Genomic DNA, 57,366 nt, shown 5'->3' on the forward strand with positions numbered 1-57,366 from the left:
GTTGCCCTGGGCGATGCCGTAAGCCAGGACCGGGTAGTCGTCGATGACCGCCTGGGCATTGCCGGACTTGACCATCTCATACATGGTGGAGGACTGGTCCACCGCCTTGACTGTGAAGCCGTATTGGGCCGCACGCTGCTTGGCGAAAGCCTCGCCTTCGCTGCCCGTCTTGACGGCCACCACGCTGCCTTGCAGATCCTTGTAGCTGTGGATCTGGTCGTTGTCCTTGGCGATGGCCATCTGCACGCCGGAGTCGAAATAGGGGTCGGTGAAGTCGTAGACCTGCTTGCGCTGGTCGGTGATGGTCATGCCGGCTATGACCACATCGGCCTGCTGTGAGTTCAAGGCCTGGAGGGCGGCGTTGAAGCCCAAGGACTGGATCTGTACCGAGAACCCCTCGATGTCGGCGATCTTGCGGATCAGATCCATATCGATGCCGACCAGCTTGCCGGAAGAATCCCTGAATTCGAAGGGGGCAAAGGTGGTGTCGGTCGCGACACGAAAGGTGCGTCCATGGACCGCTTGAGCGGCGGGGGAGTCCTCGGCCGCCTGCGCCGGCGTGGCCAGGGGGGCGACGATCAGGGCTGAGAGCCCCAGGACCAGGGCGAGCAGGCCAATGGCCCACCTGCCTGGACCCGATGTCCATCCCTGGCGAACATGCTTGGCGATCACTGGCGATTCTCCTTATTGTTCCGACTGTGCCGGTCCCGGTTTTTTTAGGCGGCAGGCCTTGCTGCCGTCCATGGGCCTACCTGAAGATATTCAGGCTGATGACCAGTAAACTGTACACAAACCGTGTTTCCGGGACCCAACTACGCGCTGGGCGATACGGCCATATGGGTTTCCAGTCTAGCGCGTTCGTCTTCCTGTTTGTGGCAGGCACAGGCCTATGCTGGTGAGGGCAGGGAGCCATAGGGGCCCCTAGGAATGAGGTATTGCAGATGGTTGATGATCTCTTCCAGGCGGCGGATCCCCCAGAGGAGCACACCCTGCCCTTGGCGGTCAGGATGCGGCCCAGAAGCCTGGACGAGGTGGTCGGCCAGGACAAGGTCACGGCTCCGGGAACCCCCTTGGAGCGACTGGCCCGTTCGGACCCGAACAACCGTCTGACGGCTCCCAGCTCGGTCATTCTTTTCGGACCTCCCGGGGTGGGCAAGACCACCCTGGCCTACATCGTGGCCCGACAGTCCGGGCGGCATTTCGAGGAGCTTTCGGCCGTCACCTCGGGGGTCAAGGAGGTGCGGCAGGTCCTCGCCCAGGCCCGGGAGCGGCTGGTCAGCCAAGGGCAGGAGACGGTCCTCTTTATCGATGAGGTCCACCGCTTTTCCAAGTCTCAGCAGGATGCCCTGCTGCCAAGCGTGGAGAACCGGGATGTGACTTTCATCGCAGCCACCACCGAAAATCCCAGCTTTTCGGTCATCTCGCCCCTGCTTTCGCGCTCGGTGGTGGTCAAGCTGGAGGCCCTGGACGACCAGGACCTGGCCAAGCTGGTCCGCAGGGCTGTCAAGGACCAGCGGGGGCTCAAGGATCAGGTGCGGCTGGATTCGGCGGCTTTGGACCAAATCGTGCGTTTTGCCGGGGGTGACGCCCGCCGGGCCCTGACCATTCTGGAGGCTGCGGCCGGGGCGGTCACCGAGGACGGGCCTCGTGCCAAGGGTGCGCGTCGACCCCTGGTCAGTGCCAAGGTGGTCTCCTCGGTCATGGACGTGGCCGCCGTCCGTTATGACAAGAAGGGTGACGATCACTACGACGTGGCCTCGGCCTTCATCAAGTCCATGCGGGGATCCGACGTGGATGCGGCCCTGCACTACCTGGCTCGGATGATCCGGGCCGGCGAGGACCCGCGCTTCATCGCCCGACGGATCATGATCGCCTCCGCCGAGGAGGTGGGTATGGCCTCTCCGGAGGTGCTGGAGATCACGGTCGCGGCTGCCCAGGCCGTGGCCATGGTGGGCATGCCGGAGGCCCGGCTGATTCTGGCCGAGGCGGTCATCGCCGTGGCCACCGCACCCAAGTCCAACGCGTCTTACCTTGCCATCAACCAGGCCCTGGAGGACGTGGACGCCGGGCATATCGGCCAGGTTCCCCTTCATCTGCGCAACGCTCCCACCAAGCTGATGAAGGCCTGGGGCAACCACGAGGGCTATCAGTATGCCCACGATGAGCCGGACGCGGTGGCGCCTCAGCAGTACATGCCGGACGAACTGGTCGGACGACGCTACTACCACCCCAATGATCGGGGCTATGAGCGTCAGCTGGGCCCCCGTCTGGAAGCCATCAGGGCCATCCTGGACAGGGCCGCCGGGCCGGAGGGAAACGCCGGGTCTGGGCAATGACCGTCCAAACTCCTATACTTGGCACCCAATAGACGTTGAGTAGCCACACAATGACCGAAACGCCGCAGGGTCCAGGCCTTCCATATTGACGGTCGCCAAGCTCCCACAAGGAGCCTGTCGCCGTCGGCGGGTCTGGCATGGACGCATGGGGCATGCCTGCCTCATGCACGGGCGCGAGGGTGACGATGTCGACAGCGGTCATTGACAATGCAGACATATCCGAACAATCCAAGAATCCCGGCCTTGCCGGGGACGGCCTGGCGGTCCGCGAGATTACCCGGCGAGTAGACAATGCTCGTGAATCGGCTACTTTTTATAAGATCGTGGCCCTGGTGGCCGCGGGAATGCTCATGGACAGCATCGATGTCTATGTGGGCAGCGCAGTAGCCAGTTCGGCGCTGAGCACCGGATGGTCCACGGTCGCCCAGAATTCCCTCTTCCTGTCGGCGGGTTTTCTGGGGCTCCTGGTGGGCTCGCTGCTGGCCGGGTTCGTCGGGGACCTGCGGGGGCGCAAGACCGCCTATCAGATCAATCTGCTGCTCTTCGGAGGCTTTACCCTGCTGGGCGCTCTGGCTCCCAACATGGCCGTCCTTTCGGCCTGCCGTCTGGGGGCTGGTCTGGGTCTTGGGGCCGAAATCGTCACCGGATTCTCCATGGTCAACGAATTTGCTCCCATCCGGCATCGCGGCCGTTGGAGCGCCATCGTCTCGCTGGTAGCCAACACCGGTGTGCCCCTGGCCATGCTCCTGTGCGCCTGGATCATCCCGCGCTGGTCCTGGCGGCCGCTCTTCGTGGGTATCGGTCTGGCGGCGGCGCTGATCTGGTACCTGCGGCGTGACATCCCCGAGTCCCCTCGCTGGCTGGCCCTGCACGGGCGGATGGACGAGGCCGTCCAGGTGGTCGAGCTTCTGGAGGCCGACAATGGCCGAAGAGGGTCAAGCTCCGATTCCGTCAGCGGTTCAGCACTTGCTGGCGAGGATGAGGGCGTTGAGGCACCTGCCAAGGCATCGGGTAGCGTGGTTCGCGGCCTGATTGTGGCTACTGTGGCGGTCTCGGCCACCAACGTCTGCTCCTACGCCTTCACCTCCTGGGTGCCCACCATCCTGCTCAAGCGGGGCATTAATCTGAGCGGATCCCTGTGGATCAGCACCCTGATGATGCTGGGCGCCCCCCTGGGCTGCCTGATCGGATCCCTGCTCCTGGACCGGGTCGGCCGCAAGAGGATCATCGTCACGGCCTTCCTGCTGACGGCGGTCTTCGGTCTGCTCTACGCAGCGCAGACCAGCCAGGTCACAGCCATCCTGGTGGGCATCCTGCTCATGGCCAGCCTCTACGTCCTCATGTCTTCGGTGGTGGCCGTCTATGCGCCCGAGCTTTTCCCGACTACGGTCCGCTTCCGCTGCGTGGGCATTGCCAACGCCGTCGCCAAGCTCTGCAATGTGCTCATGCCCGTGCTCATCGGGGCCATGTTGAGCCAGTGGGGGAGCACCTCGATCTTCGTCACCATCAGCCTGGTGGCCTTGGCCTCCATGCTGGTTGTAGGCCTGATGGGCTGGGAGACCTCCGGCCGTTCGGTGGGCTGATACAAGCCGGCGCAAGGTCGTAAAGAGTCTGAAAAGCAAGGGGCCTGGCACGAGCCTGGGGCCGTCGAGAGGCGGCGAAAGGTTCGGTCGGGTCCCTTTCTCGGTAAGCGTCCCTTGTCAGCAAAGAGGAATCAGAGCTGGTTGGCCAGCAGCCGGTTGTAGACGCAGCGCAGCTCGGTCTGGAAGGTCTCGGGGTCAATATCCGGATTCTGCTTGAACAGGTCGATCCACCAGTTGTTGACCGACCTGATTCTCTTGCGGGCTATGTCTGCGCCGGACCTGGTCAGGGCAATGATGTTGACACGGTGATCGGCGGGGTTCTGTTCACGGTTTACCAGACCCAGGGCCTTCAAGGCTTTCAGATCCCGGGCCAGCAGACTGGGGTCCACGCACAGGTCCCGGGCTATCTGGCGTTGGCTGAGGCCTGGATGATCGTAGAGGTATACAATCAGATCACCCTGGGTGCCTCGTAAGATGGAGTCGCCTGTGTACCGGCTGGAATCGTTGCGTGCATGCCGGTAGATTCCGGCTATACAGCTGCTCAGGTTGTGGTAGTGACTCTTCTTCAACATCTTTGCTGCCCCCTAGCTGGTAAGGAAAATCGAAGAGTTCTGCAGGCATGGTTGGCTCGATGACCGCATGGACCCCTTAGGCGCCTTTCCCCTTCCAGGCCTTTTTCCGGCAACTCCCTAGCCTCGGCCCGGCACGGACGACGCATTTTTCATCATATCAATACCGTCGACACCATGGGGATGGTCCACGATTCAGGCAAAGGCGAGACAAGCCGGGATTTCCCTGGTGCCAATCCTGCTTGGAGCCTTTCACCATCGATTATCCAGGGATTTGCCGTCTGCTTCGGGCTTGTGTTAAGGCTTGCGGGCTAAAAAGAATGTCTCACTTGGTCAGGCTAGACAGGTCAGCATCCAGCAGGGCAGAGCCGGTCAAGGTCGGGGATTATCACCGTCGTTGCTCCACGGTATGCTAAAATGTTCCCCTTTCGCGACGGAATCTGGAAAGGATTGGCATGCGGGTACTGGACTTCGACGGCACCATCTACGATGGCGAAAGCCTGCTTGACTTCTACCTGTTCACTGCCCGCAGGGATCCGCGGGTGCTGCACTACCTGCCGATTGCCCTCTTCTATGCCGTCCGCTACCGCCTGGGTCGGGTCACCCTGGAGCAGCTGGACTCGGCCATGCGTCGGGTGGGCTCGCGCTATCTGCGTCGGCTGACCTCGCGTCCAGGCTTTGACATGGACCGGCTGGTCAGCCAGTTCTGGGATGCCAACATGCACAAGATCATGGATTGGTACACCCCCCAGGCCGACGATGTGGTGGTGACCGCCTCCTTCGATCTGGTGGCGGGGGAGGCCTGCCGACGACTGGGCATCACCCGCTGCATCGGCTCCACCCTGGATTTGGAGTCCCTGAGCGTGGGCTACCTCAACTTCGGACCCGACAAGCCCCTGCATTTTCAGCGGATCCTGGGCCGGGAGACGGCCATCGACGCCTTCTATACCGATTCCGCCTTCGACCTGCCCATGATCGATCTTGCCCGGCGAGCCTACCTGGTCGAGCACGGCCGGGTTCGCCGCATCAAATAGGCAGGCTGGTCACCATGGCTTTTATCTGATAGTTCATGATTCGAAGGGAAAGACCAATCCCCAGTGGCGGCGCAGGGAGTCCATGAGCTCCATGATGCGCAGGGTGTCCTTGTGGGGCATCTGGGCGCACTCGGTCTTGCCGTCCAGGATGGCCTGTGCGGAGCTGGCCACCTCGTACTCATAGCCGGTCAGCTGGTCGGGGATGGGGTAGCTCTTCCTCAACTTGTGGTCCCCGTCGTACAGGTCGATGGACTCCACATTGTTGATATTTGCGCACTGTAGGTAACCCCGGTCTCCCCAGATGTTGCCGGTCCGGTCGCTGTCCGAGACCATGGAGCTGGCCGCTGCGCCCATGGATCCATCCTGGTAGAAAATGGTCGTGGAGTTCTGGCTGTCCACGCCCTCCGGGCTGCGCACCCAATCCGTGCAGACCCGTTCAATGGGCTTGGGCCCCATGACCATGTCGATGAAGTTGAGAGGGTAGACACCCACGTCGAGCAGGGCGCCACCGGCCAGGGCCGGGTCGGTCATTCTGGCCTTGCCCGCGGTTACATATCCCAGGTTGGCGGTCACGGTCCTGACGGTGCCGATTTCTCCCGAGGAGATGATGTCGTCGATGATGGAGCGCGAGGGCATGTACCTGGTCCAGATGGCCTCGGTGCAGAGCAGACCGGTGCTTTCGGATGTCTCCATGACCTGCCTGGCCTGGTCGGCGTTGGCGGCGAAGGACTTCTCGACCAGCACGTTCTTTCCGGCCTTCATGCAGGCGATGGCCTGCTCGGCGTGGAGGCTGTGAGGCGTGGCGATGTAGACCAGATCCACTTGGGGATCATCCAGGAGTTCCTGGTAGGAGCCATAGGAATGCTGGAATCCATATTTTTCGGCGAAGGCGGCTGCGCGGTCCCCGTCCCTGGCGCCCACGGCGTAGGGGGCCACCAGGTGGCTGTACTGCGGGTCTTGTGCCATCATGACCACCGTCTTGGCCAGGGCGTTGGCTATCCGTCCGGCTCCGAGAATGGCGAAGTTGACCCGCATGTCCTTCTGCTCAGCTTCTTGCCGCTTGCCGTTCAATCTACTCATTCTTGACTCCTTCGTTCGAATCGCCATCTGCTGTGATGGCCTCATACAATTTCTGCAGGGTTTCCTGGGCATGGCGGGCATCCAGCTGGCACTCCCAGACTGTGAAAACCCGCCAGCCCTTGGCTTTCAGCTTTTCCCCCTGCTCCTGATCCCGCAGACGGTTCCTTGTCAGCTTTGTGGTCCAAAACTCCACATTGGATTTGGGAAGGGAGAATTTGGCACAGCCCTGATGCATGTGCCAGAAACAGCCGTTGACGAATACCATGGCCCGCCACTTGGGCAGAACCACATCAGGATGGCCCGGATACCTCTTGTCATTTTTGCGAAAACGCAGACCTCGCGAAAAGAGGTAGGACCGGACCTGGCGTTCTATTGATGTTTCCGTGCCCCTGATCCGGGACATGGTGTAGCTGCGTGTGCCGGGCTGGAATCTGCTGGGTGTCTTTTTCGAAACCATCCCCGGCACGGCTCAGAGGACTTCGACGCTGTTGATGAAGACCGGCTCGAGGGGACGGTCGCCCGGGTCGGTGGCCACGGCATCCAGCTTGTCGACCACCTTCCGTGAATCCTCGTCGGCGACCTGGCCGAAGATGGTGTGATGCCCGTTCAGCCAGGGGGTGGGCACGGTGGTGATGAAGAACTGGGATCCGTTGGTGCCATGGGTCTTCCCGGTGGCGGGGTCCCGGCGCAGCCCTGCATTGGCCATGGCCAGCTTGTAGGGTTCCTCGAAGGTCAGGGAGGGGTCGATCTCATCGTCGAACTCGTAGCCGGGGCCGCCTGTGCCGGTGCCCAGCGGGCAACCGCCCTGGATCATGAAGTCCTTGATGATCCGGTGGAAGGTCAGCCCGTCATAGAAAGGATCCTGACGCTTCCGGCCCGTCTCGGGATCGGTCCATTCCTTGCGGCCGGCGGCCAGATCCAGGAAGTTGGCTACGGTTTCAGGGGCCTTGTCGTCAAAGAGGTCCAGGCGAATGTCGCCTTCTGAGGTATGCATGATGACTGTGCTCATATCCCAATCCTTTCATAAGACGGCGACGCGCACCGAGGACCCGAAGGGCATCAGGGCCAGGCGGGCCATCTTGAAGGCCTGCAGGCCGAAGGGTATGCCCACCACGGTCAGCATGGTGACCAGCCCGGCCGCCAGATAGGCCAGAGCCAGCCACCAACCGCCCAGGACGATCCAAAGCAGATTGGCCAGCCAGGATCCCAACCCGCCTCCATAGATGACCTGCCTGCCGAAGGGGGTCAGGGTCAGTCTGGCCATTTTGAAGGCCTGGACGCCCAGGGGGATGCCTACCACGGTCAGGCAGAGCACGATGCCCACCAGGGTCCAGGCCAGTGCGATGGCCAGTCCTCCCAGCAGCAGCCAGCAGATGTTGCCGATCAGGCGCATGTAGGTCCTTCCGTCAGGGTGGCGGTGACGGCCTTGGCGCAGGCGGTCACCTTCTCGATGATGATGGTCAGTCGTTTCTGCCGTTGCTTGGGCTCAAGCCCTTGGTCCAGGGCATCGATCAGTCGCATGCCGGATTGGACGATGCCCCGCGTCACCTCCACGCCCATGGCCGGATCTGCTGGCCGCAGGGCTGTCCAGGCCTGGATCAGCGGCTGGTTGACCTGCCGGTGGAAGTCCAGCAGGGCTTGGATCTGCCGGTCTGTGGACCGATCGCTGCCTGGGGCGGGCTCGTGGGGATTCGAAGGGCTGCCGTAGATCAGGGCCTGGCGTAACTGCTCGTCGTGCTGCTCGGCGTAGAGGTTCATCAGCCAGCCGTGTCCGTGCAGTCCGGCCTGCTCCAGATTGGTGCGGGTCCAGACCTCGATCTTCCAGCTCGGGTCGTCTGTCGTACCCAGGGCCTGGGCCAGGGCCTGACCCCAGTCGGGCAGATGCCGCTCCATGACCATGTCGCAGAGCTGGTCGGCATCCCGGGCGTAGCGGTAGAGGGAGTTCCGGGCCAGATTGGTGCGTCGGGCCACCTCGGCCATGGTCAGCCGGCTGCGTCCGCCGGTGCGCAGGATGGCCTCGGCAGCGGCAATGATCTGGTCGAGGGTTTTGGCGCGGTGCTCCTGGAGCGTGGATTCGCGGATCCTGGGCATGGTCCTCCTCGGTCCGGCCTCTGGGAGCAGCGACAACGAATCGAGCTCGGCCGGTCATGGGGCATATGATATGGCCTATTTCCAGCAGAGCCAAGCTGCCCGGGCCTCTTCAGCCTGCGGCTTGTCCGCGCAGAGTGAACTTGCCAGACGATTTTTCGCGACGTATAGTCGCAAAAAATTGCAGACCAGGGCGAGGGGAGAGCTGATGAGCGGATCGGCAAACATGGAAGTGAAGAAGGGCAGTCAGAAAGGCGGCCAAGGGTCTCAGGAGGCGGCACCGCCCTGGCGTGCCCTCTGGGTGTTGGCCCTGGGGCTGGCCATGATTGTGTTGGATTCGTCCATTGTCAACGTCTCCATACCCTCCATTATCGCCGCCATCCATATCAACCTGGCTCAAGCCCAGTGGGTGACCGCCCTTTACAGCATCGTGCTGGCAGCCCTGCTCCTTCCTTCCGGTCGGCTCGGGGACATGATCGGACGCAAACGGATCCTGCAGGTGGGTACGGTCATCTTTGTACTGGGTTCCGTCTTCGCGGCATCGGCTTCCTCCGGCACAATCTTGCTTCTGGCCCGGCTTGTGCAGGGAATCGGTGGCTCCCTGGTCATGCCGTCCACCCTGTCTACCGTGTCCGCCACCTTCCGGGGTAGGCATCGGGCCACTGCATTCGGCATCTGGGGGGCCGTCATGTCATCCGCTGCGGCGGTCGGCCCCTTCCTGGGCGGGGTCTTCACCAGCACCGTCGGATGGCGGTGGATCTTCCTGGTCAATCTGCCCCTGGGACTGATCGTTCTTGTGGCCAGCGCAGTCTTCGTACCCGAGACCAAGTCCGCTCCCCGGCAGGCCGGCGACCGGTGGGGGATGCTTGCCGACTGGAAGGGCATACTCCTCTCGGCCCTGGGGTCGGCCCTGGTGGTCTTTGCGCTGATCGAGGGGCAGACCTATGGCTGGTGGCATCCCCGCGCCGCACTTGAACTTGGCCCACTGCACTGGTCCGCATCGGCGCCCCTGTCGCCGGTTCCGGTCAGTCTGATCCTGGGGCTGGCCCTGCTGGCCGCCTTTGCGCTGACCGAGCTGGCCAGGGCTCGCAGGGGCAGGATGGTCATCCTGGACGTGTCCATGTTCGCCATCGGCACCTTCGGCTGGGGCAACCTCACGGCCGCCATCGTCAACGCCGGTCAGTTCGCGGTCATGTTCATCCTGCCCCTCTACCTGATCAACGCCAGAGGCCTGAGTCCCCTGGGGGCCGGATCCATCCTGGGTGTCATGGCCCTGGGATCGGTTGCTTCCGGCGGTCTGGCCCGGGTGGTTTCAGCCCGTCTGGGAGCCGGCGGCACGGTGCAGACGGGTCTTTTGATGGAGATTGTCGGTGTGGCCCTGTCTATTCTGCTCATGCGTGGGTCAGTGCCGGTCTGGCCCATGACCCTGACTCTGATCATCTACGGTGCTGGTTTGGGCTTTGCCTCGGCACAGCTGACCAGTCTGGTGCTCTCCGGTGTCCCGGTGTCGCAGTCCGGCCAGGCTTCGGCCACCCAGTCCACCATCCGTCAGTGGGGGACCGCCCTGGGCGCCGCAGTATCCGGCTCCGCCCTCTCCCTGGCTCTGAGCCTGGTGCTGCCAAGACATCTGACGGCCCTCAAGGGGATCTCGGCGCGGATGGCCGATGGCCTGGTCAGATCGGTTCAGTCCTCTGCCGGAAACGCCATAGTCGGTCTGCGTGCTGAGGGTACCCGAGGTCGGCTGGGAGCATTGGGTCCCCAGGTGACCAATGCCTTGACCGAGGGATTCACCCAAGGCGCCCAGTGGGCCATGGGCTTCGCAGTCCTGTTGCTTCTTCTGGGGTTGGTCGCCTCGGTGTTGGTGCGCCGGGCCGCCCGCAAGGCTGGTGCTGATAAGGTCTGAGACATCCGCAATCTCGTCTTCTCCTGCTTCGGTCCCCACTCGGGACTGTCTGCCCGTGGGCCGGCCCTGGCACGGTTTAGAATCATGGTATGGGCATACAAGAGGAACAGCCGCGGCGGGATGGCGATCTGCTGGTGGCTCTGGCTCAGATCGACACCTGTGTGGGCGATCTTGACGGCAACGCCGACATTATTATGGACTACTCCCGAAAGGCCGCTGAGCGGGGGGCGACCCTGGTGGTCTTTCCCGAGATGAGCCTGACCGGTTACCCAATCGAGGACCTGGCATTTCGTGCCAGCTTCCGTCGGGCCGCCTGGTCTCGGGCCGACAGTCTGGCCGGGGAGCTTGAGGAGCAGGGTCTGGGCCATCTCTATGTAATCGTGGGGACCGTTGGCACCGATACGGATCAGGACCGGCCCCGCAACCGGCTGGTGGTCCTGCACCGGGGTCGGGTCGAGGCCGGCTACGACAAGCACTTCCTGCCCAACTACGGTGTCTTTGACGAGTACAGGATTTTCACCCCGGGCGATAGGACCGTGGTCCTGGAGGTGCAGGGGCACCGGATTGGGCTGGCCATCTGCGAGGACATCTGGCAGGAGGGCGATCCCATCAGCGACCTGGCTGGACGGGACATCGACCTCCTGGTGACCATCAATGGCTCACCCTTCGAGGAGGGCAAGGGGCATGTCCGTTACGAGCTGGCGGCTCGCCGGGCCAAGCAGGTCGGCGCACCCCTGCTCTACCTGAACCAGGTGGGTGGACAGGACGACCTGGTCTTTGATGGCGGCAGTTTCGTGGTGGATCAGGATGGCACCCTGCTGGAGCGCTCACCCAGGTTCGTGCAGGATCTGTCCATGTGGACGCTGCCTGCACGGGGGGAGCGCCCACTGCCCAGCCAGTCCTGCATGGCCGAAGAGATGCCTGGGGATGAGGAGGTCTATCGAGCCTGCGTGCTGGGGCTCAAGGACTATATGGCCAAGAATCACTTCACCGGCGTCTGCCTGGGGCTGTCAGGCGGGATCGACTCGGCCCTGGTGGCGACCATGGCCGCCGATGCCTGCGGGGGGAAGCATGTGCGGGGCATCTCCATGCCCAGCCGCTACTCCTCGGAAGGCTCCCGGGATGATGCTGCCGACCTGGCCCAGCGTCTGGGTGTGCGTTACGTGGTCCAGCCGATAGGCCCTGAGTTCGACGCCTTCCAAGGGCAGTTGCACCTGGAGGGGGTTGCTGAAGAGAATCTGCAGGCCCGGATTCGCGGCGTCATCGTCATGGCCTACGCCAATGCCGAGGGGCTTCTGGCCCTGGCCACCGGAAACAAGTCCGAACTGGCCTGCGGCTACTCAACCATCTATGGCGATGCGGTCGGAGGCTACGCACCCATCAAGGATCTGCTCAAGACGCGGGTATGGCAGCTGGCCCGATGGCGCAACGCCCAGGCTCAGGCACAGGGCGAGCGTGAGCCCATCCCGGTCAACTCCATTGTCAAGCCGCCCTCTGCCGAGCTGCGTCAAGGGCAGAAGGACTCTGATTCCCTGCCCGACTACAGCCTGCTTGACAAAGTCCTGGAGGCGTACATCGAGCATGCCCATGGTCGGGCCGACCTTCTGGCCGATGGCTTCGATTCCGACACGGTCGACACGGTCATGCGTCTGGTGGATCGGGCCGAGTGGAAGCGGCGCCAGTACCCGTTGGGGCCCAAGGTCACCTCTCTGGCCTTCGGCCGGGATCGCCGGCTGCCCGTCACCAACGCCTTCAGGGAGTGATCGCCATGGGTGCCGAACAGGAGCGGACGGCCTGGTACTTCAACACGGTCACCGGCAGACCCGAGCAGGGCAAGCTGTCTCCCCAGGACAGGCGGATGGGCCCCTACCGCAGCAGGCAGGAAGCCCTCGATGCCTGGAAGATCGCCAAGCGCAGGAACAAGGAATGGGATGAGGAAGACCGTCGTTGGCGGCAGGCCTGGGAGGGAGATCCTGAGCAGGGACAGTCGTCAGCTGACAGATGAAGCTCGCGCTGGATCGCCCACCGGCGTTGGCGACCAGTCGGCCACGCAATCAGAACGGATCGGGACACAGGCGGTGTGCCGGGCGAGCTCGCAAGATATGGGCGTGGCGCCCATTGCGAGTCTGCCCGCAGTGTGATATAGCTCACGTCACGATTCGGTTTCCCGTGGTAGTGCGCACCCTATACTTGAAAGTGACAGTGGTGTGAGGAAGCGCCATTGACCATATCAACAAGGAGTTGACTATGACAGCAGTTGAGACCAATACCGTCTCTCCCGCAGAGCTGCAAGCCAAGGCTTGGAAGGGCTTCAAGGGCGAGGACTGGAAGAAAGACATCGACGTTCGCGACTTCATTCAAAAGAACTACACTCCCTACACCGGTGACGAATCCTTCCTGGCACCGGCCACGGAGAAGACCAAGTTCCTGTGGAACTACCTGGACGATAATTTCCTTGCCGTAGAGCGCAAGCAGCGCGTCTACGACGTGGACACCCACACTCCGGCGGGCATTGACGCCTTCCCGGCCGGATACATTGACGGCAAGCCTGCCGGCGAAACTCAGGACGACGTGATTGTCGGCATTCAGACCGATGTGCCCTGCAAGCGCGCGATGATGCCCTACGGCGGCTGGCGCATGGTTGAGCAGGCCCTCAAGGAGGCCGGCAAGGAGCCTGATCCCGAGGTAAAGAAGATCTTCACCCGGTATCGCAAGACCCACAACGATGGTGTCTTCGACGTCTACACCAAGAGGATCAAGCTGGCCCGCCACAACAAGATTCTGACCGGTCTGCCCGATGCTTACGGCCGCGGCCGCATCATTGGCGACTATCGTCGTGTGGCCCTGTACGGCATCGACGAGCTGATTGCCCGCAAGAAGGCCGACAAGGATTCGATTCCTTACCGCAACGATTTCACCGAGGAAGAGATCGAGCACTGGATTCGCTTCCGCGAGGAACACGCCGAGCAGATCAAGGCTCTGAAGCAGCTGTTGAACCTGGGCAAGGAGTACGGCCTGGATCTGAGCCGTCCTGCCATGAACGCCAAGGAAGCCGTCCAGTGGACCTACATGGCCTACCTGGCCTCGGTCAAGAGTCAGGACGGCGCCGCCATGTCCATCGGCCGTCTGTCCGCCTTCTTCGACGTCTACTTCGAGCGTGATTTGGCCGCTGGCCTGATCGACGAGACCGACGCCCAGGAGATCATCGACAACATCGTGATGAAGCTGCGCATCGTGCGCTTCCTGCGGACCAAGGACTACGACAACATCTTCTCGGGCGACCCCTACTGGGCCACCTGGTCCGACGCCGGCTTCGGCGACGACGGCAGGCCCATGGTCACCAAGACCTCCTTCCGTCTGCTGGCAACCCTGACCCTGGAGCACCTTGGACCCGGCCCCGAGCCCAACATCACCATTTTCTGGGATCCGAAGCTGCCCGAGGGCTACAAGCGCTTCTGCGCCCGTATCTCCATTGACACCTCCGCCATCCAGTACGAGTCCGACAAGGACATTCGCGCCCACTGGGGCGATGACGCCGCCATCGCATGCTGCGTGTCCCCCATGAGGGTCGGCAAGCAGATGCAGTTCTTCGGCGCCCGTGTCAACTCCGCCAAGGCCCTGCTCTACGCCATGAACGGCGGCCGTGACGAGATGACCGGCATGCAGGTCATCGACAAGGACGTAATCAAGCCTGTCACCCCCAAGGAAGACGGTTCTCTGGACTTCCAGGAGGTCAAGGACAACTACGAGAAGGCCCTGCAGTGGCTGAGCGAGACCTACGTCGAGGCTCTGAACATCATCCACTACATGCACGATAAGTACGACTACGAGTCCATCGAGATGGCCCTGCACGACAAGGAGGTCTACCGCACCCTGGGTTGCGGCATGTCCGGCCTGTCCATCGCCGCTGACTCCCTGTCGGCTATCAAGTACGCCAAGGTCTACCCGATCTACAACAAGGATGCCAAGGGCACTCCTGAGTATGTCGAGGGCGCTGACGACGACCTGATCGTCAACTACAAGACCGTCGGTGAGTTCCCGATCTACGGCAACGACGATGATCGCGCCGACGATCTGGCCAAGTGGACCGTGTCCACCGTCATGGGCCAGATCAAGCGCCTGCCTGTCTACCGTGGCGCTGTGCCGACCCAGTCCATTCTGACCATCACCTCCAACGTGGAGTATGGCAAGAACACCGGGTCCTTCCCCTCCGGCCACAAGAAGGGCACCCCGTACGCTCCCGGCGCCAACCCCGAGAACGGCATGGATTCGCACGGCATGCTGCCCTCCATGTTCTCCGTGGGCAAGATTGATTACAACGACGCCCTGGATGGCATCTCGCTGACCAACACAATCACCCCTGACGGCCTGGGCCGCGACGAGGATGAGCGTATCAACAACCTGGTGGGCATCCTGGATGCCGGCAACGGCCACGGGCTCTACCACGCCAACATCAACGTCCTGCGCAAGGAGCAGCTGGAGGATGCTGTCGAGCACCCCGAGAAGTACCCGCACCTGACCGTGCGCGTCTCGGGCTACGCCGTCAACTTCGTCAAGCTGACCCGCGAGCAGCAGCTCGACGTTATCTCCCGCACCTTCCACCAGGGCGCGGTGACCGACTGATCGCCCTTGTGCGATAGTCAACCGTTGATGAGACGGTGAATCATGGGGCGGGGCGCACCAAGGCCCTGCCCCCTTTTCGTCTTTTTCAGGAGGATCCGATGACGGAGACCACCACCTTCCATACCACACACCCGCACATGCTCAAGGAATCCAAGGTCTACCAGAGCCAGACCCTGATGGGCGGCCTTTCGGGGTTTGAATCGCCCATTGGACTGGACCGGCACGACCGCATGAATGCCCTGCGCACGGGCGACATCGGATTTGTTCACTCCTGGGACATCAACACTTCGGTGGACGGGCCGGGTACAAGGATGACCGTCTTCATGAGCGGATGCCCCCTGCGTTGCCAGTACTGCCAGAATCCTGACACCTGGAAGATGCGCGATGGCCAGCCCGTATATCTGCAGGCCATGATCGACAAGGTGGCCCGCTACCAGGACCTCTTCAAAAGCACCGGCGGAGGAATCACCTTCAGCGGCGGCGAGTCCATGATGCAGGCAGCCTTTGTCTCACGTGTCTTTCGAGCCGCCAAGGAGATGGGCGTCCACACCTGCCTGGACACCTCGGGTTTCCTCAATCGCAACTACACCGATGCCATGATTGACGATATCGACCTGTGCCTGCTGGATGTCAAATCCGGCGACGAGGCCACCTACAAGAAGGTGACCGGCGGAACTCTGGCCCCTACAATCGAATTCGGCAAGCGTCTGGCTGCCCGTGGCAGCAAGATCTGGGTTCGCTTCGTGCTGGTGCCTGGGCTGACCGACTCCGAGGAGAACGTCGAGAATGTCGCTCGGGTGTGCGAACAGTTCAAGGATGCCATCGAGCACATTGATGTGCTGCCCTTCCATCAGCTTGGACGGCCCAAGTGGCATGAGCTGCGCATTCCTTACCCGCTGGAGGATGCCAAAGGCCCCTCTGCGGCTCTGAAGGATCGTGTCAAGAAGCAACTGGAGGCCCACGGCTTCGTGGTCTACTGAGCCTTGGAATCCAATCCGGTTCCTGGGCGGACCTAGGAGAAATCCGAATATCTTGTGTGACTCCCCATGGCGGATGTCCTGGGGAGTTTTGTTTGCTCGGGCGAAGGCCAGCAGCCCAATCAGCGAATGACCCACTTACTGAATGACCGGCACGCTGAATGACCGGCACGCTGAATGCCCGGCTTCGTGAATGGCAGATCCTGTGAATCAATAAACTGTCGACGAAGCCTGCTCAGTAAGAATTATCAGCGGGTTGAGGCCATGGACTATGCTTTCAGGCGTGTGTTTTCCGGGCCGGTCGGTCCGGTGGCGTGATGGAAGACAAACTAAAAAAGAGGTTGAGCGCAGGTGACCACGGAACCTAAGACGCAGCTGCTTTCAGAGCCCGCCCAGGGTGTGCCGTCGGTCATCGACGATATGGCCGGATATCGCCGGGCCTGTCGAATGCTGTCCCGGGGGAGCGGTGCGTTGGCCGCCGATGCTGAACGGGCCTCTGGTTTCCGCTATGGCCACGACGACTACCTGGTCCAGTTCAAGCGCCAGGGGGCGGGGATATTCCTGCTGGACCCACCGGCTTTGACGCAGGCGGGCTGTGACTGGTCGGAATTCAATAAGGCTGTTGATGGGGCCCAGTGGATCATTCATGACTCCCCTCAGGATCTGCCTGGCTTCCATGCATTGGGCATGAGGCCCTCATCGCTCTTCGATACTGAGCTTGCAGCCAGGATGCTCAACCTGGGTCATTACGGCCTGTCTGCAGTGACCGCGCATTACCTGGGGCTGACGCTGGCCAAGGAGCACTCTGCCGCAGACTGGTCCTACCGCCCACTGCCGCGTGATTGGCGCAATTACGCTGCCTTGGACGTGGAGCTGCTGGATCAGGTGCGGTCGCGCGAGCTGGAGGACCTGCGCCGTCACGGCAAGGATGAATGGGCCAGGCAGGAATTCGCCTGGCTGCTGGAGCAGGGCAAAATCCCCAAGCCAGAGCCTGAACAGCCCTGGCGGCATATCTCGCATATCAACGCCCTGCACAACGACCGTCGAGGCCTGGCTGTGGCCCGCTCGCTGTGGACCGCTCGAGACCAGCTGGCCCGCCGCAACGACATCGCTCCGACGCTCCTCCTGCCTGACAAGGCCATCATCGAGGCCGGCAGGCTCAAGCCGCACAACAACGCTCAGTTCCGGGCCATCCGGTCCTTGAACGAGCGGGTCAGGATTCACACCGGCGGCGAGCAGGACCGCATGTTCGAGCGCTACGCCCCCATTCAGCGCCGGGTGAGGCCCTCGGTCTGGAAACAGGCCATTCTGGAGGCACTGAGTCTGCCTGCCGAAGAGTTGCCGGTGCCTCCCAAGCCGCGGTGTGAGGAGACCAACGCCCCCAAGTCCATGCAGGTCTGGCGGCACCGCCACCCGGACCGGTTCGCCAGGCTGGAGGCAGCACGCAAGGCGGTGGCCGAAGTGGGACGCCGGACCAACACCCCCGACGAGATTCTGATCAAGCCCCGTTACCTGCGCAACCTCTGCTGGACCGACGAACCGGAGAAGCGGGATGTGGCTGACTTCCTGCGTCAGGAGGGCGCCCGCCCCTGGCAGGTTTCACTCCTGTCAGAGTCCCTGACTCGCGCTATCATGTAACGGTTGCCTTACTGGCAGATCAAACGGTTTGGATGAATTGGAGCGCAGCGTGAAAATCAGCGTCAGAAACCTCGAGCCCACCAAGGTCAGGCTCACCATCACCGTCGATCCCGATGAGCTGAACCCCTACCTGGATCAGGCCCGTAAGGAGATCGGCAAGCAGGTGACCATCCCCGGCTTCCGCAAGGGCCATGTCCCCGGACCCATCATCGATCAGCGCGTGGGCTTTGCCAGCGTGGCGGGCGAGGCCGTCAACGCCGGCGTGCCCGAGCTCTACTCCAAGGCTCTGGAGGAGAAGCAGCTGCACGCCATGGCGCAGCCGCAGATCGATGTCAAGGACATTCCTTCCTCGGCCAAGGACGAAACCAAGCTCAAGTTCACTGCAGAGGTGGAGATTCGTCCCAAGTTCGAGCTGCCCGACATCGAGGGCATGGAAATCGAGGTCCCCAAGCCCGCCGTCACCGACGAGGACGTGGACAAGCGTCTGGACAACCTGCGTCAGCGTTTTGGCACCCTGGTCAGCGTGGATCGCCCCGCATCCAAGGGTGACTATGCCAACATCGACCTGGATGCCGTCATCGACGGCGAGTCCGTGGACTCCCAGCAGGGGGTCAGCTACGAGCTGGGTTCCAACACCATGCTGGACGGCCTGGATGAGGCACTTGACGGGCTGTCCGCCGGGGAAGAGACCACCTTCGAGGGCACCCTGGAGGCCGGCGAGCACCAGGGCGAGAAGGCCCAGATCAAGGTCAAGGTGAACTCGGTCAAGGCCGAGGAGCTGCCCGACCTGGACGACGAGTTCGCCAAGGAGGCCTCGGAGTTCGAGACCCTGAAGGAGCTGCGTGAGGACGTGCGCAAGCAATGCCAGGTGGATGCCGAGGGTCGGCAGGCCACTGACGCCCGCGACGCCTTCATCGCCAAGCTCCAGGACGGCCTGGACATCCCGGTGCCCAAGGGCATCAAGCAGTCCATGGTGACCGATCAACTCAAGAACACCGGCAAGGACCCGGACAAGGCCAGCAAGGACGAGAAGGCCGAGGCCGAGGAGAGCGTGGAGAAGGAACTGCGCGACCAGATGACCCTGGACGCCCTGGCTGAGAAGCTGGGCATCACGGTCAGCCAGGCCGATGTGACCAACTTCCTGGCCTCCATCGCCCAGCAGTACGGCATGGATCCCAGCGCCTTCATCAACGGTATCGTCCGCAACGGCCAGCTGGGTTCGGCCGTGCAGGAGGTCGGCCGCTCCAAAGGCATGCTGGCCGGCATGCGGACCGTCACCTTCAAGGATCCCGATGGCCAGGAGGTGGACCTGAGCCGCTTCCTGGGCGAGGATGAGCCCGAGGCCCAGGAGGAGCAGGACGAGAGCGTCCAGGCTGCCTCCGCCGCAGCCGAAGTGGCCGACCAGCTCTCCCAGGATCAGGAGTAGCTCACAAGTCGCAACGAACAGGGCCGCACCCAGTGGCGAAACAGCCTGGGTGCGGCCCTGTCGTAGCGGTTGCGCAAAGAGCGGAAAGACCACGGCCGCGTCGATTGCGGGGGCTACTCTCAATACAGATACGTTTATCGAAGGAGACAGGGTGAACAACTCATTGGCAACCAGTCCTGTGATGGAGGAGGGGGAGGCCCCTACGCCGACCGATCCCATCTTCAACCGACTGCTCAAGGACAGGATCATCTGGCTGGGGGACGAGGTCAAGGACGCCAACGCCAACGTCATCTGCGCACAGATGCTGATGCTGGCGGCCGAGGATCCCAAGAAGGATATCTGGCTCTACATCAATTCGCCTGGTGGCTCCATTACGGCGGGCATGGCCATCTATGACACCATGCAGCTGATCGAGCCCGACGTGGCCACGGTCGCGGTCGGGATGGCTGCCTCAATGGGCCAGTTTCTGCTCTCTAGCGGAGCCAAGGGCAAGCGCTTCGTCACCTCCCATGCACGGGTGCTCATGCATCAGCCCTCGGGTGGCGTCGGAGGCACGGCCACCGATGTCAGGATCAACGCCGAGCTGATCATGGACATGAAGCGCACGCTCTCCCAGCTGACGGCCGAGCAGACCGGCCACACCCTGGAAGAAATCTACCGGGACAATGAATACGATCACTGGTTCACGGCCCAGCAGGCCCTGGAGTACGGCTTTGTCGACCGGATCGTGACCACCCACGGCACTATGACCGCGGATCAAGGGAAGTGAGCACTCCACATGGCATCTGAAGAAGCGCAATTCGTAGCACGGGCCCGTCGATTGGCTGGCCCTCGTGGCCTGGCCGCCATGCCCACCGACCGTTATGTGCTGCCGCAGTTCGAGGAGCGCACCCCCTACGGCTACAAGCGCCAGGACCCATACACCAGGCTCTTCGACGACAGGATCATCTTCATGGGCGTCCAGGTGGATGACACGTCCTCGGACGACATCATGGCCCAGCTCCTGGTTCTGGAGAGCCAGGATCCCAACCGCGACGTGATCATCTACATCAACTCGCCGGGGGGATCCATGACGGCCATGACCGCCATCTATGACACCATGCAGTACATCAAGCCCGATGTGCAGACTGTCTGCCTGGGCCAGGCTGCCTCGGCTGCTGCCGTTCTGCTGGCCGCCGGCACCAAGGGCAAGCGCCTGATTCTGCCCAACGCCCGTGTGCTCATCCACCAGCCGGCCATGGAGCAGGACTTCGGCAAGGCCACCGAGATCGAGATCCAGGCCAAGGAGATGCTGCGCATGCGCACCTGGCTGGAGGAGACACTGGCCAAGCACACCGGCCAGGATGTGGAAAAGATCCGCAAGGATATCGAGGTGGACACCATTCTGACCGCCCAGCAGGCCAAGGATTACGGGATGGTGGACGAGGTCCTGGAGCACCGCGATTAGCTCCGGTGACTGCGCACATGATTGATCGTCCGGATGGCGGCGGGCCCCTGGGGTCCACGGCCTCCGGACGTTTTTGGCATCATGGAAGATGCCGCTCACATATGATTTCGGCGATTCTTGCGGATTCTCCGGGAAGGGAGAGCCATGGGCCGTGTGGTCAGCTACAATGACGGACTGAATCGCTGCGAGTTCTGCGGCAAGGACGAGCACCAGGTGCGCCGTCTGGTCAAGGGGCCTTCCTGCGCAATCTGCGACGAATGCATACGCCTATGCGCACAGATCATCCAGGAGGACATGGCCAAGGATGCCGCCGATCAGCGGGTGTCCCTGCCTGCGCCCTCAAAGATATTCGCCTATCTGAACCGGTACGTCATTGGCCAGGAGGCTGCCAAGCGCACACTGTCGGTGGCTGTCTACAACCACTACAAGCGCGTAAACATGGACCTGGGCGACCGTGGCCGTGTTGCTGACACTGCGTTTGAGAGGAAGAATGCTGCCCCACGCGTCCAGGTGGACAAGTCCAACATCCTGCTCATGGGTCCCACCGGCGTAGGCAAGACCTACTTGGCACGAACCTTGGCAACCATCATGAACGTCCCCTTCGTCATTGTGGATGCGACCAGCCTGACCGAGGCGGGTTATGTGGGCGAGGACGTGGAGTCCGTCCTGCAGGGGCTGCTCCAGGCCGCCGACGGCAATATGGACCTGGCCCAACGGGGGATCATCTACATCGACGAGATTGACAAGATCGCCAGAAAATCCGGGGAGAACACCTCCATCACCCGGGACGTGTCAGGCGAGGGGGTCCAGCAGGCCCTGCTCAAGATCATCGAGGGCACCCAGGCCCGTGTGCCGGTACAGGGTTCGCGGCGGCACGGTGATGTCCGCACGGTCGTCATGGACACGGCCAACATCCTCTTCATCTGCGGCGGCGCCTTCGTCGGTCTTGAGGAGATCGTCCGTCGGCGGCTGGGTCTGCGGGAGAGCGGATTCTCGGCTACTCAGGGCAGCGATAGGGTGCCCGACGACCGGGTCATGAGTCAGGTCAGGTCCGAGGACCTGGAACAGTTTGGCCTGCTTCCCGAGTTCGTGGGGCGGTTGCCGGTCATCTCAACCTTGGAGCCGTTGGGCGCCGATGAGTTGCGGCGGGTGCTGACCGAACCGGACAATGCCCTGGTCGACCAGTACCGGCGCATGTTCCTGGATGACGGGGCCGATCTGGTCTTCACCGATGCCGCCCTGGACCGTGTTGCCGCCATCGCCCTGGAGCGCAAGGTCGGCGCCCGAGGGCTGCGTGGAATCATCGAGCACACCTTGGAGGCGACCATGTTCGAGCTGCCTGATAGGACGGATGTCTCCCGTGTTGTGGTTGATGCCGATGCCGTGGAAGGGACCGGATCGCCCCGGTATGAGACCGGGCGAGGCATGGCCGAGGCTGCTGGTCGTCGTTTGGCCTGACCCCGCCGCGATGAGCGCCGCTGTTGGCCGGGCCCGATAGGATGATCATTGTTGCCGGAAGGGAGGCCCCATGGGTGCTCGTAGCGCTGTTGTGGTCACGCACAGCCGGGTCCGGGCAAGCGGCCACCTGGTTGACGAGGTTGAGGAGCAGCTGCGCCGGGACGGATTTCGCGTCTCGATTGTCGACAACATCGCCGCCCCGGAATTCGGCAGTCCCAGCCAGAAGGTGGCCGACGACACCGAGATCGTCATCGTCCTGGGCGGCGACGGGACCATTCTGCGGGCTGCAGAGCTGGTCAAGGGCACCGAGGTGCCCATCCTGGGTGTCAATCTGGGTCACGTGGGGTTCCTGGCCGAGTTCGAGAGCTTCCAGATAGGGGAGGCCATCCGTCGGGTGGCCGATCATGACTATTCCATCGACGAGCGCATGGTGGCCCATGTGGACCTGTGGATACCCGGAGCCGATCGACCACTGAGCGACTGGGCCCTTAATGACATGACCCTGGAACGATATGATCGGGGCAAGATGATCGAGGTATCGGTCCGAGTGGACGATGTGGAGATGAGCTCCTTCGGCTGCGACGGCATGATCGTGGCCACCCCGACCGGATCGACGGCCTATGCCTTTTCGGTGGGCGGGCCCATCGTCTGGCCGGATGCACAGTCGCTGCAGATGGTGCCCATAGCCGCCCACGCCCTTTTTGCCAGGTCCCTGATCATCGGCCCGAAGTCGCAGTTCACCCTGGACATTCTGGGTGATTCCCAGTCGGCCGGCTGGATCTGCAATGACGGGCGCCGTCAACGGCCTGTGCCCAAGCGGTCCCGCATTGTGGTGCGGCAGTCCCACGACATCCTGCGGCTGGCCAGGCTGTCGGGGGTGCCCTTCACCAGACGGCTGGTCTCCAAGTTCGACCTGCCGGTGGTCGGCTGGAGGGAGCAGCATCGCCCCTCGGCGGCCGCGAACGGGCAGGACCAGGGGGAGCCGCCGGAGTCGAACAAGGAGCATTGATGCTGGAAGAGCTGGAAGTACGAGACCTGGGTCCCATCCACCATGCCCTGCTGCGGCCTGCCGCCGGCATGACGGCCATCACCGGGGAGACCGGGGCTGGCAAGTCCATGCTGCTCAACGCCATCAGGCTGATCTCAGGGTCCACCGCCCGTCCGCAACTCGTGTCGCCTGGAGCACACGAGTCCTGGGTCCAGGGGATTTTCGACGCCGGAACGGCAGGAGCCGAGAATCCGGTGACCGCTGCCATAAGCGAGGCTGGCCTGCCCTTGGAGGATGAAGGACAGATCTTCCTGGCGAGGACCATGCCTATCAAGGGGCGTTCCCGTGCCGCCCTGAATGGCAGGACAGCACCTCGGGGCCTGCTGGAGGAGGTGGCTGGAATGCTGGTCACCGTCCATGGCCAGGCGGATCAGATGCGTATGGCCAGTCCGGCCCGGCAGCGTGAATTTCTGGATGCCTATGCCGGTGACGGTCCGCAGCTGGAGGCTTTTTCCAAGGCCTTCAGGCAGTACCGACAGGCCCAGGACCATCTTGAGGAGCTGCGCAACCAACAGTCCGGCGCCATGGCCCAGGCTGATTATCTCCGTGAATCCATCGCCCGGATAGACCGGGTCGACCCCCATTCCGGCGAGGATCGTGAACTCAAGGCCCAGCGGGACAGGATCGAGCACGCGGCTCAGATCAGTCAGGGAGTGATGTCCGCACTGTCCGCCCTGGACTCCGGCCAGATCGACCCGGATGCCGATGCACCTTCGGCTACGGCCTTGGTGGAACGGGCTATTGCCGCCCTGGAGGGCATCGGTGTGGAGGGGGTCTTTCAGGAGTCGGCCCAGCGGTTGCGGTCGCTGAATGCCGACCTGTCTGACCTGGTCTTCACCCTGAGCAGCCAGCTGGACGACGAAGGCCAGGAGGGCGATCTGGATAAGATCAACGCCCGCATTCACGATCTGGATGAGCTGACCCGACGCTGGGGGCCGGACATCGACGACGTTCTGGCCTGGCGCAAGAAGGCTGCGTTTGAGCTTGAGGACATGGATGCCTCACCCGAGAAGCTGGAGGAGCTTCAGAGTCAGGTTGAGCAGCTTCGTGGAAGCGCCTTGAAAGCGGCACGGAAACTGTCAGCGTCACGGGCCAAGGCTGCACGAAGGTTGAGCGATCTTGTCGACGGTGAATTGCACTCCCTGGCCATGGCGGGCGCTGGGCTGGAGATCCGTGTCAGACCAGGCCAGGACCAGGACATGGACGGGCATGGTCTGGATCAGATCGACTTTCTCTTCAGACCGTATCCGGGTTCGGACCTTCTGCCCATGGGCAAGAGCGCCTCGGGCGGCGAACTCAGCAGACTCATGCTGGCCCTGGAGCTGGTGGCCGCCGAAGGCCGGACATCATCGCGGCCTGACGGGTCTGACCATGGACATGCTGGCCGTGATTCCCAGGTCGGTGACCCGACGATGACCTTCATCTTCGACGAGGTGGATGCGGGCGTCGGCGGTCGGGCAGCTGTAGAACTAGGTCGTCGTCTGGCCCGGCTGGCCGTCACCGCCCAGGTGATTGTGGTCACCCACCTGCCGCAGGTGGCTTCCTGGGCCGATCGACAGTTCGTCGTGGCCAAGGGCCGGGAGGGCGGCGATGCCGTAGAGACCCTGGTCCACCAGGTAGAAGGCAAAGACAGAGAGCGGGAGATTGCCCGGATGCTGGCCGGCAGCGAGTCCACAACTTCCCTGAAGCACGCCCGAGAGCTTCTGTCCTCCAGCAGACTCCAGGTCCGATAGGTCTGGTTGTAGCCTCAACCTTGCCATGCCAAAGTTCGTCGATTCAGCGTCTTTGACGCGGTTTGGCGACTTTGTTGCGGGCGACTTTGCTGCCTTTTGTGGCCGTGCCGCTGAGTGCTCGACATCTGTCATTCTGTTGCTTTTCATTCTGTTGCCTTGACAGCAGGCAATCGGCTGTAGATGACCGTGTGGTAACACCCGTGCTTGATTTTCGTTGATGACACCGTATCCGCCCTTGGCATGTGCAATGCGGCGATGACCTGGTCCACATGGATTTTGTCCGAAGCCGTGATCGGTCGGTATTTCAGCACTGCAGCGCCGTTTCTATGGAATCTGTGAATCACGTCCTGAGAAGATCAGCGGCAAAGTTTGTCTTCATGATTAAACTGTTATAGTGTATACATGAACACCGGTACAGCTCAGCCAGGGTCGTGCCGACAATCAACGAAAGGGGCTTGGATGAAGCTGATCATCTCATCCCTGTCCGGACAGCCGATTTATCGGCAGATCGAGGACCAGATACGTTCGGCCATCCTGACCGGAGACCTGAAAGCGGGGGAGGGACTGCCTTCCCTGCGACATCTCTCGCGAGAGCTCAGGGTCTCCGTGTTGACCGTGACCCGCGCCTATACCGAACTCGCCCAAGAGGGCTTGGTGGAGAACATCCAAGGCAAGGGGACCTTCGTGGCCGACAGTGGCGACCAGGTCATGCGGCAGCATCTGGAGAACCGCGTGCAGTCCCTGCTGGGGGAGGCGGTCGATACGGCTCGTCGGGCCGGGATGGACCCGGACCGGATTCGCGGCCTGCTCGACATCCTGCTGGGCGACAAGGGTTCTGCGCCAGCGTCCGAAGAAGGAAAGGAATAGCAGTATGTGTGCATCACCGCCGATGATGACTTCTGTTGAGGGGATCGACTATGCCCTGCGCGTCAGCGACCTTGGGAAAAGCTACGTCAAGGCTGACGGCACAGGTTTCCGCCTGCACCAGGTCACCATGGACCTGCCCATGGGCTACATCATGGGATTGATAGGCCCCAACGGTGCAGGTAAATCCACCCTGATCCGGCTCTTGCTGAATATGACTCGCCGAGACAGCGGAGAAATCAGCATTCTGGGCCGTGATCCCTTGAGTCAGGAGGAGGAGGTCAAAGCAGACCTGGGTGTGGTCTTCGATTCCATTTATTTCCTTGAGGCGTGGAAGGTCAAGGCCGTCGAGCCAGTGATGGCACCCATGTATCCCTCTTGGGACAGTGATCGCTATCATGACTATCTGCGTCGGTTCGGTCTGCAGGAAAACCGCAGAATCGGCAAGCTTTCCCGTGGCATGCAGATGAAACTGATGCTGGCCGTCGCCCTCAGCCACGATGCAAGGCTCTTGATTCTGGATGAGCCCACCAGTGGTCTGGATGTCCTGGCCAGGGACGAGCTCATGGATATTCTGCTGGACTACATCGGCGACGGTCGTCACTCGGTGCTTTTCTCCACGCACATCACCGCGGATCTCGAACGGGTGGCTGACTTCGTTACCTATATCAACCGGGGGTCTGTCTTCTACACCGGCCCCAAGGACGAGTTGATGGAGGCTTTCCAGGTTGTGAGAGGGGGGCCGGACGATCTGGCTGGAGCGCAAATGCCGCATCTGATGGGCTTGCAGCGTTCCGCCACCGGTTTCGAGGCTTTGGTCCCTACTGAACACTTGAAGGATTTTCTGACATCTGCTTCTCCTGCCGCCGTGGAGCCCTCGGAGAACCGCTACCTGGTTGAGCGGGCCGACTTTGACAACATCATCAGACTGACCGCAGGCTCACTTGCCGCGACCGGCAAGAATAAGGAGGTGGAATCATGAAGGCGATGGCCAAGCAGATCAGGTTGGACATGCAACGTTTCTCAGGAGCAGGGAGAACCTGGGTCGGTGTGATGATTTTCATGTCCGTTCCTCTCATCGGAATCCTGCTGAACCTAGTAATGGCCCTGACAGGCAATGATGGGAAAGAAGCACGGACTGCGTTGACGGGAGCAGTAACCAGCATGGGAATCGGACTGCTTGTAGGCCTGGTATTCGGTATGTTCGTCGATTTCAGCAATACGGCAATTCGTTTGAACGGTCTGCTGCCCATAACACGTGATCACCAGGTATTTGGACGCTATGCTGCTGTAATTCTGCTGGTCCTAGTTCAGTCTTGCGGCTATGCAATATTCTTCTTCTACGCCACTGATTCATTTTTGCATGATCAGGACCATTGGCGTGACACTGTCTTGTTTGCTTCGGGGTTGTTCCTGTTGGAGTCTTTGCTCTTTGCTGTAGCTACACCCTTGTTTTATTGGCTGGAGCCAGTTAAGGCAATGATAGTCTTCCTGGCGCTTCTTGGTTTGGTGCCAATCGCGGCCCTCATCGGCAGTTTGCTGCCCTTGGACTGGGGGGCCTTCTGGAATTCAATCATGCGATTTTTGACTTCCGACCTGTGGCGGCCAGTGTTCCTCGGTCTGGCCTTGATTCTGGCGATTGATATGGTTTCGATAGTCATATCTCGCAAGGTCTATGCCAGGAAGGAGATCTGAGCCAATTTGCTCAGGTTTCAGGACTGCATGACCGCGTGGCGGACGTAGTCGGACATGTCCCCGGGATCGATGCAGTCCTGGAAGCGTACAGGTGCGCTTTCCAGGGCGCGCAGAGCCTTGGGGGGCCTGGTGTTGGTGGCCTCGGCCAGGGTGTCCATGCAGCCGAAATCGCTGTCCGGGGTCTCCAGGCCCAGGGATTGGCAGACCACCCGGGGGAACTTGTAAGGACTGGCCGTGGAAAGCAGCACACGGGGCACAGCGGAATCCCTGTCGGTCTGCCCGGTCATGACCTGGTAACCGCAGGCCGTATGCGGATCGATCAGGTATCCCCGGTCCTCCCAGCAGTTGCCGATGGCCGATGCCACCTGGTCCTCGTCAGCCCAGCCGCAGGAGAAGAGTGCGCGGATTTTGGTCATAACGGCTTCGGGCACCTGGTATCGTCCCGTGAACTTCAAATCGCTCATAAGCGAGGCAATCAGTTTGGTGTCGCCGTCGGCCATGTAGTAGAGCATCCGCTCCAGGTTGGAGGAAATCAGAATGTCCATGCTGGGGGAGGTGGTGGTGTAGAAGGGGCGGTTGCGGTCATAGACGCCCGTGGTCAGGAAGTCGTTGAGGACCCGGTTGCGGTCCGAGGCCACGGTCAGGCGGGCCACCGGAAGGCCCATCATCTTGGCATAGTATCCGGCCAACACATCGCCGAAGTTGCCGGTGGGCACGCAGAATTCGACCGGATCCCCGGGTCTGATCACCCCCCGTTCCATCAGGGACCCGTAGGCCCGGAAGTAGTAGACGACCTGCGGAGCCAGGCGGCCCACGTTGATGGAGTTGGCCGATGAGAGAACGGTCGAGGCTTTCTCCTCCAGTTCACCAGCCAGATCGGCGTCGGCAAAGATGGATTTGACTGCGGACTGGGCATCGTCGAAATTGCCCCGAACAGCACAGACCTGTAGGTTGCCGCCCTGCTGGGTGACCATCTGCAGGCGCTGGATCTGACTGACCTTGCCCTGCGGGTAGAAGACGGTGATGCCCGTGCCCGGCGCGTCTGCGAATCCGGCCAGCGCAGCCTTGCCCGTGTCCCCGGAGGTGGCTGTGAGCACCATGATCCGTTCGCCATCCTCCCCTGCCAGGGCCATCAGTCTCGGCAGAAGCTGCAGGGCCACGTCCTTGAAGGCCGAGGTGGGCCCGCGGAAGAGCTCAAGTACGAAATCGTTGCCGCCCAGGTCAACCAGAGGGGTGATTGCCGGATCGGACCACTGTTCTCCGTATGCTGCATCCAGGCAGGAGTCCAGCTGAGCGGAGGAGTAATCACTCAGCAGTCCCGAAAGAACCAGTTTGGCTGTGCCCCTGTAGTCCAGACCGGCGACCGAGGCGGGGTCAATGGTTAGAGCATCCAGCTCATCGCTGACGTAGAGTCCTCCGTCAGGAGCCAGGCCTCGTCTGATGGCCTGCCTGGACTGCAGCTGCCCCTTGCCGCCTCGGGTGCTGTGGTATGTGCTCATGGTTGCCTGCCCCTCCGCCATGTCGCCGAACTGATCATTACCAGGGCATTCTACCCCGTGCTTGGGTCCGAACCATTGCACTGCTCGGCTGGCGGAGGAAACCATCTATGGACGCGAGGGCCTGCCAGGGGTCGGCATGGCGTACAGTATTGCCCACCAGCCCCTATATCCGAGGCTGTACGTTAAAGACAAAGGAGCGACCCATGGTCGAAGAGAACCCGGCACAGCAATCCTACGATGTCCTGAACTCTTCGATCTCGCAGGTGGATCCGGAGATCGCTGCACTGCTGGATGGGGAGTTGGAGCGTCAGCGCGGCGGTCTGGAGATGATCGCCTCTGAGAACTTCGTGCCCAAGGCCGTCTTGCAGGCCCAGGGATCCGTGCTGACCAACAAGTATGCCGAGGGCTATCCTGGCAGACGCTACTACGGCGGCTGCGAGTGGGTGGACCAGGTCGAGAACCTGGCCCGGGACCGCGCCAAGGCCCTCTTCGGCGCCGAGTACGCCAACGTCCAGCCCCATTCGGGCGCCCAGGCCAATGCCGCCGTTTACCAGGCCCTGATCAAGCCCGGCGACACCGTGCTGGGACTGGCCCTGGACCATGGCGGCCACCTGACTCACGGAATGAAGATCAACTTCTCCGGACGCTTTTATCATGCCGAATCCTACGGGGTCGATCCGGACACCTTCCGCATCGAGCCCGAGATTATCCGTCAACGGGCCCTGGAGACCCATCCGGCCTTAATCATCGGCGGGTGGAGCGCCTATCCGCGCATTGAGGACTTTGCAGCCATGAAGGAGATCGCTGACGAGGTGGGGGCCAAGTTCTGGGTGGATATGGCCCACTTCGCGGGTATGGTGGCAGCCGGTCTGCATCCCAGCCCAGTGCCCTATGCCGATGTGGTCTCCTCCACGGCCCACAAGACCCTGGGCGGACCCAGGTCCGGGTTCATCCTGGCTCGTCAGGAGTATGCCAAGAAGCTCAACTCCTCGGTCTTCCCCGGCAACCAGGGCGGACCGCTCATGCATGTGATCGCCGCCAAGGCCGTGGCTTTCAAGCTGGCCGGCACGCCTGAATTCAAGGAACGCATGGAGCGCACCTTGGAGGGCGCAAAGATTCTGGCCGAGCGTCTGATGGCCAAGGATGTGGCCGACAATGGCATCACCGTGCTCACTGGAGGGACGGACGTCCACCTGGTCATGGTGGATCTGCGCAACAGCGAGATGGACGGCCGTCAGGGGGAGGATCTGCTGGCCAGGATCGGCATCACCGTCAACCGCAATACGGTGCCCTTCGATCCGCGCCCGGCATCCGTGGCCTCCGGTCTGCGCATCGGAACCTCCGCCCTGGCCACACGCGGATTCGGTCCGGCCCAGTACGAGGAGGTGGCCGACGTGATCGGCACTGCGCTGGCCCAGGGTCCCCAGGCGGATCTGGATGCCCTCAAGGCTCGAGTGGACCGGCTGGTCGAGGCTTTCCCGCTCTATCCTGAGCTGGATCAGACCCACTGATCGGCCCTTATAGGAGGGAGGCGCAGCAATGCCCTCCCTCCTCCTGTCGTCATTGCCCCCGCAGAGGGTTACAATCGGTACAGAATATGGGTCTGGCGGACCCGCGAGGGCGAAAGGATCTGACGAACATGAGTGAAAACGAGAACTCCGATCGTCAGGATGTGTTCGATCGGGTTTGCGCCATGGCCGATGCGGCGGCCGCCGCACAGGCAGGTCTGGCGGGCATGACCGGTCAGGCCAGGAATGCCCTCTTGCTGGCCCTGGCCGATGCGCTGATCAATCAGGCCGATCAGATTGCCGCAGTCAATGAGCAGGACTGCACCCAGGCTTTTGAAGAAGGGATGAGCGCCGGTCTGATTGACCGTCTGCGCCTGGACAAGGTTCGTATCGCGGATGCCGCCCGGGGCGTGCGCATGGTGGCCGGGCTGACCGATCCCCTGGGCGAGGTGGTTCGCGGCCATGACATGCCCAACGGCATGCGGCTCAATCAGGTGCGGGTTCCCCTGGGCGTGGTGGCCATGATTTATGAGGCCCGACCCAATGTCACCATCGATGTGGTGGCCCTCTGCCTCAAGTCCGGCAATGCGGCCCTCCTGCGAGGGGGTCACGCGGCCCAGCGCACCAATCGCGCCCTGGTGGGGCTGATAGGCGGGGTGCTTCGTGAGCAGGGGCTGGATCCGGCTCTGGTGTCCTCCGTGGACCGATACGGTCGCGAGGGGGCCCAGGCCCTGATGAAGGCACGCGGTCATATCGATCTACTGGTGCCCAGGGGTGGCCGAGGGCTGATCCGCAGCGTAATCGAGCAGGCCACTGTGCCCACCATCGAGACCGGGGCTGGCAATGTCCATATTTACGTGGACCGCTCGGTGGATGTGGATCAGGCCATCCCCATCATCGTCAACGCCAAGACCCAGCGGGTGGGCGTCTGCAACGCCGCCGAAAAACTGATCGTCCACCGGGATGTGGCCGCTGAATTCCTGCCCCGTGTGGCGCAAGCGCTGACGCAGGCCCAGGTAGAGCTGCGCCTGGACGCGGTCTCCATGGACATCCTTGCCGGGCATGGTCTGCCTGAAGAACTGCTGGTCCGGGCAGAAGAGGATGACTGGGACCGTGAGTATCTGGATCTGAAGATGGGGGTGCGCGTGGTGGACTCCCTGGATCAGGCCATCGAGCACATCAATCGTCACTCCACCGGTCATACCGAGGCCATCCTGGCCCGGGACTACGAGGCCGTGGAGGAGTTCTCCCGTCGGGTGGATTCGGCAGTGATCATGGTCAACGCCTCGACCAGATTCACCGATGGAGGCATGTTCGGCATGGGCGCGGAGCTGGGCATCTCCACCCAGAAACTGCACGCCCGAGGACCCATGGGTCTGCAGGAGCTGACCACCACCAAATGGATCGGCTACGGCAGGGGGCAGGTGCGGCTGTGAACGAGAAGATCGAAGAGCTCTTCCAGCGCGAGCACGACAATCCGCGTATCTGGCTGAGGGTGGCTTCAGAGCGGTTGAGCCTGCTGCGGTACGTCTTTCTGGTCCAAATAGAGGATGGCATTCCGGATGCAGACCAGCGCTCCTGCCTGGAGTATGCCGATGCGGTCCTGATCGGATGGCCTGATGAACATGCCGATGATGTGTATGACCTGGACCAGGACCAGCTCAACCAGGTCAGGCATGACATCACCGTCATGGAGGAGCGGGTGCCGGTCTTCCGCAAACAGGAGCAGGAGGGTCGCATCGCCGACCTGTCCGATTCATTGGTAGCCATCACCGGATGCGTGGCCCAGGTCCGTCGGGCCTACCAGCCGGGCTTCCCCCTGCCCACCTACTCCGAGATCCGCCGCGTGGTCCAGGAGGAATGGAATGCCGACATGGAGCGGATAGATCCCGACCGGGTCAACCCCAGTGCCGAGCAGATGCGGCAGGAGGCCAAGTCGGAGAACGAGGAGAATGCCTCGGAAGCCAGACGGGAGGGCGAGCAGGGGTGAACCGGATGATGTCTGAGCTGTCCAAGGAGGGAGAAACAGGGCAGGAGCCATCAGATATTGACGGGGCCTGTAGCCCTGCCCACCATAACCGCCGACCCCGGGTGGGAATCATGGGCGGCACCTTCGACCCCATCCACAATGGCCACTTGGTGGCTGCCTCGGAGGTGGCCTGGGTCTATGACCTGGATGAGGTCATCTTTGTGCCCACCGGCCGACCGGCCTTCAAACTGAACAAGACGGTGACCAATGCGGAGGACCGCTATCTGATGACAGTTATCGCCACGGCCTCCAACCCAAAGTTCACGGTCTCCCGGGTGGATATCGAGCGTCCTGGCATCACCTATACCGTGGACACCCTGCGCGACATCAAGCGGATGCGCCCCGACAGCGACCTCTTCTTCATCACCGGGGCGGACGCCGTGGCCGAGATCATGCGCTGGAAGGATGCCAACAGGATGTGGGATCTGGCCAAGTTCGTGGCCGTCTCCCGGCCCGGCTACTCCTCCAGCCTGGACAACCTCCAGGTGCCTGCCCAGCGGGTGGATACCCTGGAGATTCCGGCCCTGTCCATCTCGTCCACGGATGTGCGACGTCGTTCGGCCCGGGGTATGCCGGTCTGGTACCTGGTTCCGGACGGGGTGGTGCAGTACATCAACAAGCACGGGCTCTACCGCTCGGCTTCCTGAGTTTCGCATACCGTCGGACTCGCCAACACGGACTGTCCTGCTGTGTCAGCGCGCGCCATTATTATGGGGGCTGTCCGCTTCAGCGAAAACAACGTTTGGAGATATGGTGAGCGCGATACTCAAAGGCAGACCAGGAAAAAATCTCATACTTGTCACAGGCCGGACCCATCCCAGACTCGCGGCGGACGTGGCCGATCAACTCGGCATCGACGTCCTCGAGACGACAGCCTACGACTTTGCCAACGGTGAGATGTATGTGCGTTACACGGAGTCGGTGCGCGGTGCGGATGTCTTCGTCCTGCAGACCCACTCCGACCCGGTCAACAAGTCCATCATGGAACAGCTGATCATGATCGACGCCCTCAAGAGGGCCTCGGCGCGTTCCATCACCGCAGTCTGCCCGCTCCTGGGCTACTCCCGTCAGGACAAGAAGCACCTGGGCCGCGAGCCCATCTCCTGCCGGCTCATGTTCGACCTGCTCAAGGCGGCCGGCGCGGACCGGATCATGTCGGTCGACCTGCACGCCGCCCAGTCCCAGGGCTTCTTCGACGGGCCTGTGGACCACCTGATCGCCATGCCGGTGCTGGTGGACTATGTGCGCGACCGTATGGACCTGTCCAAGGTGGCCGTGGTCTCGCCAGATGCCGGCCGCATCCGGGTGGCCGAGCAGTGGGCCCAGCGCCTGGGAGGCGTGCCCCTGGCCTTCATCCACAAGACCCGTGACATCACCCAGCCCAACAAGGCTGTGGCCCACCGGGTGGTGGGCGACGTGCGCGGCCTGGACTGCGTGCTGGTGGACGACCTGATCGACACCGGCGGCACCATTGCCGAGGCCTGCAATGTGCTGGATGAGGCCGGCGCCAACTCCATCACCATCGTGGCCACCCATGGCGTCATGTCCGGGCCTGCCGTGGAACGGCTCAAGTCCTGCAAAGCCAAGGAGGTCATCCTGACCGACACGGTCCCCATCCCCCAGGAGAAGCGTTGGGATGGCCTGACCGTGCTGTCCATCGCACCCCTGCTGGCCTCGGCCATCAAGGCGGTCTTCGAGGACGGCTCGGTGGCCCGGCTCTTCGACACCTATCCGGCCCATCACGGCCAGGGCTTCCTCTTCGCTTGACGCCCTGCCTGCGCGGCATGGCGTGGCGTAATCGTCCGGCTGTGGCATAATGAACCTGGCGGTGCCTGAAGGGTTCCGCCTTTCCCCCATGGTGTAAAGGCAGCACACGGGTCTTTGGAACCCTTAGTCTTGGTTCGAATCCAGGTGGGGGAGCTTACGCTCGCCGATTCCGGTCGGAGACGGCCTCCTTGGGGTCGGTGACCAACCGAAAGGAACTGTCTTGGCAGTCAAGAAGATCGAAACCTGGCTCACCGACATGGACGGCGTGCTGGTGCACGAGAACACGGCCCTGCCCGGAGCTGCCGAATTCATCGACACCCTCAAGCGCAACAACCGCCAGTATCTGGTACTGACCAACAATCCCATCTACACCCCTCGTGACCTTTCGGCCCGCCTTGGCCGTTCGGGCATCGACGTGCCCGAGGATCGGATCTGGACCTCTGCGCTGGCCACTGCCGACTTTGTCTCCCGGACCATGCCCCGGGGATCGGCCTATGTGATCGGCGAGGCCGGACTGACCACGGCCCTGCACGAGGCCGGCTTCATTCTTTCCGACATCAAACCGGACTACGTGATCCTGGGGGAGACCCGGACATACTCCTTTGAGTCCATCACCACAGCCATCCGCTTGATTCTGGGTGGCGCCCGCTTCATCTGCACCAACCCTGACGCCACCGGTCCCAGCGAGAACGGCGTCCTGCCGGCAGCCGGCGCGGTGGCGGCCCTGGTGACCAAGGCCACCAACCGCGAGCCCTACTTTGTGGGCAAGCCCAATCCCATAATGTTCCGTACGGCCCTGAACAGGGTAGGCGGCCACTCCGAGACAACGGCCATGATCGGCGATCGGATGGACACCGACGTGGTGGCCGGAGTCGAGGCCGGCCTGAACACCTTCCTGGTGCTGACCGGCATCACCACACGACCCGAGGTGGAAACCTTCCCCTACCGTCCTGACCAGGTGGTGGACTCCATTCAGGACCTGATCGGCATCGCCGAGAGCGGGGTGGTGGAGTTTTGAGCGGCGGGCAGACGCTGACCGCTGGCATCATTCTGGCCGCAGGCGAAGGCACCCGCATGCACTCGGCCCATCCCAAGGTTCTGCATACCCTGGCAGGCAAGACCTTCCTGCAGAGGGTCATGACTTCGGTGACCGCCCTCAATCCCGAACTGACGGCCGTGGTGGTTCATCATCAGGCCGATCTGGTGGCACAGGCTGCACGCTCCTATGATTCCCAGGTGCGCATCGTGCGTCAGGACAGCCGACCGGGAACGGGGCGTGCGGTCCAGTGCGCCGTAGACCAGCTGGACGGGGAGCTCCGGCACGACGGTCAGGTGTTGATTGTCGCCTCGGACATGCCCCTGCTGGATGCGGACACACTGCACAGTCTGCTCGACTACCATGTCAGCTCCGGCGACGGGGCCACCGTGCTGACCGTCAATCTGGACGACCCCACCGGATACGGCCGCATCATCCGTGACCAGGATGGACGGGTACTGCGCATCGTCGAACAGCGGGACGCCACCGGTACCGAGCTGGCCGTCAAGGAGGTCAACACCTCCGTCTACGTCTTCGAGACTGATCTGCTGCGACAGGCGGTCCGCGGTCTGGACGACAGCAACGCCCAGGGGGAGTTCTATCTGACCGATGCCCTGGAGACGGCCCGCCGTCTGGGTAGGGTGGGGGCCTTCGCCGCGCCTGATCCGCTCAAGGTCGAAGGCGTCAACGACAGGATTCAGTTGGCTGATCTGGCCAAGGCCCACAACCTGAGGGTCTGCCAGGAGTTCATGCGCCAGGGCGTGACCATCCTGGACCCGGCTACCACCTGGATCGAGGACGACGTGGTCATCCAGCAGGATGCAGTCATTCTGCCCGGATGCTTCCTGCAGGGTCATACCGAGATCGCCTCGGACGCGGTCATCGGCCCCTATACCACCCTGATTGACGCCATCGTCGAGCCGCAGGCCAAGGTGGAGCGTTCCCGCGTGCAGGAGACCCGAATCGGAGCCAGGGCCAACATAGGTCCCTGGACCTACCTGAGGGCTGGCAACATCCTTGCCGAGGACACCAAGGCCGGGGCCTTCGTGGAGATGAAGAAGGCCACCATCGACCACGGGACCAAGGTGCCCCATCTTTCCTATGTGGGGGATGCCCATATAGGTCACGACAGCAACGTGGGAGGCGGGTCCATCACGGCCAACTATGACGGCGTGCACAAGAACCGCACCGAGATTGGCTCGGAAGTGCATGTGGGCGCAGGGAATCTCTTCGTGGCACCCGTCCAGGTGGGCGACGGGGTCACGACCGGAGCAGGATCGGTCATCCGCCATCCGGTCGAGGACGGGGCCATGGTCTATTCCACCAACGACCAGCATGAGGTTCCGGATTGGAAGCCCGCCTGGGAGCGGTAACCTTGACAGCATCTGCTTCACAACAAGGAAAGGCGTGACAAGTGCCAGCATTGCAGGAATCCATCGACGCGGTCCGGGTGGCCGCTCGGGCCGCCAACGATGTCAAGGCCATGGACGTAGTGGCCTTCGACGTCTCCCAGCCAATTGCCATCACCGACATCTTCATGGTGGCCACGGGCAGCAACGAACGCCAGGTCCTGGCCATAGCCGAGGAGGTGGAGAAGCAGCTCCATCTGCAGAAAAATCTGGATCCGCGCTCGCGGGAGGGCGTCCAGGAGGCCCAGTGGGTTCTGCTGGACTACGGTGACTTCGTCATCCACATCATGCACAAGCAGGCCCGGGCCTACTACGACCTGGAACGGCTTTGGAAGGACTGCCCCCAGATCGACCTGCAGCTGGAGCACCCCTTCACCCTTAAGGATGATGACCCGGACGGCCAGCTGGCCTCCAAGGCGGATGATCTGAATGGGGATGATCTGCGCAGCCGTTTCGTTGACCCACAGGAAAACCATGACTGACTCGGATACAGCCGTGCAGGATGGACGGCATGTGCGCTCCATGACCGTGGTCCGCCATGGGCAGACCTCATACAACGCAGGGCACCGGATGCAGGGTCAGATCGACATCCCCCTGAACAGCGTTGGCCGCTGGCAGGTGGAGAGGACAGCCGAAGAGCTCCGCGCTGAGTATGTGGACGGCGCACCCCAAGACCGTCACCTGCTGGTGGTCTCCTCCGACCTGGGCCGGGCCGCAGCCACCGCTCATGCCTTCGCCGACCCCTTGGGCCAGACGGTCCATCTTGATCCCGGGCTGCGTGAACGTGGCTTCGGCGAGTGGGAGGGAGCCAGCGCCGAGGAGGTTCGTCAACGTTGGCCCGAGGATTACGAATCCTGGTCCCGGGGCGCCGGTGGAGAGCTGCTCCACGGTGCCGAGACCAAGGCCCAGGTGGGCAAACGAGGCCTGGAAGCCCTGAACCGGTGGATCCACCGGGCTGGCCCGGACACGGATCTCATGGTCTTCACCCATGGGTCCTTCATTGCTGAGGCTCTCCAGGCCCTGCTGGGCATGGCCAACGCATATCCTGAATATCTGGGCCTGGTCACCATGCGCAACGCCCACTGGGCGCGATTGATGCCACGGGATCTGCCGGACGGCGGTCTGCGCTGGTCCATGATTGATTACAATCGCGGTCCGGCCATCGCCATGCGGGGGGACTGGGACAATCCCCGGGGGCTGGTCCAGACCGACTGAGGTCCTTGGGCGGTCGGACGACCATCACAGTATCGCCATGACCACCAGCTACCATAAGAGCGCAGCAACCAGCCATTGGATCAAAAAGGGGTCGGAGTGAAGCAGTTCTTTCATGACATTTCCTGGGCGCAGATCATCGCCGGCGCTCTTGCAGCCATGACCTCCTTCTGGTTGGCCGCCAAGATCGGCGTGGCGGGATCCATCATCGGCGTGGCCATCGGTTCCATCGTCTCTGCCGTGGCCTCGCAGATCTACAAGAATGTTCTTGAAGCCTCTGGCCAGAAGCTGCAGGAGTCCGTGGTCGGCGGTTCTGACCAGGACGAAGACGACTCCAGAGCTGACTCGGATGCCGATTCGGGCGCCGATGGGCAGACCACCACCTTGCCTGCCCAGGGTAAGGGTCATTCGGACAAATCCAGCGATGCTGCCGACGGATCCACCCAGGTCATGCCCCCTGTCGGTGAAGAAAAGTCGGCGGCCAAGACCGGCAGGACCATTTCGTCCAGCAATGGTCCACGGACCCATGCGGCCTCCATGACGGCAAACAGTAGGAAGAAGCTGGATCAGCGCCGCCGCAACGTCATCATCGTCTCCGTGGTCAGCGCCCTGGTGGCTGTAGTGCTGTCCGCCCTGGCCATCAATGCCCTGACCAAGGGCGAAGGCACCGACAAGGTGGTTCGCAACGTGGTCAGCCCGCCGGCCAGCCAGGTGGTAACCCCCAGCGAGGAGGAGACCCCCTCCAAGCCAGCGCGGCGCACAGAGGAGCCTGAATATCAGACGACCCCGAGTGCCCCTCAGAACCAGCCCTCTGGCTCGAATCAGAACCAAGGCAGCGAACAGGGATCCGGGCAGAGTCAACCGCAGGGAGGGAACCCCACGAGCTCGCCTTCGCCGTCTGCCGACGCGACCAGCTCCACGCCAAGTCCCTCAAGCACGGCTCCTACGCCACAGTCGTCACCGACGAGCACGACCAGTCCATCTCCTCGTAACTGACCTGTCAGTCGGCGCGGCACACCCATCCCACCATGTAATGTGACTAGGGTCACTTTCGGGCGGTCCAAGAGGCCCGTCCCTAAGGATCTGGTCCCGAAGGCGGGATCAGCAATGAGAAAGGTGTGTATATGCGTAAGGTTCTGTGCTCTCCAGGCTCCTATGTTCAGCAGGAGGGCGCCATGGGAAAGCTGGCCGGAGAATACGCGGCTCTGGGCACCAAGGGCGCCCATCTGATCGTCGATCCGGTCATCGACGGGCTCTACCACGACGATATCGTCGCCTCCTTTGAGCACGATGGGATCCCCTACGAACTGATGAAATTCGGTGGCGAGTGCTCCATGGAGGAGATCGACCGTCATCGTGACCATTTGGGCGGCAGCGACGCGGTGATCGGCATCGGCGGCGGCAAGACCCTTGATACCGCCAAGGCTGTGGCCCACTTCGCCCACCTGCCGGTCATGATTGTGCCCACGGCGGCCTCCTCGGATGCGCCTTGCTCAAGGCTGTCCGTGCTCTACACGCCTGAGGGTGTCTTCGACCGTTACCTGCCACTGCCTGCCAACCCCAACGTGGTCCTTATGGATACCGATGTCATCGCCAAGGCTCCGGTGCGCTTCCTGGTATCAGGGCTGGGCGATGCCTTCGCCACATACTATGAGGCGGCCGCCTGCGTGCAGTCGAACGCCGTGACCATGACCGGAGGACACGCCACCATGGCCGCCTTCGCCCTGGCCCGTCTCTGCCGCGACACCCTGCTGGAGGATGGGGTCAAGGCCGTGGCCGCTGCCAAGGCCGGTGTGCGCACAGCCGCCCTGGAGAAGATCATCGAGGCCAACACACTGCTGAGCGGTCTGGGCTTCGAAAGCTCCGGCCTGGCTGCAGCCCACGCCATTCATGACGGAATGACCGCCCTGGAGGGCACCCACTCCATGCTGCATGGCGAGAAGGTGGCCTTCGGCACCCTGGCCCAGCTGGTCCTTGAGGATCGGCCCCTGGAGGAGACCCGTAGGGTCTACGACTTCTTCCGCAGCGTGGGTCTGCCCACCTCCCTGGAGCAGATCGGCATCGGACAGGCAAGCGAGGAGGACTTGCTCAAGGTCGGCGAGCACGCCTGCGGCCCTGACGAGACCATGGGCAATATGCCCTTCGAGGTGACCCCCACCGACGTGGCTCACGCTCTGCGTGCGGCCGATCAGCTCGGCAAGCAGCTCTGAGTTCTCTTGCTCTGATCCATCTGTAAAGGCCAGGCGGCCACCGGCATGAAGTCGGCGGCCGCCTGTATTTTGACTGGTTTTGCGCTGGTCACCTTTGCAGGGAGGCGGCAGCCTTTCGTATGGCTTCCTCGTCAGGGCAGGTAGCTGGACCGGGCTGTGTAGTGGAAAGGGCCCCTGCGCAGTTGGCCAGTGTCAGCGCCTCCTCGATGGGCAGGCCTTGGAGGATGCCCGCGCAGAGGACACCCGAGTGGGTATCGCCGGCACCGTTGGTGTCTATGGCATGGACCTGTGGTGTGGGAATGTACTCAATCTGTATCGAATCCTTGGGCTGGCAGTACCAGGCACCACGGGCGCCGGCCCGCAGAACCACCGGACTGCCCAGTTTCTGCGAAAGCGAACGGCAGGTGGATTCCAGCTCGGTTTCACCGCGAACATCTGGTCGGCATCCCAGACGTTCCGCTAGGATTGGTCCCTCGCGTTCATTCAGCGACCAGATCGGATGCAGTCCGTTGACCGTTTTCAGCACATCCAGTGCAATATCGGCCACCATGGGTCCCAGGTCGAAGAGCACAGGGAACTCTTCGCCCTGGTGTAAGTGTGCGAACCCGACCAGGCTCCGGGTGTTGTCCTTGTGGCAGAAGGAATACCCGCTCAGGTAGATGACATCACCGGGAACCAGGTCCATGCTTTCATATGTTCCCTCCGGTACACGGGTCTCCGCGCCCCTTGCCGATACGAAGGTGCGTTCTCCCGAGGGCTCGATCATGGCTACCGAGTATCCGGTATCACAGTCATCCAGCACAGGCCCTTGGGCGGGAACCTGCAGGGCGGCAAGGGCTCCACGGGCCATGTCTGCCATCGGACCTGTGCCGATCGCCCCCATGTAGGCTATCGGCGCCCCCATCTGCCTGGCTGCGCGAATCACGTTGTATCCACCGCCGACTTTGATGGCGCTTCGTCTGGCGAAAATATCCCCTCCGCGCTCCGGGAGGTGGTCGATGTCCATGCTCAGGTCAACCACCACCTGACCGAGATGGAGGATCCTCGGCTCAGTCATGGCTTTTGCCCCTCATCGCCAGGGAATCCTTGGAGAGGAAGTGCAAAATGGCGTAGAGAATCCCTCCCAGGAGGAGGGATACCAGCCATGCCAGGCCGTTCCTGCCCAGGAAACTGCCGGCCAGGGGTCCCGAGAACCAGACCTCGTCCTTGGAGACCTGGGCCGTCACGAACAGGAAGCCGACGACTATTCCGACCAGCCAGCCGATGATGGCTGGGAGGTTGACGCCGTGCCAGTACCAGTAGGGGGAATCGGCTTGAAGGTTCAGAAGACCGTCCGAATCGTAGCGCTTGCGGAAGATCATATCTGACAGGAAGATGCCTGCCCAGGTGCTCAGCGGCACTGCCAAGAGGGAGATGAAGGTGACGAAGGGGCCGTAGAACCCGTCGGACCCCAGGGTGAAGTACAGCGCTCCGCAGGTTGTCACCACCACGTCGACCACGACCGCATAGACGCGGGGGATTCTGATGCCCAGGGTGATGGTGGTCAGGCCGGCAGAATATACGGAAAGGTTGTTGGACATGAGCAGCCCGGCGAATGCGGCAATCAGATAGGGGATTGAGACCCAGGCGGGCAGAGCGCTTCGAACCGCGGCGACCGGATCGGCGGCGGAGGCAATGGTGGAGTTGCCGGCTGTCAGGACCGATCCCAGACCGATGACGACCACCAGGGGGATGCCGGCGCCCGCCGCTGCGGTCAGGACCAGAGAGCCGGATTTCACCGAGGTCTTCTGGTAGCGGGCCATGTCTGCGCCTGAGTTGACCCAGCCGATGCCCGTCCCCGCGGCTATGGTGCCGACACCGATCAGGAAGGTACCGGCTGAGCCGGGGGCATTGCCGATGAAGGAGGACCAGTCGACGGTCGTGGCCAGATAGATGGCCACCAGCAGGGTGAGGGCTCCGAATATCCAGGTGGCCCACTTCTGCACGGTGAGAATGAAGGCATGGCCGGCGGCCGAGACCACCACGGTCAGGGCTACGAAGACGGCGATGCAGGCAAAGGTCAGCAAGGGGGAGCGCTTGGCATCGGCCGAGGTGCCGAAGATGATGGCGATCAGGGAGAGCAGTGCAAAGGCGCCGGTCATCGTGTTCACCGTCTCCCAGCCCAGTCTGGACAGCAGGGCCACCAGGGTGGGGCCTGCATTGCCCCTGACGCCGAAAATGGCCCTGGACAGGGTCAGCGTGGGGGCGCCGCCCCTTCTGCCGGCTATGGAGATGATGCCGACCAGGGCGAAGGATCCGAAGGCTCCGATGGTCGTGGCGAGCACGGCCTGCCAGAGGTTGAGGCCCTGGGCAATCAGGGTAGCTCCCAGAGGGATCCCCAGAATCGAGATGTTGGCGGCGAACCAGACCCAGAAGAGCTGGCCGGGCGACCCGTTCCTCTGGTCCTCGGGCACGGGCTCGATGCCCCTTTGCTCCACCCTGGAGAGGATGGTGCCCTCTTTTGGCGCAGTTGACATGGATTGTCTCCTTTGACTCAAGATATACCGAATGTAGTGATGGATTGTCCGTTCGGACCGTTGGCTTGGCATGTGTGGAACCCGTAATCCTCCGTAATCCCGGGGGGGGGGGCTGACTGGATTCTACATTTTTGTATTCCGGACTGATTCAGTCTTATCAGTTTTACGTTTTACTGCCTTAGGGCAATCAGGCCTCGGGCTGTATGCTGCAGGTCGAGATGGGATACCGAAGCCACCTGGGAGCAGAGTGCAGAGTCGAAGACCTCGGGGCCGGTGCACGCGCCGGTCATTGCTCCGGTCATGGCAGCGATCGTGTCCGTATCGCCGCCAAGATTGACTGCGGCCAACAAAGCTGATTGGGGATCGTCGGCAAACCTCCAGGCCAGGGCAAAGGCTGCTGCCACAGACTCATTGGCCTCGACCGAGGTGCCACAGTCTTCAATGAGGTGGTGCTCGAAGTCGGTCTCATCGCTGAATTCTTCGGACAACTGTATTGCCTGGCGGGCGCGTGCGGGAACCGATGCCTTAGGAGTCCAAGCCCCTGAGGTCTCCATGGCGGGTACCAAGCGCAGGGACTCCTTCAACGCCTGGCGAACGGTCATTCCTTCAAGTCCTAGACTGACTGTCGTGGCGATCAGCGCGGCACTTTGGAAGCCTGCGACTGTGTCGTGGGTGACCTGACAGGACTCGTAGATGCGATTGGCCAGTAGTCCGGCGTCCTCGGGCCTGTTGGCTATGCCAACCGGAGTGACTCGCATGGCGGCCCCATTGGTGGTGCCGGTCCTTCCCGTGGTCATGATGTCTGCGCCGCGGCGAACCTGTTCCAGGGCCAGCTTGGTGGAGGGCCCCAGCAAGTCCAGCGATCCGCGCGACTTCATGTCGTCCTCCCAGGACAGAAGGCGCTTGGCGAATTCCTTCGGATCAATGTGTCCCTTGCCCTCGATGATCAGTTCCGCCACGATCAGTGCCTGCTCGGTGTCGTCGGTCACAGACCCCGCAGGCATACCGGGGGCTATGGGCTGTTCCGCGATGGCATCACGAAGGGTGTCAACCCTGCCGTAGGCCTCATGGATGGCTGCTGGACTCATGCTCTGCGTGGGCATGCCCAGCGCATCCCCCAAGGACAGCCCGGTAAGCGCGCCAAGTGCACCCTTTTCAGTTCTGGTCATTGCTGCGTAAGCCTCCGGAGTCGCTGAGACAAGTCCATCGATCTGTCTGTGGATATGTTGCGAAATTTTTGGTCAGAATCATTGTAGGCCCTTGGAAGAGTGCCGGCACAACCGGTCCAGCAGGTATGACTTGCAAAGGAGAACGGGAATCTGAACGAGCTCCACCTGTGTGAAGCGGGAGATAAGACAATGCAGGCAAGCCGGGGTCAAAGACTTGATGAAGGTATGGGTTCCATTAAGTATGGGCGGCCATTGGCTGAGTTTGTCGCTGTGTCTTAGTCCAGGCTCTCGCGATTGCAGAGGCGCTCGATATAAAAAGAATCCCGAGGTGACCTCGGGATTCTACCTGTGGAGCTAGGGGGATTCGAACCCCCGACCTTCTCCATGCCATGGAGACGCGCTACCAGCTGCGCCATAGCCCCGTGCTTGCCTTGCTTGGTGAAGCCTTGCTTATAGTACACCGGGATTGGCGAATGGAGCAACTCAGTGTGTTGCCCCGGAATTGCAGGGATTGTGAGCTAATTGATGGATTTTATCCTCGAATGGTCTTGAGTCATTCCTGAGCTTGCAAGTGCGCTAGCATGATGAACAAGGGGCGACCAAGGGGGTCGGCAGCAACGGAAAGGCGGCGGACCATGACCGGCAAAAACGATGGCGAAGTACGGGCTGAAAAGCGGAACGAGAACCATCCTGGGGACCAGCTCATCATCAACTGCCTGCCCTTGGACCAGAGCGAACGACAGGAATTCCTCCAGACGGCTCCAGGCGTTCATCAGGAGTTCATTGTCGACACGGACATGCGGCAGAGCATGCATTGGCTCATCGATGTCCCTCAATCCCTCCGATCGGAGGCCACGATCATTTTGGGTAATCCGCCGGCCGAGCAGGTGGTTGCCTGCCGTAACCTGGTCTGGCTGCAGACCAGCAGCGCGGGTGTGGATGCCTACCTGAAACCGGGGGTTCTGCCTCCGGATGCCATGTTGACCAGTGCCTCAGGCGCTTACGGGCAGTCGGTCTCCGAGCACATGTTCGCCATGATGTGGGCCCTGATGAAGGACCTTCCTGGTTACCGGGACAATCAACGCATGGGCCGTTGGGAACCTCGCGGGACTGTCCTTTCACCGCGCGGTTGCCAGGTTCTGGTTTTGGGCACGGGGAATATCGGAGCCTCCTTCGCTCGTCTGGCCAAGGCTGTAGGCGCTCGGACCATCGGTATCAGGCGGCATCCCGACCAGCCGGTGGAGGGGTTCGACCGTCTGGCTGGTTTTGACGATCTGGATGCCCTGCTGCCTGAGATGGATGTAGTGGCTCTGGCCCTGCCTTCAACGCCGCAGACCAGACATATCATCGACGGCCATCGTCTTGCATTGATGAAGTCCACCGCCGTGCTGATCAACGCGGGCAGGGGAGATGCCGTGGATTGCATGGCTCTGGCCCAAGCCCTGGATAAGGATGGCATTTTCGGTGCAGGGCTGGATGTGACCGAACCGGAACCTCTGCCTGAAGACCACCCACTCTGGAGGCAACCACGCTGCCTGCTCACTCCGCATGTAGCCGGGGGAGCTCATCTCCCCTCCAACATGGACAAGGTTCGGGAAATTTGCCTGGATAATCTTCGTCGGTTCATGGATGGCAGACCCCTTCGCAACCGGATGAGGTGACCGCCGTGCCGACAGAGCAAAGCCGTAGCGGCAACAGTCGTGGGCGGACGACTGTTCTGCGGTGGGCGGCCGTCCTGCTGGCGCTTGCCTTGATTGCGGCGGGCTCCTTGACCTTGGCCGGCAGGCTGATGGGTGTCGGACCTGCTCGCCATGATAATCAAAGTTCCTCTGCAAACGGCCGCAAGACCGCTTCCCATAGCCCTCCCGGGTATTCTCCTGAGCAGACTGCTGTCCACCCGCCTCTGATCTCGCCTGTGGACTACAACCACGACGGTGTGGACGACTATACGGCCATGGTGCGTGGAGCCCATCGGGAGGCACGCCTCCATCCACGTTATGACAGCGGCTACTATCAGGGCGGCTATCCACCCGATGACCGGGGTGCCTGTACCGATGAGATCTGGAGGGCCTTCCGACAGGCCGGCTACGATCTCAAAGCCATGGTCGACGCTGACATCGCCTCGTCTCCTGGGGCCTATGCCGGAGTCATCAGCAGGCCTGATCCGAACATCGACTTCAGACGCACCAACGTCCTCGGCGTATTCCTGTCCCGGCACGCCCAGCGTCTGACCAACGACATCGCGGCCACCGACCAGTGGCAGCAGGGCGACATCGTCATCTTCGATACCTCCTGGCACATCGGCATGGCCTCGGATAAAAGGGACAGCCGGGGTATTCCCCTGCTTCTGCACAACATGGGCCAGCGCGCCAGGGAGAACGACTACCTGGGGTCACCTGGCCATCGTCCCATCACCGGTCATTTCCGCTTCGACGCCTCCAAAATCCAACCCGCCGTCCTGCGCCCATGGAGGGGGTGACCCGGGACTACCCTGCGAAATTGAGCACGGCGGCGACTGGTTATCTGCTACTATCGGTTCGGCCAGACACGTCGGCCAGGTCCGAGCATGAGAGGCGGTGATGGCGATGATGAGAGTATTCAGCACCATGAACGGGCAGATCGAGCAGATCGGCAAGGCTTCCAAGGGCTCATGGATATGCTTATCGGCGCCCACCGATGTCGAGTTGGCCAACGTCTCGCAGACCACCGGCATAGACCTGGCTGACCTGCGTGCTCCCCTGGACGATGAAGAGCGCTCGCGTGTGGACGTTGAGGACGAATACACCATGGTCATCGTCGACATTCCCCGGGCCGAGGAGCGCGACGGCCGGGACTACTACGAGACCATCCCCCTGTCCATCATCGTCACCGAGGATCTGATCGTCACCGTCTGCATGCAGGACACCGTCCTGCTCCATCCCTTCATGGAGGGCACCATCCGGGGTTTCAACACCTTCATGAAGTCGCGCTTCATCCTGCAGATCCTCTACCGCAACGCCACCCTCTACCTGCGCTACCTGCGCATCATCGACCGCGAGTCTGACCGGTTGGAGCTCAAGCTGCGCCACTCCATGCAGAACCGGGAGATCCTCATGCTGCTGGAGCTCAACAAGACCTTGGTCTATTTCGCCACCAGCCTCAAGTCCAACGAGATCGTCCTGGAGAAGCTGACCGGGCTGGAGCGGATCAAGCGCTATCCGGACGATGAGGATCTTCTGGGCGACGTGATCACGGAGAACAAGCAGGCCATCGAGATGGCCAACATCTACTCAAGCGTGCTTTCGAACATGACCGATGCCTTCGCCTCCATCGTCTCCAACAACGTCAACAATGTGATGAGGATCTTCACCATCATCTCCATCAGCCTGTCGGTGCCCACGCTGATCTTCTCCATGTATGGCATGAACTTCAACCAGGGCATGTTCGGCATGCCGTTCACCGACAAGCCCTGGGGTTTTGCGGTCGTGGTGATTCTTTCGGGCCTGGTGACCGCCCTGGTAACCTGGTTCCTGACCCGTTCGAGAATGTTCAAGTAGGGGCCGGTCATGTTTGCACGCAGGATTGCGGCGGCTCTGCTGGCACTGGTTCTGGCGGTGCCCCTGAGCGGGTGCGGCCGCCAGGAGGATCGCTACCGGGCGGGTTCCATCGGGCCCAAGATCAGTGTGGGCATCTCCTTCGACCAACCCGGCCTTGGATTCGCCCAGTCCGGCCAGTACCGGGGTCTGGATGTGGATGTGGCCCAGTACGTGGTCCACGAGCTGGGATACGCCGAGTCGCAGATCGTTTTCCGCCAGGTGAAGCCCGTGGACCGCGAGCGCATGCTCGAACAGGGCCAGGTGGACATGGTTGTGGCTGGCTACTCCATCACCCAGGAACGGCAGAAGCTGGTGGATTTCGCCGGGCCCTATCTGGCTGCCGGGCAGGATCTGCTGGTTCGCCGCACCCAGAACGATATCGCCGGGGTGGAGGATCTGGCCCAAAAGCGGGTCTGCGTGGCAGCTGGGTCCACCTCCGGGGCCCTGCTGCGCTCGCTGGCCCCCCAGGCCCAGGTCCAGGAGCGGGATGAGTTTCCCGAGTGCATCACGGCCCTGCTCAGCGGGGATGCGGATGCTGCCAGCGGCGACGACTTCGCCCTGGCCGGCCTGGCTCATGTTCGCGGCGGCGGCCAGCTGCGCCTGGTCGGCAATCCCTTCTCCCATGAACGGTACGGTATCGGCGTGCCCCACGGGGATCCGGAGCTGGTGGATGTCGTCGACCAGGCCCTGAAGAGGATGATGCGGGACGGGTCCTTCAAGGCCGCCCTGGGTCGGGCTTCCCGGTCAATCGGCTTTTCCGTCGATGCCGCCGCCCGCACCCTGCAGCCCGGCGACCACTGAGTACGGCTCATGCCAGGACGACGGATGCTGGACATCGGCCCGGCCGTGTCCATGTGAATGGCGATAATTCACCATATGAACGCGAATGAAGACAGGGATCATCAGCAGACCCAGGAATCCGATCAGCCCCAATTCCGCTACGATGCCGCCATGGCTCAGACCATCGAGGAGCACTGGCAGCAGCGCTGGGAAAAGGAGGGCACCTTCTGGGCCGCCAACACCAAGGGTGATTTGACGGATGCCCATGGGGAGCACGCTGGGGGCCGCAGTCCCTACTTCGTCATCGACATGTTCCCCTATCCTTCGGGCAAGGGCCTGCATGTGGGCCACCCCCTGGGCTACATCGCCACCGACGTGGTCAGCCGCTACCACCGGATGAAGGGCGAGAACGTCCTGCACGCCATGGGCTACGATGCCTTCGGCCTGCCCGCCGAGCAGTATGCGGTCCAGACCGGCCAGCACCCCCGGGTCACCACCGAGCAGAACATCGCCAACATGCGCTGGCAGCTGCATCGGCTGGGGCTCAGCTTCGACGACCGCCGCTCCTTCGCCACCATCGATACCGACTACGTGCGCTGGACCCAGTGGATCTTCTCGCGCATCTACGAGTCCTGGTACGACCCTGACTATCGCCGTGCCGACGGGGGGACGGGTTCTGCCAGGCCCATCAGCGAGCTTGTCGAGGCCTTCAAGTCCGGAAGCAGGCCCATCCCCGGCCATGCCGACGCCTCCTGGGAGGACCTGGACGAGGCCGAGCGCTCCGAGGTGCTCAACGACTTCCGCCTGGCCTACATCTCGCGCTCGCCGGTCAACTGGTGCCCCGGACTGGGTACGGTCCTGGCCAATGAGGAGGTGACCGCCGAAGGACGCTCCGAGCGTGGCAACTACCCGGTCTACCAGCGTGAGCTCAAGCAGTGGTCCATGCGCATCACCGCCTACGGCCACCGGCTTCTGGAGGATCTGGACATCCTGGATTGGCCCGAAAAGGTCAAGCTCATGCAGCGCAACTGGATCGGAGAGTCGCACGGGGCCTCGGTGGACTTCACCGTGCCCGGCCCCGACGGGGACCAGACCATGGAGGTCTACACCACCCGTCCCGACACGCTTTTCGGTGCCACCTTCGCCGTGGTTTCCCCCGAGCATGACCTGCTCCAGCACCTGCCCCAGGAGTGGCCTGAGGATGTGCCTGATCAGTGGAAGGGCGGCTATGCCAATCCTGCGGAGGGTGTGCAGGCCTATCGCAGGGCCGCCGAGGCCAAGACCGCCAAGGATCGCGTGGATGAAGGCGGGGCCAAGACCGGCCTGTTTACCGGGCTGTACGCTCTCAACCCCATCACCGGGGCCAAGCTGCCCATCTTCACCGCCGACTATGTGCTGATGGACTACGGCACCGGAGCCATCATGGCTGTGCCTGGCGGTGATCAGCGCGATTACGACTTCGCCGTCAAGTATGGCCTGCCCGTCGTCTACACGGTTAGCCCTCTGCCTGAGTCCGGGCAGACATTGGACGACTACCGGGGCAAGGCGCCTTTTGTCTCTCACGACGGCATTGTGGTCAACTCTTCGGTCCAGGTCACCCAGGCCGCTGGCGATCCTCTCAGCCTGGACGGCCTGCGGGTTGACCAGGCCATCGAGAAGGTCACTGCCTGGCTGGAGTCGGCCGGGGTGGGCCATGGGACGGTCTCCTACCGGCTGCGCGACTGGCTCTTCTCCCGTCAGCGCTACTGGGGCGAGCCCTTCCCGGTGGTCTATGACGACCAGGGCCTGCCCCACCTGTTGCCCGACGACCAGCTTCCGGTGGCCCTGCCGGACGTGCCCGACTACTCGCCCAAGACCTTCGACCCCGAGGATGCCCAGTCCAGCCCGGAGGCCCCGCTGAGCCGCAACCAGGATTGGGTGAACGTGACCCTGGACCTGGGTGACGGGCCCAAGGTCTACCACAGGGACACCAACACCATGCCCAACTGGGCCGGCTCCTGCTGGTACTACATGCGCTACATCGACCCCAAGGACGACCGGCACATGGTCGATCCGGAGGAATACGACTACTGGCTGGGACCCAGGCACAACGCCACGGCCGGGGAGTCAGGCGGCGTCGATCTCTATGTGGGCGGCGTGGAGCACGCGGTGCTGCACCTGCTCTATGCCCGCTTCTGGCACAAGGTCCTCTATGATCTGGGTTACGTCTCGTCCAAGGAGCCCTTCCACAAGCTTTTCAACCAGGGGATGATACAGGCCTACGCCTACACGGACCAGCGCGGTCAGTACGTGCCTGCCGCCGAGGTGGAGGAGCATGAGGAGGGCGGCAAGGTCAGCTACACCTGGCAGGGGCAGTCGGTCAACCGCGAGTTCGGCAAGATGGGCAAGAGCCTCAAGAACATCATCACCCCGGACGATATGTACCGCACTTATGGGGCCGACACCTTCCGCCTCTACGAGATGAGCATGGGTCCCCTGGACGAGTCCAGGCCCTGGAACACGCGCAACGTGGTGGGCGGTATGCGCTTCCTGCAGCGGCTCTGGCGCAACGTGGTGGACGAGCAGACCGGCGAGGTGGTCCTGGACGAGGGAGAGCCCGACGAGAAGACCCTGAAGCTGCTCAACACCACCATCCATGACGTGACGGTGGAGATGGAGGCCATGCGGCCCAACACGGCCATCGCCAGGATGATCGTGCTCAACAACCATCTGACCGGACTGGATCCGACGCCCAGGGCAGCCATCGAGCCCTTGGTGCTCATGCTCTCGCCCATCGCCCCCCATATCTGCGAGGAGCTCTGGAGCCGTCTGGGCCACAAGGAGTCCCTGGCATATGCCCAGTGGCCGACCTGGGATGATCGCTATCTTGGCGAGGACACGGTCACCGCCGTGGTCCAGGTCAAGGGCAAGGTCCGCGGCAAGTTGCAGGTCAGCCCCGACATTGCGCCCGACCAGCTCAAGGCCATGGCTCTGGCACTGCCCGCCGTCCAGGAGCGGCTGGGGGGCAAGGAGCCACGGAAGGTCATTGTCAAGGCCCCTAAAATCGTTTCGGTCGTGCCAGCCTGACACTGCACTGACCGCAGCCAGGCCAGGCTGTGTACAGGCGGTGACCTTCGACCACATAGCCCTCCGACCTCATGTCGGGGGGCTCTTTCGTGTCAGGCTGGGCTCATGAACATCAACATCACCCAGCCGCCGGCGCCGCCCCTCCAGGCACTGGCCATGAATCAATCGCTGAATCAATCGATTCGGTCGGAGCAATCAGCCGAAGGCACGGCCAAGTCACAGGTCCGACGGAATCGGCCTGTCTGGTCGTTTACGCCGCTTCAGGCCTTGACGGCCATCCTTATTCTGGTTGCGGCTCTTGCCCTAAGTCTGACCCTGCTGGCCCAGCAGGGACGGGCCCTGGCCACAGGAGTGGCTGTCGATGAATCCGAGGCCAGGTCGTCGGCTTCTGCGGACAGTAATGTGAACAGCGCTGCACACCATGGCAAGCAAGCCTCGGGAAACGATCACAGTCGTGATACTCAGGGTGAAGCGGGCAGTGAGCAGGCCGATCCTGCGGTTTCTGGCTCAGCCCAATCTGCCGAAAAGGCCGGTAACGTCCCTGCTGCTCCGTCCTCCAGTGCCTCCTCAGGGACGGCTGATCAGGCGGGGCGCGTGAATCTCAACAGCGCCAGCCAGCAGGATCTGGAGAATGTCAAGGGGATCGGTCCGGTCAAGGCTGCGAAAATATTGGAACATCGGCGTGCCATCGGCGGCCGCTACACCTCGGTAGACCAGCTCCTGGATGTCCCCGGCATCGGTGCCAAGACCCTGGCCCGATTACGCCCATATTTGGTGGCGCAATGATGGCCGGTCGTTCAAGAGTCCACAATGGGGCTCACGATGAGGTTGATCGGGAGAACGGCAGCCGCAATTTTCGGATGCTCCCCGCTGCTTGTCTGGCCTGGGCGGTTGCCCTGCTGGTCCCCTGGCTTCTGGACCTAAGCATGGGCGGATCGGCTGCAGGATCAGCCAAGGACGGTGACTGGGCCAAATCGGTGGGAGAATCCAGAGGCGGCATGGCCGGTGGAAGTACGGCCGGTGGAGGCATGGGTATGACGGTCTGGATGATGCCGCTTGTCCTGGCGCTTCCATTACTCCTTGCAATGATCCTGCTTGCCGTCAAGCTCGTCTGCTTGGTCGCCAGAGAGGTCCCCAATCGCAGGAGTCAGTTTTTTCGTCGGCCCCATCGCTTGGTGTCCACCTGGTTTGATTCTCGTAGGCTGCCGACGCTGGCCGTCCTGGCTGCCGTGGCTCTGACTGCAGCATTGTCTGCCGCGGTAGGTCATGAGTCGGTGCGCAGCGGGCCGGCAGCACGTCAGATCCGTCAGGGAAAGGCGATGGCCGAGGTGCGTGGTCTGGCTCTAGGACCTATGAGCGCATCCTCTCGGCGAGGATGGGACTGTCAGGTGGAATTAAGGCTGCACCGGGTGACTGTGGCCGGTGTGCGCATGCCTTCCGATGAACGGATTGTACTCTTCGCCCGTGGCCGGTCATGTCTGCTGCAGCAGGGCGGACTGTATCGTGCGCGTGGCCTCTTGGGACCCTCCGTTTACGGTCGTCCCATGCCCTGGCTGACCGTGGAGGATGGCTTGAAACAAGTCAGGCCGCCAGGACCTGGTAGACGCTTGATAGTTCGTATGCAAAATGCCTTTCTCGAACAGACCGGCAAGCTGGACGACCAGGGGCGGATCCTGGTGCCGGGATTGACCATGGGCATCCTGGGCAACCAGGCCCTGCCCGGTTCGGGCGGGTCCCTTGGCAGACCTGCAGTGGAGCCCGCCTATGCCACCCGTCTGACCCAGGATTTCCGTGCATCGGGCATCCTTCATCTGATGGCTGTCTCCGGTGGGCACTTCATGATCCTGGCCTCGCTGCTGGTTTCAATCATGCGGGCCCTGCGCTCGCCGCCCCTGCTGATGGCCCTGGTTTTGTCCGCCGCCTATCTGGGCTTGGGCATGCTGATGGTCCCAGGGGATTCGGTCTTGCGAGCCCAGGCCATGGGGCTTCTTTCAGCTTTGGCTCTGGCTGCCTGCCGGCCTGCCCAGTCCTTGAATTCCCTGTCCTGGTGTGTGCTGTTGGTCCTGATTCTGCGGCCTTCCATGGCCGCAAGCTTCGGCTTCGCGCTCTCCTGTGGTGCTGTGCTTGGCATAGGTCTGGGAAACCGGCGGTTGACGGTCCTCCTTGAAGACCATCTTCCGGCATTTCTGGCACGTCCATTGGCCACGACCCTGTGTGCTCAGGCTGGCACGCTGCCCGTGCAGGTGCTGATGAGTCCCGGACTGCCTCTGCTGGCACCGTTGGCCAATTTGCTCGTCACTCCTGTGGTCGACGTTGCCACCGTGACCGGCCTGCTGGCCCTGCTCACCTCCTGGCTCTGGCCGCCATTGGGGCTCTTGCTGGCCCGGTTGACCTCCCTGGGTACTGCAGTCATGGCTTTCGCCGCCACATGGCTGGGCGAGGCGGCTGCTCCGGCGGGCTGGCCTTCGGGGCCAGTCGGCAGCGCCTGCCTTGTAGGCCTGGGTCTCATGGCCGTGATTGACCATCGGTTGGTTCGACTGATTCGTGTCCGGAGTCGGGACCCTTTATGGCCGGCTGTGACAGCCCAGGATTCGGGGGTTCCCTTTCGGCCATCCGCTTGGGGGTCAATCAAGGTCTGGTTGCAGCAGACCTATGGCCTTCTATCCCAGTTGGTCTTCAAAAAACGACCGAGGTTAATGTCCAGTGATGAAGGGAGATTTGAGTCATGACCAAAGCTCAGCAGGAGAACCCTTCCGTCCATCTGGTGGTCGGCGGCGATCCCTTCCTCAACGGTCAGCGCGTCAAGGACCTGTGCGCACAGGCATGTGCCGCCCACCCGGACAGCGAATACATAGAGATGGATGCGGCAGACTGCGACGCTTATGCCTTTCAGGAGGCGGTCGGACCCTCCCTGCTCAGTCAGACGGCCGTGGTTCTTCTGGATGATTTGCAGGCGGCCGATGAGGCCTTGACTCAGGCCTTGGTGGACTTCTGCCACGAGCCGGTAGGTTCCGAAGCCAGCATTGTCATCGCGCGTCATGACGGAGGCAACCGGGGCCGCAGGCTTCTGGACCAGATGGAATGTGCCGGGGCAGTCATGGAGCGTATGCCGGATCTGAAGAAGCTCGATGACAAGGTCGATTTCGTCTATGGGCAATTCAAAGCTCATCAGCGTCGCATCCAGCCGAGGGCGGCCCAGCGTCTGGTGGATGTCCTGGGTGAGCGCACTCCGGAACTTGCCGCCATGTGCTCCCAGCTCTGCTTCGATTTTGACCAGGATCCCATGACCTTGGAGATTGTCAACCGATATTTGACCGATAACCCGGCTGTGTCGGGATTCGCCGTGGCGGACAGGGCCCTTGCCGGCAGGCCGGCCCAAGCCGTCGTCGCCCTACGTTCAGCTCTGGAACAGGGCAACGAACCAGTATCCCTTATCGGAGTATTGGCCCTGAAGCTACGGACACTGGGTAAGGAGGCGGCCATCGAATCGGGATCCATCACGACAGCCGAGGCCAAGGCCGCCTACTGGCAGTTGCGTGAGGCAAAGCGACAGCTGCATGGATGGACCTCCTCCGGTCTGGCGGCCTGCATCGAGGCCTTGGCACACGCTGATGAGGTCAGCAAGACCAGCAGCGGCGACGCCTGCTATGCTCTGGAACGGGCAGTGGAGCTGATCGCCGCCAAGGGAAGGACGTTGGCATGAGCCTGCAGGACAGTGCCGGGCAAAAGGATGGATTTGAGCTGGCCGTGCCAACGGGCGAGGACATGCGGCGCCTGGGCAGAAACCTGGCCTCAAGTCTGCAAGGCGGGGATGTGATCCTCCTGTCCGGACCTCTGGGGGCGGGCAAGACCACGCTGGCCCAGGGGCTGGGCAGCGGACTTGGAGTGGACGGTCCTGTGGTCTCGCCCACGTTCACCATCGCAAGAGAGCTGCATGGCCATCTGTCCGACGGCTCGCCGGTCACCCTGATCCACGTGGATGCCTATCGGTTGGGCGGACAGGACTATCTGCCTGGCGAGGATGCTGTGGATCGGCTCCTGGACGAGCTGGAGTCCCTCGGTCTGGACGAGGAGTTGGAGGATCCGGGCCAAAGCACCATCATCCTGATGGAATGGGGTGAGCAGATGGCCTCGGCACTGGCCGATCAACGTCTGGAAGTGAGCATCTCCCGACCCGTGGATCCTCGGGAAGATCCTGACGCGCCACCCAGCTCCCAGGGTCAGCGTATGGTACGTCTGCGTGGAGTGGGTCCTTGGTGGGCCACCAGACTGAAGCAGTTGAGAAAGGCGATGACGGCATGAGCGGGAGCGATACGCCCCTTTTGGTGATCGATACCTCATATGGCTCGACTGTGGGATTGCCGGGGCGGGAGCCTTGCATCGAGACCGACTCGCGCTCGCATGTGGAACGCCTCCAGGTCAACATCGCCAAGGTCATGGACCAGGCCGGGCTGTCTGCAGACGATCTGAGGACCATCGTGGTGGGACTGGGCCCTGCACCTTTCACCGGTCTGCGGGCAGGCATCGTAACCGCCAAAGCCCTGGCCTTTGCCACCGGTGCCCGTCTGCTGGGACAGGACATCCTGGAACCACAGGCCCGCTATGCCTACAGCCGGTTCAAGCAGCAGGGCCAAGGCCATACCCGGTTGCTGGTTCTGGCTGTCAATGATGCTCGACGTCGGCAGCTCTATTACCGTCTCTTCGGCGACTTTGGAGATGTGGAAGCCCCGGTCCGGCCGCTGACCGAAATGAGCATCGACTATCCAGCAGCCATCTGTGAGAGAGTCGCAGCCATTGTGAAAAAGTGTGGGTCTGCGGATCAGGGCCCTGTCACGCTGGTCATCAGCGGCCACGGAGCCGGTCGCTACGCTGACCAGTGGGAGCGTCTGGATAAGCATCCGGATATACGGGTGATACTGGACGAAGGATCCTTCCTGGAGGATCGGACCCAGGGGACAGCTCTGATGGCAGCTTGTGCATGCAGACGTGCCCGGCAGGGGCTGATCGACCCGGTGGAACCGCTTTACCTTCGTCGGCCGGACGTCTCGGTGCCCAATCCGCTCAAGCATGTGGCTGTCCAGTCATGATTCGCAGGGCGGCCTTGGGGGACCTGGACCAGCTTGTCGACTTGGAGGCGAACATCTTCGGCGACCAGGCCTGGAGCCGGCAGGAGCTGCGATTTGAGTTGTCTGCGCCCTCCCGCACCTATCTGGTATGGGAGGACCAGGCAACCATCCTGGGCTACGGAGGTTATTGGTCGGGCGAAAGGGATGCCGAGCTGATGACCATCGGGGTGCTGCCGGAAGCCCGGCATCGCGGCATTGCAGGATCCCTGCTGGCCAGGCTTATTGCCGGAGCAGATCGCAAGGGTCTGCAAGGCATGAACCTGAAAGTGCGCATAGACAACCCGGCGGCCATTGGCCTCTACAAACAATTCGGTTTCTCAAGGACGGGTCTGTGCAAGGGCTACTATCAGCCTCAAGACGTGGATGCCTGGGCCATGACCAGACCTTTGAGCTCGGTCGGGCCGGGTCCGGTGGGATTTGTCGGCAGCAAGTTTTTAGAAGGACAGGAAAGGATCATCGACCATGAGTGAGCCTCTGGTGCTTGGCATCGAATCCACCTGCGACGAGACCGCGGCCGCCCTGGTGCAGGGCAACCGGCTGCTGTCCAACGTGGTGGCCTCCTCCATGAACGAGCACGCCCGCTATGGGGGCGTCATCCCTGAGATCGCCTCGCGGGCACACGCTGAGTCCTTTGTACCGGTCGTCTCCAAGGCCCTGAATGATGCGGATATGGACCTGTCCCAAGTGGATGCCATAGCGGTCTCGGCTGGTCCCGGACTGGCTGGTTGCCTGGCCGTAGGCGTTTCCGGTGCCAAGGCGCTGGCCTGGGCAGCGAAAAAGCCTCTATATGGCATCAACCATGTCATCGGCCATATAGCGGTCACCCAGCTCCAATTCGGACCTTTCCCTGAAAATGCCCTGGCCCTGATCGTCTCCGGCGGCCACACCTCATTGCTGCATGTGGATGATCTGGCGAAATCGGTCCAGGTGGTGGGCACCACCCTGGATGACGCGGCGGGGGA

The 57,366-nt window shown here is 62.3% G+C and carries 52 protein-coding genes and 2 tRNA genes (2 of these 54 running past the window's edge); 42 read left to right on the forward strand and 12 right to left on the reverse strand.

What is annotated here, in order from left to right:
* Window positions 1-672, reverse strand: the start of a protein-coding gene (locus H3V04_RS01640) for an amino acid ABC transporter substrate-binding protein/permease (RefSeq protein ID WP_198186994.1). The gene continues 837 nt to the left of window position 1, outside the view; 672 of the gene's 1,509 nt are visible here — the first part of the coding sequence; it begins with the start codon at window positions 670-672; the stop codon falls past the left edge of the window.
* 269 nt (window positions 673-941) lie between these two features.
* On the opposite strand from H3V04_RS01640, the gene H3V04_RS01645 reads away from it, so the two are divergent.
* Both H3V04_RS01645 and H3V04_RS01650 read left to right on the forward strand, forming a co-directional pair.
* On the forward strand, window positions 942-2,336 hold the full coding sequence (locus tag H3V04_RS01645) for a replication-associated recombination protein A (RefSeq protein WP_198186995.1): 1,395 nt from the start codon (window positions 942-944) through the stop codon (window positions 2,334-2,336).
* A gap of 185 nt (window positions 2,337-2,521) precedes the next feature.
* Window positions 2,522-3,919 (forward strand): MFS transporter, encoded by a 1,398-nt coding sequence (locus H3V04_RS01650; RefSeq protein ID WP_198187488.1) that lies wholly within the window; start codon window positions 2,522-2,524, stop codon window positions 3,917-3,919.
* A 131-nt stretch (window positions 3,920-4,050) separates the two neighbouring features.
* Here H3V04_RS01650 and H3V04_RS01655 read toward each other — a convergent pair whose 3' ends face one another.
* The gene (locus tag H3V04_RS01655) at window positions 4,051-4,491 is read right to left on the reverse strand and encodes a MarR family winged helix-turn-helix transcriptional regulator (protein WP_198186996.1); all 441 of its coding nucleotides are present in this window, start codon (window positions 4,489-4,491) and stop codon (window positions 4,051-4,053) included.
* Between the two features lie 452 nt (window positions 4,492-4,943).
* Between H3V04_RS01655 and H3V04_RS01660 the strand changes: the two genes are divergently transcribed.
* The gene (locus H3V04_RS01660) at window positions 4,944-5,522 is read left to right on the forward strand and encodes a haloacid dehalogenase-like hydrolase (RefSeq protein WP_198176564.1); all 579 of its coding nucleotides are present in this window, start codon (window positions 4,944-4,946) and stop codon (window positions 5,520-5,522) included.
* Between the two features lie 33 nt (window positions 5,523-5,555).
* Here H3V04_RS01660 and H3V04_RS01665 read toward each other — a convergent pair whose 3' ends face one another.
* The 5 genes from H3V04_RS01665 to H3V04_RS01685 are packed head-to-tail and all read right to left on the reverse strand — an operon-like array spanning window position 5,556 to window position 8,693.
* The gene (locus H3V04_RS01665) at window positions 5,556-6,602 is read right to left on the reverse strand and encodes a Gfo/Idh/MocA family protein (RefSeq protein ID WP_198186997.1); all 1,047 of its coding nucleotides are present in this window, start codon (window positions 6,600-6,602) and stop codon (window positions 5,556-5,558) included.
* Window positions 6,595-7,059: a very short patch repair endonuclease gene (locus H3V04_RS01670; protein ID WP_198186998.1), complete on the reverse strand. Its 465-nt coding sequence runs from the start codon at window positions 7,057-7,059 to the stop codon at window positions 6,595-6,597. The genes H3V04_RS01665 and H3V04_RS01670 overlap by 8 nt, the downstream gene beginning before the upstream one ends.
* A 12-nt stretch (window positions 7,060-7,071) precedes the next feature.
* Window positions 7,072-7,611, reverse strand: a complete 540-nt coding sequence (locus H3V04_RS01675; RefSeq protein ID WP_198186999.1) for a peptidylprolyl isomerase — start codon at window positions 7,609-7,611, stop codon at window positions 7,072-7,074.
* A 12-nt stretch (window positions 7,612-7,623) separates the two neighbouring features.
* Window positions 7,624-7,995: a YccF domain-containing protein gene (locus H3V04_RS01680; RefSeq protein WP_198187000.1), complete on the reverse strand. Its 372-nt coding sequence runs from the start codon at window positions 7,993-7,995 to the stop codon at window positions 7,624-7,626.
* A complete protein-coding gene (locus H3V04_RS01685) occupies window positions 7,986-8,693 on the reverse strand; it encodes a TetR/AcrR family transcriptional regulator (RefSeq protein WP_198187001.1) in 708 nt (235 codons plus the stop codon). Before H3V04_RS01685 ends, H3V04_RS01680 begins: the two co-directional genes overlap by 10 nt.
* 205 nt (window positions 8,694-8,898) lie before the next feature.
* Between H3V04_RS01685 and H3V04_RS01690 the strand changes: the two genes are divergently transcribed.
* The 15 genes from H3V04_RS01690 (at window position 8,899) to H3V04_RS01760 (ending at window position 27,502) form a co-directional block, all read left to right on the forward strand.
* A complete protein-coding gene (locus H3V04_RS01690; RefSeq protein ID WP_198187002.1) occupies window positions 8,899-10,593 on the forward strand; it encodes an MFS transporter in 1,695 nt (564 codons plus the stop codon).
* Window positions 10,594-10,682: 89 nt separating this feature from the next.
* A complete protein-coding gene (locus tag H3V04_RS01695) occupies window positions 10,683-12,356 on the forward strand; it encodes an NAD+ synthase (protein ID WP_198187003.1) in 1,674 nt (557 codons plus the stop codon).
* A 5-nt stretch (window positions 12,357-12,361) separates the two neighbouring features.
* Window positions 12,362-12,598, forward strand: coding sequence for a hypothetical protein (locus tag H3V04_RS01700; RefSeq protein ID WP_198179266.1), 237 nt, complete (start codon window positions 12,362-12,364; stop codon window positions 12,596-12,598).
* Window positions 12,599-12,840: 242 nt separating this feature from the next.
* Window positions 12,841-15,216 (forward strand): formate C-acetyltransferase, encoded by a 2,376-nt coding sequence (gene pflB, locus H3V04_RS01705; protein WP_198176556.1) that lies wholly within the window; start codon window positions 12,841-12,843, stop codon window positions 15,214-15,216.
* Window positions 15,217-15,314: 98 nt separating this feature from the next.
* The gene (pflA, locus tag H3V04_RS01710; protein WP_198176555.1) at window positions 15,315-16,196 is read left to right on the forward strand and encodes a pyruvate formate-lyase-activating protein; all 882 of its coding nucleotides are present in this window, start codon (window positions 15,315-15,317) and stop codon (window positions 16,194-16,196) included.
* A gap of 348 nt (window positions 16,197-16,544) precedes the next feature.
* The gene (locus H3V04_RS01715) at window positions 16,545-17,831 is read left to right on the forward strand and encodes an HRDC domain-containing protein (protein ID WP_198179273.1); all 1,287 of its coding nucleotides are present in this window, start codon (window positions 16,545-16,547) and stop codon (window positions 17,829-17,831) included.
* A gap of 49 nt (window positions 17,832-17,880) precedes the next feature.
* Complete coding sequence (gene tig / locus H3V04_RS01720; protein WP_198187004.1) at window positions 17,881-19,257, forward strand: trigger factor; 1,377 nt, start codon at window positions 17,881-17,883, stop codon at window positions 19,255-19,257.
* 181 nt (window positions 19,258-19,438) lie between these two features.
* Window positions 19,439-20,026, forward strand: a complete 588-nt coding sequence (locus H3V04_RS01725; RefSeq protein WP_029678947.1) for an ATP-dependent Clp protease proteolytic subunit — start codon at window positions 19,439-19,441, stop codon at window positions 20,024-20,026.
* Between the two features lie 9 nt (window positions 20,027-20,035).
* Complete coding sequence (locus H3V04_RS01730; RefSeq protein WP_198187005.1) at window positions 20,036-20,704, forward strand: ATP-dependent Clp protease proteolytic subunit; 669 nt, start codon at window positions 20,036-20,038, stop codon at window positions 20,702-20,704.
* Between the two features lie 144 nt (window positions 20,705-20,848).
* Window positions 20,849-22,162, forward strand: coding sequence for an ATP-dependent Clp protease ATP-binding subunit ClpX (gene clpX, locus H3V04_RS01735; RefSeq protein WP_198187006.1), 1,314 nt, complete (start codon window positions 20,849-20,851; stop codon window positions 22,160-22,162).
* Window positions 22,163-22,232: 70 nt separating this feature from the next.
* Window positions 22,233-23,171, forward strand: a complete 939-nt coding sequence (locus H3V04_RS01740) for an NAD kinase (RefSeq protein WP_198176550.1) — start codon at window positions 22,233-22,235, stop codon at window positions 23,169-23,171.
* Window positions 23,171-24,943 carry a DNA repair protein RecN gene (gene recN / locus H3V04_RS01745; RefSeq protein WP_198184401.1) on the forward strand — a complete coding sequence of 591 codons (1,773 nt, stop codon included), beginning with the start codon at window positions 23,171-23,173 and terminating at the stop codon, window positions 24,941-24,943. The genes H3V04_RS01740 and recN overlap by 1 nt, the downstream gene beginning before the upstream one ends.
* A 459-nt stretch (window positions 24,944-25,402) precedes the next feature.
* On the forward strand, window positions 25,403-25,810 hold the full coding sequence (locus H3V04_RS01750) for a GntR family transcriptional regulator (protein ID WP_198176548.1): 408 nt from the start codon (window positions 25,403-25,405) through the stop codon (window positions 25,808-25,810).
* A 25-nt stretch (window positions 25,811-25,835) separates the two neighbouring features.
* Window positions 25,836-26,789, forward strand: a complete 954-nt coding sequence (locus tag H3V04_RS01755) for an ABC transporter ATP-binding protein (protein ID WP_198187489.1) — start codon at window positions 25,836-25,838, stop codon at window positions 26,787-26,789.
* A complete protein-coding gene (locus H3V04_RS01760) occupies window positions 26,786-27,502 on the forward strand; it encodes an ABC-2 transporter permease (RefSeq protein ID WP_198187007.1) in 717 nt (238 codons plus the stop codon). Before H3V04_RS01755 ends, H3V04_RS01760 begins: the two co-directional genes overlap by 4 nt.
* A gap of 17 nt (window positions 27,503-27,519) precedes the next feature.
* Here the strand turns inward: H3V04_RS01760 and thrC are convergent, their stop codons facing one another.
* The gene (gene thrC / locus H3V04_RS01765; RefSeq protein ID WP_198187008.1) at window positions 27,520-29,001 is read right to left on the reverse strand and encodes a threonine synthase; all 1,482 of its coding nucleotides are present in this window, start codon (window positions 28,999-29,001) and stop codon (window positions 27,520-27,522) included.
* 203 nt (window positions 29,002-29,204) lie between these two features.
* On the opposite strand from thrC, the gene glyA reads away from it, so the two are divergent.
* The 12 genes from glyA to H3V04_RS01825 all read left to right on the forward strand — a co-directional run bounded on the left by glyA (window position 29,205) and on the right by H3V04_RS01825 (window position 40,172).
* Window positions 29,205-30,512 carry a serine hydroxymethyltransferase gene (glyA, locus tag H3V04_RS01770; RefSeq protein WP_232342417.1) on the forward strand — a complete coding sequence of 436 codons (1,308 nt, stop codon included), beginning with the start codon at window positions 29,205-29,207 and terminating at the stop codon, window positions 30,510-30,512.
* Between the two features lie 128 nt (window positions 30,513-30,640).
* Window positions 30,641-31,945, forward strand: a complete 1,305-nt coding sequence (locus H3V04_RS01775; protein ID WP_198187009.1) for a glutamate-5-semialdehyde dehydrogenase — start codon at window positions 30,641-30,643, stop codon at window positions 31,943-31,945.
* Window positions 31,942-32,499 carry a phosphoribosylglycinamide synthetase gene (locus H3V04_RS01780; protein ID WP_081709108.1) on the forward strand — a complete coding sequence of 186 codons (558 nt, stop codon included), beginning with the start codon at window positions 31,942-31,944 and terminating at the stop codon, window positions 32,497-32,499. Before H3V04_RS01775 ends, H3V04_RS01780 begins: the two co-directional genes overlap by 4 nt.
* Before the next feature lie 5 nt (window positions 32,500-32,504).
* On the forward strand, window positions 32,505-33,185 hold the full coding sequence (gene nadD / locus H3V04_RS01785) for a nicotinate-nucleotide adenylyltransferase (RefSeq protein ID WP_198187010.1): 681 nt from the start codon (window positions 32,505-32,507) through the stop codon (window positions 33,183-33,185).
* Window positions 33,186-33,288: 103 nt separating this feature from the next.
* Entirely contained in the window at window positions 33,289-34,305 is a 1,017-nt protein-coding gene (locus tag H3V04_RS01790; RefSeq protein WP_029678934.1) for a ribose-phosphate diphosphokinase, read from the forward strand.
* Between the two features lie 82 nt (window positions 34,306-34,387).
* A tRNA-Gln gene (locus tag H3V04_RS01795) sits at window positions 34,388-34,458 on the forward strand.
* 67 nt (window positions 34,459-34,525) lie between these two features.
* Complete coding sequence (locus H3V04_RS01800; protein ID WP_101432244.1) at window positions 34,526-35,323, forward strand: HAD-IIA family hydrolase; 798 nt, start codon at window positions 34,526-34,528, stop codon at window positions 35,321-35,323.
* A gap of 14 nt (window positions 35,324-35,337) precedes the next feature.
* Window positions 35,338-36,714, forward strand: a complete 1,377-nt coding sequence (gene glmU / locus H3V04_RS01805) for a bifunctional UDP-N-acetylglucosamine diphosphorylase/glucosamine-1-phosphate N-acetyltransferase GlmU (protein ID WP_269748867.1) — start codon at window positions 35,338-35,340, stop codon at window positions 36,712-36,714.
* A 41-nt stretch (window positions 36,715-36,755) separates the two neighbouring features.
* A complete protein-coding gene (rsfS, locus tag H3V04_RS01810; RefSeq protein ID WP_198179305.1) occupies window positions 36,756-37,232 on the forward strand; it encodes a ribosome silencing factor in 477 nt (158 codons plus the stop codon).
* On the forward strand, window positions 37,225-37,965 hold the full coding sequence (locus tag H3V04_RS01815) for a histidine phosphatase family protein (RefSeq protein ID WP_198184393.1): 741 nt from the start codon (window positions 37,225-37,227) through the stop codon (window positions 37,963-37,965). The genes rsfS and H3V04_RS01815 overlap by 8 nt, the downstream gene beginning before the upstream one ends.
* Window positions 37,966-38,061: 96 nt before the next feature.
* A complete protein-coding gene (locus tag H3V04_RS01820) occupies window positions 38,062-38,958 on the forward strand; it encodes a hypothetical protein (RefSeq protein WP_198187012.1) in 897 nt (298 codons plus the stop codon).
* A gap of 128 nt (window positions 38,959-39,086) precedes the next feature.
* Window positions 39,087-40,172 carry a glycerol dehydrogenase gene (locus H3V04_RS01825; protein WP_198187013.1) on the forward strand — a complete coding sequence of 362 codons (1,086 nt, stop codon included), beginning with the start codon at window positions 39,087-39,089 and terminating at the stop codon, window positions 40,170-40,172.
* 88 nt (window positions 40,173-40,260) lie between these two features.
* On the opposite strand, the gene H3V04_RS01830 is transcribed toward H3V04_RS01825, so the two are convergent.
* The 4 genes from H3V04_RS01830 to H3V04_RS01845 form a co-directional block, all read right to left on the reverse strand.
* Complete coding sequence (locus H3V04_RS01830; RefSeq protein WP_198187014.1) at window positions 40,261-41,229, reverse strand: PfkB family carbohydrate kinase; 969 nt, start codon at window positions 41,227-41,229, stop codon at window positions 40,261-40,263.
* Entirely contained in the window at window positions 41,222-42,688 is a 1,467-nt protein-coding gene (locus H3V04_RS01835) for a cytosine permease (RefSeq protein WP_198187015.1), read from the reverse strand. The genes H3V04_RS01830 and H3V04_RS01835 overlap by 8 nt, the downstream gene beginning before the upstream one ends.
* A gap of 170 nt (window positions 42,689-42,858) precedes the next feature.
* Entirely contained in the window at window positions 42,859-43,857 is a 999-nt protein-coding gene (locus H3V04_RS01840) for an ADP-ribosylglycohydrolase family protein (protein ID WP_198187016.1), read from the reverse strand.
* A 349-nt stretch (window positions 43,858-44,206) separates the two neighbouring features.
* A tRNA-Ala gene (locus H3V04_RS01845) sits at window positions 44,207-44,279 on the reverse strand.
* Window positions 44,280-44,492: 213 nt separating this feature from the next.
* On the opposite strand from H3V04_RS01845, the gene H3V04_RS01850 reads away from it, so the two are divergent.
* The 12 genes from H3V04_RS01850 to tsaD form a co-directional block, all read left to right on the forward strand.
* Window positions 44,493-45,518: a D-2-hydroxyacid dehydrogenase gene (locus H3V04_RS01850; RefSeq protein ID WP_232342419.1), complete on the forward strand. Its 1,026-nt coding sequence runs from the start codon at window positions 44,493-44,495 to the stop codon at window positions 45,516-45,518.
* Between the two features lie 5 nt (window positions 45,519-45,523).
* A complete protein-coding gene (locus tag H3V04_RS01855; RefSeq protein WP_198187017.1) occupies window positions 45,524-46,336 on the forward strand; it encodes a DUF1287 domain-containing protein in 813 nt (270 codons plus the stop codon).
* A 106-nt stretch (window positions 46,337-46,442) separates the two neighbouring features.
* Complete coding sequence (locus H3V04_RS01860) at window positions 46,443-47,393, forward strand: magnesium transporter CorA family protein (RefSeq protein WP_024627661.1); 951 nt, start codon at window positions 46,443-46,445, stop codon at window positions 47,391-47,393.
* A gap of 9 nt (window positions 47,394-47,402) precedes the next feature.
* Window positions 47,403-48,233 (forward strand): glutamate ABC transporter substrate-binding protein, encoded by an 831-nt coding sequence (locus H3V04_RS01865; protein ID WP_198187018.1) that lies wholly within the window; start codon window positions 47,403-47,405, stop codon window positions 48,231-48,233.
* A gap of 75 nt (window positions 48,234-48,308) precedes the next feature.
* A complete protein-coding gene (gene leuS, locus H3V04_RS01870; RefSeq protein ID WP_198187019.1) occupies window positions 48,309-51,278 on the forward strand; it encodes a leucine--tRNA ligase in 2,970 nt (989 codons plus the stop codon).
* 105 nt (window positions 51,279-51,383) lie between these two features.
* Window positions 51,384-52,064, forward strand: coding sequence for a helix-hairpin-helix domain-containing protein (locus H3V04_RS01875; protein WP_198187020.1), 681 nt, complete (start codon window positions 51,384-51,386; stop codon window positions 52,062-52,064).
* Between the two features lie 74 nt (window positions 52,065-52,138).
* Window positions 52,139-54,007: a ComEC/Rec2 family competence protein gene (locus H3V04_RS01880; RefSeq protein ID WP_198187021.1), complete on the forward strand. Its 1,869-nt coding sequence runs from the start codon at window positions 52,139-52,141 to the stop codon at window positions 54,005-54,007.
* The gene (gene holA / locus H3V04_RS01885) at window positions 54,004-54,981 is read left to right on the forward strand and encodes a DNA polymerase III subunit delta (RefSeq protein ID WP_198187022.1); all 978 of its coding nucleotides are present in this window, start codon (window positions 54,004-54,006) and stop codon (window positions 54,979-54,981) included. Before H3V04_RS01880 ends, holA begins: the two co-directional genes overlap by 4 nt.
* Window positions 54,978-55,580, forward strand: coding sequence for a tRNA (adenosine(37)-N6)-threonylcarbamoyltransferase complex ATPase subunit type 1 TsaE (tsaE, locus tag H3V04_RS01890; protein WP_198187023.1), 603 nt, complete (start codon window positions 54,978-54,980; stop codon window positions 55,578-55,580). Before holA ends, tsaE begins: the two co-directional genes overlap by 4 nt.
* Window positions 55,577-56,365: a tRNA (adenosine(37)-N6)-threonylcarbamoyltransferase complex dimerization subunit type 1 TsaB gene (tsaB, locus tag H3V04_RS01895; RefSeq protein ID WP_198187024.1), complete on the forward strand. Its 789-nt coding sequence runs from the start codon at window positions 55,577-55,579 to the stop codon at window positions 56,363-56,365. The genes tsaE and tsaB overlap by 4 nt, the downstream gene beginning before the upstream one ends.
* Window positions 56,362-56,874, forward strand: coding sequence for a ribosomal protein S18-alanine N-acetyltransferase (rimI, locus tag H3V04_RS01900; protein ID WP_198187025.1), 513 nt, complete (start codon window positions 56,362-56,364; stop codon window positions 56,872-56,874). Before tsaB ends, rimI begins: the two co-directional genes overlap by 4 nt.
* Window positions 56,867-57,366: the beginning of a tRNA (adenosine(37)-N6)-threonylcarbamoyltransferase complex transferase subunit TsaD gene (gene tsaD / locus H3V04_RS01905; RefSeq protein ID WP_198187026.1), read on the forward strand. Its footprint extends 544 nt past the window's final position; 500 of the gene's 1,044 nt are visible here — the first part of the coding sequence; it begins with the start codon at window positions 56,867-56,869; the stop codon falls past the right edge of the window. Before rimI ends, tsaD begins: the two co-directional genes overlap by 8 nt.

Origin of the sequence: Bifidobacterium sp. M0353 (genome assembly GCF_016100645.1) — a bacterium.
In the GTDB taxonomy this organism is placed as follows: domain Bacteria; phylum Actinomycetota; class Actinomycetes; order Actinomycetales; family Bifidobacteriaceae; genus Bombiscardovia; species Bombiscardovia choladohabitans.

Excerpts from the sequence above, each read along its gene's own strand:
- H3V04_RS01645 (WP_198186995.1), top strand. The coding sequence starts at position 942 with ATGGTTGATGATCTCTTCCAGGCGGCGGATCCCCCAGAGGAGCACACC.
- H3V04_RS01650 (WP_198187488.1), top strand. The coding sequence starts at position 2,522 with ATGTCGACAGCGGTCATTGACAATGCAGACATATCCGAACAATCCAAG.
- H3V04_RS01655 (WP_198186996.1), bottom strand. The coding sequence starts at position 4,491 with ATGTTGAAGAAGAGTCACTACCACAACCTGAGCAGCTGTATAGCCGGA.
- H3V04_RS01660 (WP_198176564.1), top strand. The coding sequence starts at position 4,944 with ATGCGGGTACTGGACTTCGACGGCACCATCTACGATGGCGAAAGCCTG.
- H3V04_RS01665 (WP_198186997.1), bottom strand. The coding sequence starts at position 6,602 with ATGAGTAGATTGAACGGCAAGCGGCAAGAAGCTGAGCAGAAGGACATG.
- H3V04_RS01670 (WP_198186998.1), bottom strand. The coding sequence starts at position 7,059 with ATGGTTTCGAAAAAGACACCCAGCAGATTCCAGCCCGGCACACGCAGC.
- H3V04_RS01675 (WP_198186999.1), bottom strand. The coding sequence starts at position 7,611 with ATGAGCACAGTCATCATGCATACCTCAGAAGGCGACATTCGCCTGGAC.
- H3V04_RS01680 (WP_198187000.1), bottom strand. The coding sequence starts at position 7,995 with ATGCGCCTGATCGGCAACATCTGCTGGCTGCTGCTGGGAGGACTGGCC.
- H3V04_RS01685 (WP_198187001.1), bottom strand. The coding sequence starts at position 8,693 with ATGCCCAGGATCCGCGAATCCACGCTCCAGGAGCACCGCGCCAAAACC.
- H3V04_RS01690 (WP_198187002.1), top strand. The coding sequence starts at position 8,899 with ATGAGCGGATCGGCAAACATGGAAGTGAAGAAGGGCAGTCAGAAAGGC.
- H3V04_RS01695 (WP_198187003.1), top strand. The coding sequence starts at position 10,683 with ATGGGCATACAAGAGGAACAGCCGCGGCGGGATGGCGATCTGCTGGTG.
- H3V04_RS01700 (WP_198179266.1), top strand. The coding sequence starts at position 12,362 with ATGGGTGCCGAACAGGAGCGGACGGCCTGGTACTTCAACACGGTCACC.
- pflB (WP_198176556.1), top strand. The coding sequence starts at position 12,841 with ATGACAGCAGTTGAGACCAATACCGTCTCTCCCGCAGAGCTGCAAGCC.
- pflA (WP_198176555.1), top strand. The coding sequence starts at position 15,315 with ATGACGGAGACCACCACCTTCCATACCACACACCCGCACATGCTCAAG.
- H3V04_RS01725 (WP_029678947.1), top strand. The coding sequence starts at position 19,439 with ATGGAGGAGGGGGAGGCCCCTACGCCGACCGATCCCATCTTCAACCGA.
- H3V04_RS01730 (WP_198187005.1), top strand. The coding sequence starts at position 20,036 with ATGGCATCTGAAGAAGCGCAATTCGTAGCACGGGCCCGTCGATTGGCT.
- clpX (WP_198187006.1), top strand. The coding sequence starts at position 20,849 with ATGGGCCGTGTGGTCAGCTACAATGACGGACTGAATCGCTGCGAGTTC.
- H3V04_RS01740 (WP_198176550.1), top strand. The coding sequence starts at position 22,233 with ATGGGTGCTCGTAGCGCTGTTGTGGTCACGCACAGCCGGGTCCGGGCA.
- recN (WP_198184401.1), top strand. The coding sequence starts at position 23,171 with ATGCTGGAAGAGCTGGAAGTACGAGACCTGGGTCCCATCCACCATGCC.
- H3V04_RS01750 (WP_198176548.1), top strand. The coding sequence starts at position 25,403 with ATGAAGCTGATCATCTCATCCCTGTCCGGACAGCCGATTTATCGGCAG.
- H3V04_RS01755 (WP_198187489.1), top strand. The coding sequence starts at position 25,836 with ATGACTTCTGTTGAGGGGATCGACTATGCCCTGCGCGTCAGCGACCTT.
- H3V04_RS01760 (WP_198187007.1), top strand. The coding sequence starts at position 26,786 with ATGAAGGCGATGGCCAAGCAGATCAGGTTGGACATGCAACGTTTCTCA.
- thrC (WP_198187008.1), bottom strand. The coding sequence starts at position 29,001 with ATGAGCACATACCACAGCACCCGAGGCGGCAAGGGGCAGCTGCAGTCC.
- glyA (WP_232342417.1), top strand. The coding sequence starts at position 29,205 with ATGGTCGAAGAGAACCCGGCACAGCAATCCTACGATGTCCTGAACTCT.
- H3V04_RS01775 (WP_198187009.1), top strand. The coding sequence starts at position 30,641 with ATGAGTGAAAACGAGAACTCCGATCGTCAGGATGTGTTCGATCGGGTT.
- nadD (WP_198187010.1), top strand. The coding sequence starts at position 32,505 with ATGATGTCTGAGCTGTCCAAGGAGGGAGAAACAGGGCAGGAGCCATCA.
- H3V04_RS01790 (WP_029678934.1), top strand. The coding sequence starts at position 33,289 with ATGGTGAGCGCGATACTCAAAGGCAGACCAGGAAAAAATCTCATACTT.
- H3V04_RS01815 (WP_198184393.1), top strand. The coding sequence starts at position 37,225 with ATGACTGACTCGGATACAGCCGTGCAGGATGGACGGCATGTGCGCTCC.
- H3V04_RS01825 (WP_198187013.1), top strand. The coding sequence starts at position 39,087 with ATGCGTAAGGTTCTGTGCTCTCCAGGCTCCTATGTTCAGCAGGAGGGC.
- H3V04_RS01830 (WP_198187014.1), bottom strand. The coding sequence starts at position 41,229 with ATGACTGAGCCGAGGATCCTCCATCTCGGTCAGGTGGTGGTTGACCTG.
- H3V04_RS01835 (WP_198187015.1), bottom strand. The coding sequence starts at position 42,688 with ATGTCAACTGCGCCAAAAGAGGGCACCATCCTCTCCAGGGTGGAGCAA.
- H3V04_RS01840 (WP_198187016.1), bottom strand. The coding sequence starts at position 43,857 with ATGACCAGAACTGAAAAGGGTGCACTTGGCGCGCTTACCGGGCTGTCC.
- H3V04_RS01850 (WP_232342419.1), top strand. The coding sequence starts at position 44,493 with ATGACCGGCAAAAACGATGGCGAAGTACGGGCTGAAAAGCGGAACGAG.
- H3V04_RS01860 (WP_024627661.1), top strand. The coding sequence starts at position 46,443 with ATGATGAGAGTATTCAGCACCATGAACGGGCAGATCGAGCAGATCGGC.
- H3V04_RS01865 (WP_198187018.1), top strand. The coding sequence starts at position 47,403 with ATGTTTGCACGCAGGATTGCGGCGGCTCTGCTGGCACTGGTTCTGGCG.
- leuS (WP_198187019.1), top strand. The coding sequence starts at position 48,309 with ATGAACGCGAATGAAGACAGGGATCATCAGCAGACCCAGGAATCCGAT.
- H3V04_RS01875 (WP_198187020.1), top strand. The coding sequence starts at position 51,384 with ATGAACATCAACATCACCCAGCCGCCGGCGCCGCCCCTCCAGGCACTG.
- H3V04_RS01880 (WP_198187021.1), top strand. The coding sequence starts at position 52,139 with ATGCTCCCCGCTGCTTGTCTGGCCTGGGCGGTTGCCCTGCTGGTCCCC.
- holA (WP_198187022.1), top strand. The coding sequence starts at position 54,004 with ATGACCAAAGCTCAGCAGGAGAACCCTTCCGTCCATCTGGTGGTCGGC.
- tsaE (WP_198187023.1), top strand. The coding sequence starts at position 54,978 with ATGAGCCTGCAGGACAGTGCCGGGCAAAAGGATGGATTTGAGCTGGCC.
- tsaB (WP_198187024.1), top strand. The coding sequence starts at position 55,577 with ATGAGCGGGAGCGATACGCCCCTTTTGGTGATCGATACCTCATATGGC.
- rimI (WP_198187025.1), top strand. The coding sequence starts at position 56,362 with ATGATTCGCAGGGCGGCCTTGGGGGACCTGGACCAGCTTGTCGACTTG.